Annotated in this window: 53 protein-coding genes and 1 tRNA gene (2 of these 54 running past the window's edge); 39 read left to right on the forward strand and 15 right to left on the reverse strand. The window is 65.6% G+C overall.

All coding sequences use genetic code 11. The features are described from left to right. Positions 1-216: the 3' end of a WD40/YVTN/BNR-like repeat-containing protein gene (locus tag BLS85_RS11450; RefSeq protein ID WP_092786392.1), read on the forward strand. 702 nt of this gene lie to the left of the window's left edge; the window shows 216 of its 918 coding nt (coding positions 703-918); the start codon falls outside the window, past its left edge; it ends in the stop codon at positions 214-216. A 226-nt stretch (positions 217-442) separates the two neighbouring features. On the opposite strand, the gene leuB is transcribed toward BLS85_RS11450, so the two are convergent. Further along, positions 443-1,537, reverse strand: a complete 1,095-nt coding sequence (leuB, locus tag BLS85_RS11455; RefSeq protein WP_092786394.1) for a 3-isopropylmalate dehydrogenase — start codon at positions 1,535-1,537, stop codon at positions 443-445. Between the two features lie 232 nt (positions 1,538-1,769). On the opposite strand from leuB, the gene BLS85_RS11460 reads away from it, so the two are divergent. From BLS85_RS11460 to BLS85_RS11470, 3 genes are all read left to right on the forward strand, one after another. Continuing rightward, entirely contained in the window at positions 1,770-2,711 is a 942-nt protein-coding gene (locus tag BLS85_RS11460) for a radical SAM protein (protein ID WP_092786396.1), read from the forward strand. Positions 2,712-2,765: 54 nt separating this feature from the next. Then, complete coding sequence (locus tag BLS85_RS11465) at positions 2,766-3,413, forward strand: ribonuclease HII (RefSeq protein ID WP_092786398.1); 648 nt, start codon at positions 2,766-2,768, stop codon at positions 3,411-3,413. Between the two features lie 170 nt (positions 3,414-3,583). After that, positions 3,584-4,711 carry a site-specific DNA-methyltransferase gene (locus BLS85_RS11470; protein ID WP_092786400.1) on the forward strand — a complete coding sequence of 376 codons (1,128 nt, stop codon included), beginning with the start codon at positions 3,584-3,586 and terminating at the stop codon, positions 4,709-4,711. Between the two features lie 11 nt (positions 4,712-4,722). Here BLS85_RS11470 and rodA read toward each other — a convergent pair whose 3' ends face one another. The 5 genes from rodA to BLS85_RS11495 form a co-directional block, all read right to left on the reverse strand. Next, positions 4,723-5,886, reverse strand: a complete 1,164-nt coding sequence (rodA, locus tag BLS85_RS11475; protein ID WP_425438481.1) for a rod shape-determining protein RodA — start codon at positions 5,884-5,886, stop codon at positions 4,723-4,725. After that, entirely contained in the window at positions 5,883-7,862 is a 1,980-nt protein-coding gene (gene mrdA, locus BLS85_RS11480; protein ID WP_092786402.1) for a penicillin-binding protein 2, read from the reverse strand. The genes rodA and mrdA overlap by 4 nt, the downstream gene beginning before the upstream one ends. A 92-nt stretch (positions 7,863-7,954) precedes the next feature. After that, positions 7,955-8,470, reverse strand: coding sequence for a rod shape-determining protein MreD (gene mreD / locus BLS85_RS11485; RefSeq protein WP_092786404.1), 516 nt, complete (start codon positions 8,468-8,470; stop codon positions 7,955-7,957). A gap of 49 nt (positions 8,471-8,519) precedes the next feature. Next, positions 8,520-9,368, reverse strand: a complete 849-nt coding sequence (gene mreC, locus BLS85_RS11490; protein WP_245699194.1) for a rod shape-determining protein MreC — start codon at positions 9,366-9,368, stop codon at positions 8,520-8,522. 89 nt (positions 9,369-9,457) lie between these two features. After that, on the reverse strand, positions 9,458-10,498 hold the full coding sequence (locus tag BLS85_RS11495; protein WP_092786408.1) for a rod shape-determining protein: 1,041 nt from the start codon (positions 10,496-10,498) through the stop codon (positions 9,458-9,460). Positions 10,499-10,951: 453 nt separating this feature from the next. Between BLS85_RS11495 and BLS85_RS11500 the strand changes: the two genes are divergently transcribed. The 4 genes from BLS85_RS11500 to mnmA all read left to right on the forward strand — a co-directional run bounded on the left by BLS85_RS11500 (position 10,952) and on the right by mnmA (position 14,391). Beyond that, positions 10,952-12,007 (forward strand): AI-2E family transporter, encoded by a 1,056-nt coding sequence (locus BLS85_RS11500; RefSeq protein ID WP_092786410.1) that lies wholly within the window; start codon positions 10,952-10,954, stop codon positions 12,005-12,007. Positions 12,008-12,135: 128 nt separating this feature from the next. Next, positions 12,136-12,465, forward strand: a complete 330-nt coding sequence (locus BLS85_RS11505; RefSeq protein ID WP_092786412.1) for a ferredoxin family 2Fe-2S iron-sulfur cluster binding protein — start codon at positions 12,136-12,138, stop codon at positions 12,463-12,465. Between the two features lie 17 nt (positions 12,466-12,482). Continuing rightward, positions 12,483-13,226, forward strand: a complete 744-nt coding sequence (gene tenA / locus BLS85_RS11510; RefSeq protein WP_245699195.1) for a thiaminase II — start codon at positions 12,483-12,485, stop codon at positions 13,224-13,226. Positions 13,227-13,257: 31 nt separating this feature from the next. Then, positions 13,258-14,391, forward strand: a complete 1,134-nt coding sequence (mnmA, locus tag BLS85_RS11515) for a tRNA 2-thiouridine(34) synthase MnmA (protein WP_281242540.1) — start codon at positions 13,258-13,260, stop codon at positions 14,389-14,391. A gap of 484 nt (positions 14,392-14,875) precedes the next feature. Here the strand turns inward: mnmA and acnA are convergent, their stop codons facing one another. Continuing rightward, positions 14,876-17,551, reverse strand: coding sequence for an aconitate hydratase AcnA (acnA, locus tag BLS85_RS11520; RefSeq protein WP_092786414.1), 2,676 nt, complete (start codon positions 17,549-17,551; stop codon positions 14,876-14,878). A 423-nt stretch (positions 17,552-17,974) separates the two neighbouring features. Between acnA and BLS85_RS11525 the strand changes: the two genes are divergently transcribed. The 7 genes from BLS85_RS11525 to BLS85_RS11555 all read left to right on the forward strand — a co-directional run bounded on the left by BLS85_RS11525 (position 17,975) and on the right by BLS85_RS11555 (position 26,509). Continuing rightward, on the forward strand, positions 17,975-18,787 hold the full coding sequence (locus BLS85_RS11525) for an ABC transporter ATP-binding protein (protein WP_092786416.1): 813 nt from the start codon (positions 17,975-17,977) through the stop codon (positions 18,785-18,787). Further along, on the forward strand, positions 18,787-20,748 hold the full coding sequence (locus tag BLS85_RS11530) for a long-chain fatty acid--CoA ligase (protein WP_092786418.1): 1,962 nt from the start codon (positions 18,787-18,789) through the stop codon (positions 20,746-20,748). The genes BLS85_RS11525 and BLS85_RS11530 overlap by 1 nt, the downstream gene beginning before the upstream one ends. 93 nt (positions 20,749-20,841) lie before the next feature. Beyond that, a complete protein-coding gene (locus BLS85_RS11535) occupies positions 20,842-21,729 on the forward strand; it encodes a branched-chain amino acid ABC transporter permease (protein WP_092786420.1) in 888 nt (295 codons plus the stop codon). A 33-nt stretch (positions 21,730-21,762) separates the two neighbouring features. Then, a complete protein-coding gene (locus tag BLS85_RS11540) occupies positions 21,763-22,929 on the forward strand; it encodes a branched-chain amino acid ABC transporter permease (RefSeq protein WP_092786421.1) in 1,167 nt (388 codons plus the stop codon). A gap of 73 nt (positions 22,930-23,002) precedes the next feature. Further along, complete coding sequence (locus tag BLS85_RS11545; protein ID WP_092786423.1) at positions 23,003-24,247, forward strand: ABC transporter substrate-binding protein; 1,245 nt, start codon at positions 23,003-23,005, stop codon at positions 24,245-24,247. 118 nt (positions 24,248-24,365) lie between these two features. Beyond that, on the forward strand, positions 24,366-25,220 hold the full coding sequence (locus BLS85_RS11550) for an ABC transporter ATP-binding protein (protein ID WP_092786425.1): 855 nt from the start codon (positions 24,366-24,368) through the stop codon (positions 25,218-25,220). Between the two features lie 47 nt (positions 25,221-25,267). Continuing rightward, positions 25,268-26,509 (forward strand): phenylacetate--CoA ligase family protein, encoded by a 1,242-nt coding sequence (locus BLS85_RS11555; protein ID WP_092786427.1) that lies wholly within the window; start codon positions 25,268-25,270, stop codon positions 26,507-26,509. 12 nt (positions 26,510-26,521) lie between these two features. Here the strand turns inward: BLS85_RS11555 and cutA are convergent, their stop codons facing one another. From cutA to BLS85_RS11590, 6 genes are all read right to left on the reverse strand, one after another. Further along, positions 26,522-26,848: a divalent-cation tolerance protein CutA gene (gene cutA / locus BLS85_RS11560; protein ID WP_245699196.1), complete on the reverse strand. Its 327-nt coding sequence runs from the start codon at positions 26,846-26,848 to the stop codon at positions 26,522-26,524. Between the two features lie 297 nt (positions 26,849-27,145). Continuing rightward, positions 27,146-27,451 carry a ribbon-helix-helix domain-containing protein gene (locus BLS85_RS11570; RefSeq protein ID WP_342729457.1) on the reverse strand — a complete coding sequence of 102 codons (306 nt, stop codon included), beginning with the start codon at positions 27,449-27,451 and terminating at the stop codon, positions 27,146-27,148. Beyond that, the gene (locus tag BLS85_RS11575; RefSeq protein WP_092786429.1) at positions 27,448-28,086 is read right to left on the reverse strand and encodes an alpha/beta family hydrolase; all 639 of its coding nucleotides are present in this window, start codon (positions 28,084-28,086) and stop codon (positions 27,448-27,450) included. The genes BLS85_RS11570 and BLS85_RS11575 overlap by 4 nt, the downstream gene beginning before the upstream one ends. Positions 28,087-28,097: 11 nt before the next feature. Continuing rightward, positions 28,098-28,487, reverse strand: coding sequence for a TfoX/Sxy family protein (locus tag BLS85_RS11580; RefSeq protein ID WP_092786431.1), 390 nt, complete (start codon positions 28,485-28,487; stop codon positions 28,098-28,100). Next, positions 28,487-28,864, reverse strand: a complete 378-nt coding sequence (locus BLS85_RS11585) for a DUF2794 domain-containing protein (RefSeq protein ID WP_092786433.1) — start codon at positions 28,862-28,864, stop codon at positions 28,487-28,489. Before BLS85_RS11585 ends, BLS85_RS11580 begins: the two co-directional genes overlap by 1 nt. 162 nt (positions 28,865-29,026) lie before the next feature. Continuing rightward, positions 29,027-29,413: a hypothetical protein gene (locus BLS85_RS11590; protein WP_092786435.1), complete on the reverse strand. Its 387-nt coding sequence runs from the start codon at positions 29,411-29,413 to the stop codon at positions 29,027-29,029. Between the two features lie 175 nt (positions 29,414-29,588). Here BLS85_RS11590 and BLS85_RS11595 point away from each other — a divergent pair, with 175 nt between their 5' ends. The 5 genes from BLS85_RS11595 (at position 29,589) to BLS85_RS11615 (ending at position 34,458) form a co-directional block, all read left to right on the forward strand. Further along, on the forward strand, positions 29,589-30,200 hold the full coding sequence (locus BLS85_RS11595; protein ID WP_342729458.1) for a thioredoxin family protein: 612 nt from the start codon (positions 29,589-29,591) through the stop codon (positions 30,198-30,200). 99 nt (positions 30,201-30,299) lie between these two features. Further along, positions 30,300-31,064 (forward strand): tetratricopeptide repeat protein, encoded by a 765-nt coding sequence (locus BLS85_RS11600; RefSeq protein ID WP_176793640.1) that lies wholly within the window; start codon positions 30,300-30,302, stop codon positions 31,062-31,064. A 3-nt stretch (positions 31,065-31,067) separates the two neighbouring features. Continuing rightward, on the forward strand, positions 31,068-32,411 hold the full coding sequence (locus tag BLS85_RS11605) for an outer membrane protein assembly factor BamB family protein (protein ID WP_092786441.1): 1,344 nt from the start codon (positions 31,068-31,070) through the stop codon (positions 32,409-32,411). A gap of 41 nt (positions 32,412-32,452) precedes the next feature. Beyond that, positions 32,453-33,913 (forward strand): ribosome biogenesis GTPase Der, encoded by a 1,461-nt coding sequence (gene der, locus BLS85_RS11610; protein WP_092786443.1) that lies wholly within the window; start codon positions 32,453-32,455, stop codon positions 33,911-33,913. A 20-nt stretch (positions 33,914-33,933) separates the two neighbouring features. Continuing rightward, positions 33,934-34,458 carry a hypothetical protein gene (locus BLS85_RS11615; protein WP_143027169.1) on the forward strand — a complete coding sequence of 175 codons (525 nt, stop codon included), beginning with the start codon at positions 33,934-33,936 and terminating at the stop codon, positions 34,456-34,458. 27 nt (positions 34,459-34,485) lie between these two features. On the opposite strand, the gene BLS85_RS11620 is transcribed toward BLS85_RS11615, so the two are convergent. Beyond that, positions 34,486-35,421: a DMT family transporter gene (locus BLS85_RS11620; protein WP_092786446.1), complete on the reverse strand. Its 936-nt coding sequence runs from the start codon at positions 35,419-35,421 to the stop codon at positions 34,486-34,488. Positions 35,422-36,061: 640 nt separating this feature from the next. Between BLS85_RS11620 and BLS85_RS11625 the strand changes: the two genes are divergently transcribed. Beyond that, entirely contained in the window at positions 36,062-36,307 is a 246-nt protein-coding gene (locus tag BLS85_RS11625) for a hypothetical protein (protein WP_092786448.1), read from the forward strand. Between the two features lie 187 nt (positions 36,308-36,494). Here BLS85_RS11625 and BLS85_RS11630 read toward each other — a convergent pair. Further along, positions 36,495-36,571, reverse strand: a tRNA-Arg gene (locus BLS85_RS11630). Between the two features lie 194 nt (positions 36,572-36,765). On the opposite strand from BLS85_RS11630, the gene BLS85_RS11635 reads away from it, so the two are divergent. The 18 genes from BLS85_RS11635 to BLS85_RS11720 form a co-directional block, all read left to right on the forward strand. Then, positions 36,766-37,338 (forward strand): peroxidase-related enzyme, encoded by a 573-nt coding sequence (locus tag BLS85_RS11635; RefSeq protein WP_092786450.1) that lies wholly within the window; start codon positions 36,766-36,768, stop codon positions 37,336-37,338. A gap of 46 nt (positions 37,339-37,384) precedes the next feature. After that, positions 37,385-39,211, forward strand: coding sequence for a S49 family peptidase (locus tag BLS85_RS11640; RefSeq protein ID WP_092786452.1), 1,827 nt, complete (start codon positions 37,385-37,387; stop codon positions 39,209-39,211). A 318-nt stretch (positions 39,212-39,529) separates the two neighbouring features. Further along, positions 39,530-40,534, forward strand: a complete 1,005-nt coding sequence (locus BLS85_RS11645) for a type 2 periplasmic-binding domain-containing protein (RefSeq protein WP_092786454.1) — start codon at positions 39,530-39,532, stop codon at positions 40,532-40,534. 167 nt (positions 40,535-40,701) lie between these two features. Then, the gene (locus BLS85_RS11650) at positions 40,702-41,121 is read left to right on the forward strand and encodes a DUF6524 family protein (protein ID WP_092786456.1); all 420 of its coding nucleotides are present in this window, start codon (positions 40,702-40,704) and stop codon (positions 41,119-41,121) included. A 106-nt stretch (positions 41,122-41,227) separates the two neighbouring features. Beyond that, positions 41,228-42,559, forward strand: coding sequence for a TMEM143 family protein (locus BLS85_RS11655; RefSeq protein WP_143027170.1), 1,332 nt, complete (start codon positions 41,228-41,230; stop codon positions 42,557-42,559). A gap of 149 nt (positions 42,560-42,708) precedes the next feature. Further along, a complete protein-coding gene (locus BLS85_RS11660) occupies positions 42,709-43,833 on the forward strand; it encodes a ParA family protein (protein ID WP_092786460.1) in 1,125 nt (374 codons plus the stop codon). Between the two features lie 119 nt (positions 43,834-43,952). Continuing rightward, on the forward strand, positions 43,953-44,726 hold the full coding sequence (locus BLS85_RS18735; protein ID WP_176793642.1) for a hypothetical protein: 774 nt from the start codon (positions 43,953-43,955) through the stop codon (positions 44,724-44,726). Positions 44,727-44,983: 257 nt separating this feature from the next. Next, on the forward strand, positions 44,984-46,576 hold the full coding sequence (locus tag BLS85_RS11670; protein ID WP_092786464.1) for an ATP-binding protein: 1,593 nt from the start codon (positions 44,984-44,986) through the stop codon (positions 46,574-46,576). Between the two features lie 82 nt (positions 46,577-46,658). Next, entirely contained in the window at positions 46,659-46,832 is a 174-nt protein-coding gene (locus tag BLS85_RS11675; RefSeq protein WP_245699197.1) for a Flp family type IVb pilin, read from the forward strand. An 810-nt stretch (positions 46,833-47,642) separates the two neighbouring features. Continuing rightward, on the forward strand, positions 47,643-47,825 hold the full coding sequence (locus BLS85_RS11680) for a Flp family type IVb pilin (RefSeq protein WP_245699198.1): 183 nt from the start codon (positions 47,643-47,645) through the stop codon (positions 47,823-47,825). A gap of 151 nt (positions 47,826-47,976) precedes the next feature. Beyond that, on the forward strand, positions 47,977-48,513 hold the full coding sequence (locus BLS85_RS11685; protein WP_092786466.1) for an A24 family peptidase: 537 nt from the start codon (positions 47,977-47,979) through the stop codon (positions 48,511-48,513). A gap of 163 nt (positions 48,514-48,676) precedes the next feature. Continuing rightward, a complete protein-coding gene (cpaB, locus tag BLS85_RS11690) occupies positions 48,677-49,891 on the forward strand; it encodes a Flp pilus assembly protein CpaB (protein WP_092786469.1) in 1,215 nt (404 codons plus the stop codon). A 105-nt stretch (positions 49,892-49,996) separates the two neighbouring features. Next, the gene (locus tag BLS85_RS11695) at positions 49,997-52,285 is read left to right on the forward strand and encodes a type II and III secretion system protein family protein (protein ID WP_143027172.1); all 2,289 of its coding nucleotides are present in this window, start codon (positions 49,997-49,999) and stop codon (positions 52,283-52,285) included. A 5-nt stretch (positions 52,286-52,290) separates the two neighbouring features. Further along, on the forward strand, positions 52,291-52,965 hold the full coding sequence (locus tag BLS85_RS11700; protein ID WP_092786473.1) for a CpaD family pilus assembly lipoprotein: 675 nt from the start codon (positions 52,291-52,293) through the stop codon (positions 52,963-52,965). A gap of 70 nt (positions 52,966-53,035) precedes the next feature. Further along, positions 53,036-54,265, forward strand: a complete 1,230-nt coding sequence (locus tag BLS85_RS11705) for a CpaE/TadZ family protein (RefSeq protein WP_176793644.1) — start codon at positions 53,036-53,038, stop codon at positions 54,263-54,265. A gap of 455 nt (positions 54,266-54,720) precedes the next feature. Next, positions 54,721-56,031 (forward strand): TadA family conjugal transfer-associated ATPase, encoded by a 1,311-nt coding sequence (locus BLS85_RS11710; protein ID WP_245699199.1) that lies wholly within the window; start codon positions 54,721-54,723, stop codon positions 56,029-56,031. Beyond that, entirely contained in the window at positions 56,024-57,064 is a 1,041-nt protein-coding gene (locus BLS85_RS11715; protein ID WP_143027173.1) for a type II secretion system F family protein, read from the forward strand. Before BLS85_RS11710 ends, BLS85_RS11715 begins: the two co-directional genes overlap by 8 nt. A gap of 7 nt (positions 57,065-57,071) precedes the next feature. Next, positions 57,072-57,671, forward strand: the 5' portion of a protein-coding gene (locus BLS85_RS11720) for a type II secretion system F family protein (RefSeq protein WP_092786481.1). 366 nt of this gene lie beyond the right edge of the window; 600 of the gene's 966 nt are visible here — the first part of the coding sequence; it begins with the start codon at positions 57,072-57,074; its stop codon lies beyond the right edge, outside the window.

Genomic DNA, 57,671 nt, shown 5'->3' on the forward strand with positions numbered 1-57,671 from the left:
GATCCCGACCGCGCCGCTGCGGACCCGCCCCATGCGACGCTTTGGCGGCGGGATTCGGACATGCTCGCCGCGAGCGCCGTCCTTCGCCTTCGCCGCGACGACGGCGGGTACGCGGTCGAACGCTACGATATCCTTGGCGACGGGGTCTGGCGCTTGCTCTCACGGATCCCGCCGACATACCGGGTGGATGACGGCGGGCTGATCCCGATCCCGTAGGGTCGTGACAGGTACTCCACACGATCAAGGTCGGGCAGGGTCGGGAAATTTGCGCCATCGCAATGCGCGGGGCGGGGCCGGTATCCCACACTGTGGTCAACCATCGGGGAGCGGAGCCGGGTACCCATCGCGGTTCACGCCCCCCTGATCAGAACCTTTGTCGGCCCGGCGCGCCTGTCGGCATCTCCCCTCCTCCTCGGAGCCGGCGCGCCGAGCCGCTCTTTTTTTACCCTCCGCTCAGCCGGTCCATGGCGGCCAGCACGGCGTCGCCCATCGCGGCCGTGCCCACCGGCGTCATGCCCGGCTCGACGATGTCGCCGGTGCGGATGCCGGCGTTGAGCACATCCTGGCAGGCCCGGTCGACCAGGTCGGCCTCGGCGGCCATGTCGAACGAATAGCGCAGCATCATCGACGCCGACAGGATGCAGGCCATGGGGTTGGCCTTGTCCTGGCCGGCGATGTCCGGGGCGGAGCCATGCACCGGCTCGTACAGCGCCTTGCGCCGGCCGTTCGCGTCCGCCGCGCCCAGGCTGGCCGACGGCAGCATGCCCAGGGAACCGGTCAGCATCGCCGCGCAGTCCGACAGCAGGTCGCCGAACAGGTTGTCGGTCACGATCACGTCGAACTGTTTGGGCGCGCGCACCAACTGCATGGCGCAGTTGTCAGCGTACATGTGCGACAGTGCCACGTCGGTGTATTCGGCGTCGCGGAGTTTCTGCACCTCCTCGCGCCACAGCAGGCCGCTTTCCATCACGTTGGCCTTCTCGACCGAGCACACCCGGCTGTCGCGCTTGCGGGCGAGGTCGAAGGCCACCCGGGCCACGCGCACGATTTCCGATGTGGTGTAAACCTGGGTGTTCACGCCCCGGCGCTCGCCGCCGCCGATGTCCTCAATGCCGCGCGGCTCGCCGAAGTACACACCGCCGGTCAGTTCTCGCACGATCATCAGGTCGAGCCCGCGCACCAGGTCGGTCTTCAGCGTCGAGGCCTGCGCCAGCGCGTCGAACACCAGGGCCGGGCGCAGGTTGGCGAACAGTTCCATGTCCTTGCGCAGGCGCAGCAGGCCGCGTTCCGGCTTGACCTCGAACGGCAGGGTGTCCCATTTCGGGCCGCCCACGGCGCCCAGCAGCACGGCGTCCGCCTTGAGCGCGGCGGCCATGGTGTCGTCGGTCAGGGGCGTGCCGTGCGCGTCGTAGGAGGCGCCGCCGACCAGCCCTTCCTCGATCTGGAACCCGCCGATGCGGTCGAGCACGCGGCGCACCTGCGCCATCACCTCGGGGCCGATGCCGTCACCGGGCAGACTGAGCACGGTCCTGGACATGGTCGGTTCGCCTCCTTGTTCTGGGGAACGTCATGCATGAGCGCGCAAGATATGCGCGGTCACCGGCGGGATGTCCAGGGCCGGGACCGTGTCGCCGGCATTCGCGCGATGCGGAAGGTATGCGGTACGGCTCTTCAATAGCGGGCTTCTCCGCACAAGGTGTGCGCTTGATTGTGTTTGGGGCCGTTGTCATGCTGGCTTGACACACGCGCACTTGCTCTGGAAGGCGGACATGACACCCGCATATTTGTCCCTGCATTACAGTGGAGACTTGGCCCGACGCGCGGCCGAGGCGCAGGAGCGGCTGTCGTCCTGCAGCCTGTGTCCGCAGGCGTGCGAGGTGGACCGGCTTCATGCGGACCGTGGCGCCGTCATGGCCGGGGCCGTGTGCCGCACGGGTCGGCATGCCCGGGTGGCGTCCGTCGCGCCCGGCTTTTCCGAGGAACCGGAGATCGTCGGCACCAAGGGGTCGGGCGACATCGTGTTCTCCTGGTGCAACATGCGCTGCGTCTACTGCATGAACGCCGAGGCGACCATGGACGGCGCTGGCGAGGACATGGACGCCCAGGCGCTGGCCGAGGCCATGCTGGAGCTTCAGGGCCGGGGCTGCCATGCCATCAATCTCGTGGGGCCGTCCCATGTGACCGCGCAGGTTCTGGAGGCGGTGGCCGTCGCCGTCGACCGAGGCCTGACGCTGCCGCTGATCCACAACAGCGGCGGCTATGACTCGGTGGAGGCACTGCGGCTGCTGGACGGTGTGGTGGACATCTACACGCCGGACGCCAAGTACGGCGACGACGCGGCGGCGCGGCGCTGTTCCAAGGTGCGGGACTATGTGTCCGTCAACCGCGCCGCGCTGGCGGAGATGATCCGGCAGGTCGGCCCCCTGACCCTGGATGCGGACGGGCTGGCGCGCCGGGGTGTGCTGGTCCGTCATCTCGTGCTGCCGGGAGACATGGGCAACGCGCGGCGCGTGCTGGACGATGTGCGGGCGCTGGGCGGCGTCGGCATGACGGTCAGCCTGCTGGGCGACTACCGGCCGGCGCATCAGGCCCACCGGCATCCCGGCATGGCGGACACCGTTCGCCCCGAACTGGTCGAGGCCGCCAGAATGCACGCGCGCGGCTTGGGCCTGCGGGTGTTCGAAGTGTCCGGCGACCCACTCGCGGCCTGATTCGGGCGGCGGATGGGGCTATAGTCCCCGCGTCCCGCGCGGAGGATCGCCGACATGCCCGACTTCACCCTGGAATGCCAACACCCCGGCCTTGTCTGCGGTGTGGACGAGGCCGGACGGGGGCCGCTGGCCGGCCCCGTGGTGGCCGCTGCCGTCGTCCTGGACCGCCACCGGCTGCCCGCCGTCCTGCGTGACGGCCTCGACGATTCCAAAGCCCTGAAGCCGGCGCGGCGCGAGGTTCTGTTCGCCTCTCTTCAGGACACCCCCGCCGCGCGCCTGGGGATCGCGGTCGTTGAGGCCGCCGAGATCGACCGCCTGAACGTGCTGGGCGCCACCCTCTTGGCCATGGCCCGGGCGGTCGGCGCCCTGGGCGACCCGGCTCCGACGCTGGCCCTAGTGGACGGCAACCGGCCCCCCGCGCTCGCCTGTCCGGTTCGGTGCGTGATCAAGGGCGATGCGAAAAGCCTGTCCATCGCCGCCGCCTCCATCGCCGCCAAGGTTACCCGGGACCGCCTGATGGTTGACCTGGACGCCCGCTATCCAGGCTTTGGCTGGGCGCGCAACATGGGCTACGGCACCGCCGAGCATCTGGCGGCGCTTCAGACCCTGGGGCCGACGCCGCAGCATCGGCGGTCGTTCGCGCCGGTGCGGGCGGCGCTGGGGCGGTCGGAGTCCGATGTTGGGGTCGGGACTGTGGCGTGACTCTATCCCTTGTGCCGTGCGGGCGCTGACGCACAGTTCGTGCGCTACTTTGAGAAAAGCTTTTAGACTCCTGAATCAAAAGGGATATTGCGTTTCGATCCGGTTCCGCGTAAAAAGAACGAGCGTGATCGTTCCACCGTTCGTGTTCACCGCCTGTCCCGGATTCCGCCATGAGCTCGCTGAAGACCGACCGTATCTACCAGGGCAACTGCGTCGAGGTGCTCGACAGCCTGCCGGCCGCGTCCGTGGACGTGATCTTCGCCGACCCGCCCTACAATCTGCAGCTTGGGGGCGAGTTGCTGCGGCCCAACAACAGCCGGGTGGACGGCGTGGACGACGACTGGGACCGCTTTCAGGGCTTCGCCGACTACGATGATTTCACCAAGGGCTGGCTGACGGCGTGCCGTCGGGTGCTGAAGGACACCGGCACGCTGTGGGTCATCGGTTCGTATCACAACATCTTCCGCGTCGGCACGGTGCTCCAGGATCTGGGGTTCTGGGTGCTGAACGATGTGGTCTGGCGCAAGACCAACCCGATGCCGAATTTTCGGGGTACGCGCTTTACCAACGCGCACGAGACGCTGTTGTGGTGCTCGACCGGGCCGGAGGCGCGCTACACCTTCAACTACGAGGCCATGAAGGCGCTGAACGACGGCCTGCAGATGCGCAGCGACTGGAGCCTGCCGCTGTGCACCGGGCCGGAACGGCTGAAGGATGAGGCGGGCCGGAAGCTGCACCCGACCCAGAAGCCGGAAAGCTTACTGCATCGGGTGATCCTGGCGTCTTCGAACCCGGGTGATGTGGTGCTTGATCCGTTCCTCGGGAGTGGCACCTCGGCGGCGGTGGCCAAGCGTCTATGCCGACGCTGGATCGGCATCGAGCAGGACCCGGACTACGTGGCCGCCGCGCGCGCGCGCATCCAGGCTGTCAGGTCGGTGGACGACCCGGCGTTGTGCGCCACCCCTCGCAAGCGGGCGGAGCCGCGCATTCCCTTTGGGACCGTGGTCGAACGCGGCCTCCTGGCTCCGGGCACGGTGCTGTCGGACGCCAGCGGGCGTTGGTCGGCGCGGGTGCGGGCGGACGGTACCCTGATCAGCGCCGATCACCGGGGTTCGATCCATCAGGTGGGCGCGGCCGTTCAGGGCGCGCCGGCCTGCAACGGCTGGACCTTCTGGCACATGCGGGTCGAGGGCGACCAGACCCTGGTGCCCATCGACCTGCTGCGCCAGCGCCTGCGTGCCGAGATGACGGGCGGGGGCACGGGCGAGTCCGAAGCCGCCGGGGAGGCGCTGCAGTAGCGAGCCTCGCGTCATCCGTCGTCATATGCGCCGCGCCGGCCGATCTGCACGTCCCGATGCACCCACACGCTCATCAACAGGCCGAAGGCCAGCATCAGCGTCATCATGGCGGTGCCGCCGTAGCTGACCAACGGCAACGGCACGCCGACCACCGGGATCAGCCCCATCACCATGGCGATGTTGATGAACACGTAGAGGAAAAAGGTCACCGTCACCCCGACGGCCACCAGACGGCCGAAGTGGTTGCGTGCCCGCAGCGCGATGGCCAGACCGTAGATCAGGGCGATCACATAGAGGAACAGCAGGGCCATGCCGGCCAGCATGCCAAATTCCTCCGCCAGCATGACGAAGATGAAGTCGGTCTGCTTTTCCGGCAGGAAGTTCAGGTGGCTTTGGGTGCCCTGAAGAAAGCCTTTGCCGGTCAGGCCGCCCGAGCCCAGCGCGATCTTGGACTGAAGAATGTGATACCCGGCGCCTAGGGGGTCGCGCTCGGGGTTGATGAACGTCAAAACGCGCTGCTTTTGATAGTCGTGCAGGAACTGCCACGCCACCGGAATCGCCCCCAGTCCGGCGACGATGACCAGAACGAACTTCCACAGCCGCACCCCGGCGACGAAGAACAGCACGCCGGCCCCGGCCATCAGCATCAGCGCCGTGCCCAGGTCCGGCTGCTTCAGCACCAGGGCGACCGGCACCAGCACCATCATGAGCGGGACGATCAGGAACAGCGGGCGTCCCACGTCGGACAGATCGGCGCCGTGGAAGAACCGGGCCAGGGCCAGCACCAGCGTGACCTTCATCAACTCCGACGGCTGAAGCTGGAAGAACCCCAGGTCGATCCAGCGTTGCGCGCCCATGCCGATGGTCCCCCGCACCTCCACCCCGACCAGAAGGACGAGCGCCAGAGCGTACAGCCAGTAAGCATAGCGCATCCATTGGCGGATATCGATCAGAGCGGCGACCAAGAGCACGGCCAACCCGATTCCGAAGCGGCTGATGTGTCGCGAGGCCCACGGGTCCATACTCCCGTTGGCCGCCGAATAAAGCATGACGGCGCCGATGGCGGCCAGAATGGCGATGAGCAGGATGAAGGACCAACTGACCTGCCAGAGCTTTTCGCCAAGGGTCATCTCGCCGCGCCGCATGCGCGCGGTCATCAGCTCATACCCCATCATTGCAAAGGTCCTCCGGCGGGAGGTGAGCCGTCATTGGTTCCGGTGGCCGGGCCGGCCGCCATCTCGGCGCCGCCGTTTTGAGTCCGCGGCGCATCGGGCGGTGCGTCCCTGGGGATGGCGGCGGTCTGCCCGGGCACACGGTTTCGAGAGGGATCCAACCGCAGGGTCTCCAACATCACGTCATGGGCGATGGGTGCGGCGTGGCGCGATCCGCCGCCGGCGTGCTCGACGATGACCGAAACGGCGTAGCGCGGCGCCTCCGCCGGGGCGAAGCAGACGAACAGGGCGTGGTCGCGGAACTCCCACGGCAGGTCCTCGTTGCTGCGCACGCCGGATTGACGCTCCTGCATGGTGATGCGTCGGACCTGCGAGGTGCCGGTCTTGCCGGCCATGGTCTGACCGTCGACGTCAATAGCCGAGCGGCGCGCCGTGCCCCTGTTGCCGTTGACGACCCGCCACATGGCGTTCTTGACGACGGCCATGGATTGCCTGCTGACGCCGATGGAGTCGAACGAGGGCGGCGACTGCGGGACGAGGCCGCCGTCCACCACCGCCTGACGGCACAGGGTCGGCCGCACCGCCAGACCGTCGTTGGCGATGCGCGCGGTCATCACGGCCAGTTGCATCGGTGTCGCGAGGACGTAGCCCTGACCGATACTGGCCACCAACGTTTCGCCCTGCACCCAGGGCTGGCCGAGTGTGGCGGTCTTCCAGGCCTTGCTGGGGATCAGGCCCGAGGCCTCGCCGGGCAGTTCGATGTCCAGGGGGGAGCCCAGGCCAAGACGGTGGGCCATGTCGGCGATACGTTCGATCCCGATGCGGCGCGCGACTTCGTAGAAGTAGACGTCGCACGATTGCTCGATGGCCGACGTCATGTTCATGTGACCGTGACCGCCGCGCTTCCAACAGTGGAACAGGTGGTTGCCCAGTCGCAGATGCCCGGGGCAGAACACGGTCTGTTCGGCGTTCATGATGCCGCTTTCCAGGGCCGCCAGCGCCACCACCATCTTGAACGTCGAGCCGGGGGCATACTGTCCGGCCAGCGCCTTGTTGCGCAGCGGTGCCCGGGGATCGCTGGCCAGCGTCTTCCATTCCTGGTTGGTCAGGCCGCGTGCGAAGGCATTGGGATCGTAGGCGGGCATGGAGGCCATGGCCAGAAGCTCGCCCGTATGCACGTCCATCACCACGCAGGCCGCACTCTGCTCACCCAGGCGGCGGGAGGCGAAGTCCTGAAGCCGAATGTCGATCGTCAACTGCACTTCGTGACCCGGTTCGCCCTCCTCGCGGCGCAACTCCCGGATGATGCGGCCGACCGCGTTGACCTCCACCTGACTGGCCCCGGACTTGCCGCGCAGGGGGAGGTCGTAGACCTTCTCGATGCCGGCCTTGCCGATGCGGAAGTCGGGCAATTCAAGCAGGGGATCGTCACCGGTGATGTCCTCCTCGGCGACGGCGGCGACATAGCCCAGAATGTGCGAGGCCAGATCGGCGTATGGGTAATCGCGGGTCAGGCCCTCGTCGATGATGACACCGGGCAGATCCGGGGCGTGGACCTGGATCACCGCCATCTGTTCCCAGGTCAGGTTCTCGCGGACGGTGATCGGGACGAAGCTGCGCCGCCGGCTGCTTTCCTTCAGCACGCGCTGATAGTCGTAGTCGGTCAACGGCGTGAGCGAGCGGAAGGCGCGAAGGGTCTGCTCCAGGTCGCGGGTGCGTTCGGCGATGACCAACGCTCGGAAGTTCTGGCGGTTGACGGCGAGCGGCACGCCGAACCGGTCCACAATGTGTCCGCGCGGCGGTGGGATCAGCCGCATGTTGATGCGGTTCTCGTCGGCCAGCGTGCGGTAGGTGTCGGCCTCCATCACCTGGAGGTAGTACATCCGCGCGCCCAGCAGCGACACAAGCAGCGCCTTGCCCCCGCCGAGCAGGACCACGCGGCGGGCGAATACCTTGGAGCGGTCACCATCCTTCTGCATGGCTGGACGTTCCCGAGTCAGATGATCAACCTGTCATACCATTCTTCCATGAAGCGATGGCGAGCGTTTCATGGGGTCCGTCGCGCCCGGACTCACGTTGCGCGGATCAACAGCCTCTCGGCGCGGCTGAACACCCAGGCCAGCGGTGGATACAGCAGCAGGGTCAGGCCATAGCTGGAAAACACCGCCGAAGGGGCCACCACGTGGCCCGTCAGGGCGGCGATGATCAACGCTTTCAGCAGGATGGCACCCAACGCGATCAGCGCCAGTGCCCACCAGATGATCAGAAACGGCTTGCCGACGAAAAAGCGGTACTGCGTCAGAACCACGAACTGGACCAGCATCAGAACCAGCGAGCTCACACCCAAAGGTGTATGCATGAGCAGGTCCTCCAGCAGCCCCAGCGAGAAGCCGCCCAGATACCCCATCATGTCCGGCCGATGCACGGCCCAGAAATACACGCACATCACCGTCACCAAGGGTGCGGAGCGCAGGAAACCGGGCGCGGTCATCGGGACGACGGCCAGCAGCAGCAGGATAAGGCACAGCGTGAACGGGACCAGCCGTCGCACGCCGTGATCGAGGGTTTGCAAGACCGTTGGTCTCATCGGGTCGTATCCCTGTTCCCACCGTCTTGGTTCAGGCCGGGCGGCGCCGTCATGGCGGCATGTCTTCGCTGCTCGGGTTGGCGACAATGCCGTTGAGGCCGTAGTCGAGAATGCGCACCAGTTCCAGGCGGCTTTCCTCGATGAAGAGTTCCACCAGGATATGGCCATCGTCCACGGAGGCGACCACCCCGACGGGCAGTCCGGGTGGGAACGCCCCGGCAATTCCGGAGGTCACGATCCGGTCGCCCGGGGAAACGGCGCTCTGCGATTTCAGGAACGCCAGATCCGGGCGGTCATGGTTGGTGCCGACCAGGATGGCCCGGGCGCGGCTTTCCTCCATCACGACGGGAACACGGGAGTTGATGTCGGTCAGCAGCAGGACCCGGCTGGACCGTGCGCCCACCTCTGTCAGGCGGCCCACAAGGCCTTCAGCGGCGACCACCACCTGTCCGGAACGCGCGCCGTGGCGGGCACCGGCCGTGACGAGCAGGCTGCGGGCGAAAACGCCGCCGGTGTCGGCCACCACGCGCCCTGTCAGGCTGCGCGGCGTCGGCTCCGGTACCATGTTGCTCAACTCACGCAGACGCTGGTTTTCCTCGTCCAGCCGGCGCGCCATGGTCTGCCAGTGCAGCAGGCGTTGGTTTTCCTCGCGCAGCCGGGCGTTCTCCGCCCGGATGGCCGCCAGTTCCCGAAGATTGTTCATGACCGCGCCGACGCTCGCGGCCGGTTTGCTCATGATCTCAAGGGCCGGGGTCAGGGCATCGGTCAGGGCGGTGCCGACGCGAGAGATCAGCACTGTGTCCGCCTTGCCAAGCAGCATGAGGCCGAACGCGGCGGCAACCAGTACGATGAAGGCAAGCCGGTGCAAGGCTACCTTTACGGCACCGAAACGGGACATCTGGCCGTTTGGCTGCATCACGGGCTGCCGTGCCCCTGGCACAGGGTTGGGAAGACCGGCGTACCTGACCGCGTCCGTCCGTTATTTCGTCAGTACATCGTTGTCAGGACGTTGCGCAGCTTCTTGATTTCTTCAAGAGCCCGTCCGGTGCCAAGGGCGACGCACGACAACGGGTCGTCGGCGATCGACACCGGCAGGCCGGTCGACATGCGCAACACATAATCCAGGTTGCTGAGCAGGGCACCACCGCCCGTCAGGACGATTCCCTTGTCGACGATGTCGGCGGCCAGTTCGGGCGCCGTGTGTTCCAGGGCGACCTTGACCGCCTCGACGATCGAGGCGACCGGTTCGCCCAGGCTGTCGGCGATTTGCGCTTCGCTGATGACAAGTTCCTTGGGCACGCCATTCATCAGGTCGCGGCCCTTGATCTCGATGGTCCGCCCGGGGCCTTCCGCCGGCGCACAGGCGCTGCCGATGTCCTTCTTGATGCGCTCCGCCGAGCCCTCGCCGACCAGAAGGTTATGATTGCGGCGGATGTAGCCGATGATGGCCTCGTCCATCTTGTCGCCGCCGACCCGGACGGAGCGGGCATAGACGATGCCGCCCAGGGACAGCACCGCCACCTCGGTGGTGCCGCCGCCGATGTCCACGACCATCGAGCCTGTGGGCTCTGTCACGGGCAGGCCGGCGCCGATGGCGGCAGCCATGGGTTCCTCGATCAGGTAGACGCGCCGCGCGCCAGCGGCCTCCGCGCTTTCCTGGATGGCGCGCCGCTCAACGGCCGTGGAGCCGGAGGGCACGCAGATGATGACCATGGGGCTGGCGAAGCTGCGCCGGTTGTGTACCTTGCGGATGAAGTGCTTGATCATTTCCTCGGCGACTTCGAAGTCGGCGATGACGCCGTCGCGCAACGGTCGAATAGCCTGGATGTTGCCCGGGGTGCGGCCCAGCATCTGCTTGGCCTCGTCGCCCACGGCGAGCACCTGCTTGCGGCCCTTGTGTTCGGCAATGGCCACCACGGAGGGCTCGTTAAGGACGATGCCGCGCCCCTTGACGTAGACAAGGGTGTTCGCGGTGCCCAAGTCGATGGCCATGTCGGCGGACAGCCACCCTGTCATCCTGGAAAACATGTGTCCTCACTCAAGCCGCGTCTGCCGTCTTGACGGATCGGCGATCTCTCCTGTCGCGGCCACGACCGCCCCGTCCTGTCCGCTTTCCCGGGTGGGGCTTTGGTCACGGCACCCGAAGGGTTTCCCCGCCGTTGTTCCCCTGCGGTGATATGCCCGATCATGAGGCGCCCTGTCCACGCCTTTCCGGTCCTGGCGCGCGGGTGACGGGGAACCGGAACGGGCGTCGGGGCACGGGGCAGGGAGTCAAGCGGTGGTGGTGCAGTTTGCCGCACAGACGAAATGAAGGATGCTTTGGCGGGCGTTGTCAATCTCTGCCGCACATTTCGGGGTCTTTTTTCCGTCTTGCGCGGTCCGGTGATCCGGATTCGGGCTGGTGATGTCGGCGGCGGCCGGGGCTGATAGGATTGGAATGGCGGCGCGGGTGCGGGTCGGGCGTCAGACGGAGGATGAGGGATGAAGCGTGGAGGCGTGCTGCGATCCATGGCGGGGGCGCTGTGGTTCGGAGTGGTTGTTCTGATCGGGTCGATCCTGGTCCTGGGCAAGGACATCCTGGTGCCACTGGCCATCGCCCTGCTGGTCTGGCATTTGATCAACGCGCTTGACGAGGGGATCGCCAAGGTTCCAGGCGTCGGGTCGCGGTTGCCGGGATGGGTGCGTCTGTCGCTGGCGTTCGCGGCCATCGGCCTGCTGCTGTACCTGTTCGGACGCTTGGCGACCCAGAACATCGTCGAGGTCACCCAGGCCGCGCCCGAGTACAAGGCCAAGCTGAACGCCGTGGTCCACGACGTCGCGGCATCGATCGGCTTCGATCAGGCCATCGATCTGGAAACCATGATCCGCCAGATCCCGATCGAAGAGGTGGTGCCGGACATCGCCGGAGCGGTGTCCGCTCTGGTGGGGCAGGCCGGTCTGGTTCTGGTTTACGTGCTGTTCCTCCTGCTGGAGCAACGTCGCTTCGGCGACAAGCTGCGGGCGCTGTTGCCCCATCCGGGGCGGGAGGCTCAGGCTCGCGCGCTTCTGGGGCGCATCCAGAACGACATCAAGACCTACGTCTGGATCAAGACCGTCACCAGTGCGGCCACCGGTGCCGTCAGTTATGCCGTTCTGATGGTGGTGGGGGTGGACTATGCGGCCTTCTGGGCCGTGGTCATCTTTCTGCTGAACTACATTCCGACCATCGGTTCGATGCTCGGGGTCGCCTTCCCCGCCCTGCTGGCCCTGGTTCAGTTCGACACACCTGTCAATGCGCTCGTGGTGACGGGTGTGCTGGGGGCCGTTCAGTTCACCATTGGCAACATCATCGAGCCGCGTCTGATGGGGCATTCGCTGAACCTGAGCCCGCTGGTGGTCATCCTGTCCCTGGTGGTGTGGGGCAGCATCTGGGGCGTGGTCGGCATGTTCCTGTGCGTACCCTTGACAGGCATCATCATGATCGTGATGTCCAACGTGCCGGCGACACGCCCCATCGCCATCCTGCTGTCGAGCGACGGCCACATCCACGAGCGGTGAGGGGCGGAGGGCTTGCCCGCGTTCGGCCCCTTGCGACTCTGCCGGGCAGTCGCTATCCATGCGCCCATGTCTCATTTTTCCGGATCGGCGGTTCCGCCGTCAGGGCGCAAACAGGAGTAAATTGAGAGATGCCGAAGCTCGTCTTCATCGACCGCGATGACACGCGCCACGAGGTGGAGGTTCCCGTCGGCCTGTCGGTGATGGAGGCCGCGCACCGCCACGATATCGATCTTGAGGGGGCCTGCGAGGGCTCGTTGGCGTGTTCGACCTGCCATGTCATCGTCGACCCGGCGTGGTTCGACAAGCTGAAGGAACCGACCGAGGACGAGGAGGACATGCTCGACCTCGCCTTTGGACTGGCGCGCACCTCGCGTCTGGGCTGCCAGATCATCATGACGGACGAGCTGGACGGCTTGGTGGTGCGGCTGCCGGCGGAAACCCGCAACGCGATGCTCTGAGGAGGGGATAGGCAGATATGACGGACATGCGCGAGGATCAGGACGATCCGGCGGAGGACTTCGGTGGCACGCCCGAGGCCGTGTCCGGCATCGCCGGGGCCGACAGTCTGTTCGCCCGGCTGCGCCATGCCTGCGCCGACGAATGGCGGGCCTATATCGATCATGACTTCGTGCGCCAGATGGGGGCCGGCGATCTGCGGGAGGAATGCTTCCGCCACTACATGGGACAGGACTATCTGTTCCTGATCCAGTTCGCCCGGGCCTACGCGCTGGGGGTCTACAAGAGCGAGTCGCTGGAGGACATGCGCCGCATGGGCAAGGGCATGGCCGGAATCCTCGACGAGATGAGGCTGCACGTGAAGTACTGCCAGCGCTGGGGCATCGCGCTGGAGGAACTGGAGACGCTGCCTGAGGCGGAGGCCACGGTGGCCTATACCCGCTATGTTCTGGACCGGGGCATGGCGGGCGACCTGCTGGATCTCAACGTCGCGTTGGCGCCGTGCATGATCGGGTACGCCGAGATCGGCATGCGCCTGATGGAGACCGTCGACCCCAGCGAGGATCATCCCTACGGCGCCTGGATCCGGGAATACGGCGGGGTCGGGTATCGCCAGGTGGCGCGCGACGCGGTCGACCTGATGGACCGGCTGATGCGCGAACGCGGTGGTCCCGGCCGTCTGCCGGGCCTGATCGAGACGTTCCGCGCCGCCACCAACCTGGAAACCGCGTTCTGGCAGATGGGCCTGACTCTTGCGCGATGACGGCCGCCCCGGTCTCGATCTGGCGGCGGCTCTGGAGGGGATCGAGCCGGGTCTGGGCCGGCGCGCCGTGGTGGCTATGTCGGGGGGCGTGGACAGTTCGGTGACCGCCGGGCTGCTGGCCGAGGCGGGCTATGACGTCATCGGCCTGACCATGCACCTGACCGACCACGGCCAGGATGTGCCGGGGGGGCGCACCTGCTGTGCCGGACAGGACATCCACGACGCGCGCCGCGTTGCCGACCGGCTGAACATCCCGCATTATGTGGTGGACTACGAAAGCACCTTTCGCCGCGACGTCATGGATCCCTTCGCCGACAGTTATGTCAGCGGGGAAACGCCGGTGCCGTGCGTGCTGTGCAATCAGACGGTGAAGTTCCGCGATCTGCTGGCGGCGGCCCGCGATCTGGGGGCCGATATCCTCGCCACCGGGCACTATGTGCGCTGGCGGGCAGGGGCGGGAGAGGGCGACGGCCCCGGCCCCGGCCTGTGGCGCGCCCGTGATGCCACCAAGGACCAGAGCTACTTCCTCTTCGCCACCACGCGCGAGCAACTGAAAACGCTGCGCTTTCCCCTGGGCGGGCTGGACAAGGCGCGCACCCGCGCGCTGGCCGAACGCTACGGCCTTTCGGTGCACGACAAGCCGGAAAGCCAGGACATCTGCTTCGTGCCCGACGGCGATTATGCGCGGGTGGTTGCCCGTCTGCGTCCGGGCGCGCTGGAGCCCGGGGAGATCGTGGACGCCGACGGTCGCGTGCTGGGGCGCCATGACGGCGTCATCCATTTTACCGTGGGCCAGCGGCGCGGCCTGGGCATCGGCGGCACCGCCGAGCCGCTGTACGTCATCCGCCTGGAGCCGGAGACGCGGCGCGTGGTGGTCGGCCCGCGCGACGCCCTGGGGCGGGACCGCTTTTCCATCCGGGCGCTGAACTGGTTGGGACCGGGCGCGGCCATGCCGGCCGATGGCGTGCGCGCGACCGTCAAGATCCGCAACACGTTTGATCCGGTGCCGGCGCGGGTTTCCCCTCTCGACGACGGCCGCGCCGCCGTCACGCTGGACACGCCGACGCATGGCGTCTCACCCGGTCAGGCCTGCGTGCTGTACGACGGCGAACGGGTGCTCGGTGGCGGCTGGATCGAGCGGGACGACTCCCGGCGGTCGGGCTGAGGACCGTTTCAGGGGCGTCCATCGGTGCTCGTATGATTGCTCTCAGTACTATGTGTCGAGGATTGAGATATCATTGTCGTCGGCAAGGGAGCGAAGGAACGCTAGGGCGTTTCCCGTCGCATGGCTCCCAGTCATTCCATAAATAATCCGCTCTTTTTCGTCCCTGCCCTCGGGCCTGATGACCACGGAGAAGTCGGTCGCCTCGTCCGATGCTATCGGCGGCTCAATGGATACAGCTCGGGCTGTTCCATTCTGTTTGTATTGTATTCTCACGGCATCACAGCTTGATAAGTTCCCTGGCGGTGGACGGTGACCCGTAGGTTGGGGTGAGGCGCTGCGCGCCGAACCCCAACGTGAAGGCCCTCAACGTGAAGGCCGGTGTTGGGGTTCGCTTTGCTCACCCCAACCTACACGTTCGCGAACGGATCATGCGGTGCATCCGCCGCCGCGCTTGCAGCGGTCGGACGCCCCCGACGACCGCGGCTTATGCCGCCGCCAGCGACCGCAGCACGTACGGCAGAATGCCGCCATTCCGGAAGTATTCGAGCTCGTCCAGGGTATCGATGCGGCAGGTCGTGACCACGTCCACCGTGGACCCGTCGGCGCGGGTGATCGTCGCCGTCACGTCCTGACGCGGCTGGATGTCGGCCACGCCGGTGATGGTAAAGGTCTCGGATCCGTCCAGGCCCAGGGTCTGGCGGGTGGTGCCCTCCTTGAACTGAAGCGGCAGCACGCCCATGCCGACGAGGTTGGAGCGGTGAATGCGCTCGAAGCTCTCGGCGATCACCGCCTTTACGCCCAGCAGCACCGTGCCCTTGGCGGCCCAGTCGCGGGACGACCCTGTGCCGTACTCCTTGCCGGCCACGACCACCAGCGGCACGCCTTCGCCCTTGTAGGCCATGGCAGCGTCATAGATCGGCATGACGTCGCCCGCCGGCATGTGCTTGGTCACGCCGCCTTCGCTGCCCGGCACCATCTCGTTCTTGATGCGGATGTTGGCGAAGGTGCCGCGCATCATGACTTCGTGGTTGCCCCGGCGCGAGCCATAGCTGTTGAAGTCCTTGACCGGGATCTGATGGCCCTGCAGGTAGCTGCCGGCGGGACTGTCGCCCTTGATCGACCCGGCCGGCGAGATGTGGTCGGTGGTCACGCTATCCGCCAGCAGGGCCAGCGGCCGCGCGTCGACGATGTCGGTCGGCGGCTTGGGGGTCATGTCCATGCCCTCGAAATAGGGCGGGTTGCGGACATACGTGGACCCCGGCGCCCAGGCGTAGGTCTCGCCCTCGGCCACGGCGATGGCCTTCCACTGGTCCGGCCCGTCGAAGACATTGCCGTAGCGGGCGTTGAACATCTCGGCCTTGACGTTGGCGGTCACCGCGTCGGCGACCTCCCGCGCGCTTGGCCAGATGTCCTTGAGGAAGACCGGTTGGCCGTCCGAGCCGGTGCCCAGCGGCTCGTTGAACAGGTCCTTGGTCATCGACCCGGCGATGGCGTAGGCCACCACCAGGGGCGGCGAGGCGAGGTAGTTGGCGCGGACGTGCGGGCTGATGCGGCCCTCGAAGTTGCGATTGCCCGACAGCACGGCGGAGGCGACGAGCCCGTTGTCGTCGATGGCGGCGGCGATGGGCGCGTCTAGCGGGCCGCTGTTGCCGATGCAGGTGGTGCAGCCGTAGCCGGCCAGGGTGAATCCGAGAGCGTTCAGCGGCTCCTGAAGACCAGCCTTTTCCAGGTAGTCCGTGACCACCTGGGAGCCGGGGGCCAGCGAGGTCTTCACCCACGGCTTGCGGCTCAGGCCCTTCTCGACGGCCTTCTTCGCCAGCAAGCCGGCGGCCATCAGCACCGACGGATTCGAGGTGTTGGTGCAGGAGGTGATGGCCGCGATGACCACGTCGCCGTCGGACAGGCTGTAGTCGGCGCCCTCCACCGGGGCGGAGCGCGGCGTGTCCTGCCGGGCCATGTCCTTGAGGGCCTGGGCGAAGGCTCCGGCGGCGTCGGACAGCGCCACCCGATCCTGCGGCCGGCGCGGGCCGGCCAGCGAGGGCTCGACGTCCCCCAGATCCAGTTCCAACGTGTCGGTGTAGAGCGGGTCCGGCGTGCCCTCGTCGTGCCACATGCCCTGGGCCTTGGCGTAGGCCTCGACCAGTTCGACCTGTTCGGCATTGCGGCCGGTGTCGCGCAGATAGCGCAGGGTCTCGGCGTCGATGGGGAAAATGCCGCACGTGGCCCCGTACTCGGGCGCCATGTTGGCGAGGGTGGCGCGGTCGGCCAGCGGCATGCTGGCCAGGCCGGGCCCGAAATATTCCACGAACTTGCCGACCACGCCCCGGGCGCGCAGCATCTGCGTGACCGTCAGCACCAAGTCGGTGGCCGTGGTGCCTTCCTTCAGCGAGCCGGTCAGCTTGAAGCCGACGACCTCGGGGATCAGCATGGAGACCGGCTGGCCCAACATGGCCGCCTCGGCCTCGATGCCGCCCACACCCCAGCCCAGCACGCCCAGGCCGTTGACCATCGTCGTGTGACTGTCGGTGCCGACCAGGGTGTCGGGATAGGCGACCTCGGCGCCGGTCTGGTCCGGGCTGGTCCAGACGGTGCGGGCCAGATACTCCAGGTTCACCTGATGGCAGATGCCCACGCCCGGCGGTACGACGCGGAAGTTGTCGAACGCCTTCTGGCCCCAGCGCAGAAAGGCGTACCGCTCGCCGTTGCGCTCGAACTCCAGGTCGATGTTGCGTTGCAGGGCGTCACTGCTGGCGTAGTGATCCACCATGACCGAGTGGTCGATGACCAGATCGACCGGCGACAGCGGGTTGATCCGTTTCGGATCGCCACCCAGGGCGGTCATGGCCTCGCGCATGGCCGCCAGATCGACCACCGCCGGCACGCCGGTGAAGTCCTGCATCAGCACGCGTGCCGGCCGGTAGGCGATTTCCCGGGTCGAGGACCGGGTCTCCAGCCAAGCCGCCACGGCCTTGATGTCATCCACGGTGACGCTGCGGCCGTCTTCGTGGCGCAGCAGGTTTTCCAGCAGCACCTTCAGGGAAAAGGGCAGGCGAGAGAGATCGCCCAACCCGGCCTCGGGCAACGCGAAATAGTCCACGCGGCGCGAGCCGACCGACAGCGTGCGACGGGTCTTCAGGGTGTCCTGACCGGTGGCTCCCACGGGCGTCCTCCATCGATGTGATGATATCCTGGCAGAGAAGAGAAAGCGGCGGCGGGCGTCGCGCCCGCAGGATCGAGGCTGTCCCCGACCCTGTATCATGTGGTGCGCGGCCCGCTTACCGCATCCCCCGGGGCGTGTCCAGTCGCCGATTCGCGCAAAAAACGGAAAACACGAAAAAGCCTCACGATTCGTTTTGTTGGAGAGTTTCCGTAGCGGCATCAAAGAGTTCCGAGGTTGCGGTAGGGGGCGCTCGCAGTATCAGTAAATTCAAGGATTTGAGATGCTTGACCCCGACGTCGGAAGCGGGGTAACAACGCGATCAGCGGGCCAGCATAGACCCCGTGAACTGGGTCCCACGTTAGCTAAGCGGACCGCGAACGCGGCCACAGTAGAGATCCAGGTATTAGGGAGGAACGAAGAGGGATGTCCGAGGAGACGGCCATCCTCGAGGTGCGGGGCGTGTCCCTGCAGTTCGGGGGCGTGCGTGCGTTGTCCGACGTCACGTTTTCGGTTACCAAGGGTGAGTTGTTCGCCATCATCGGCCCGAACGGCGCCGGCAAGACCTCGATGATGAACTGCATTTCGGGGCGTTATACGCCGACCGAGGGGCGTGTCCATTTCAAGGGGCGTGACGTCACCGGGTTGAAGCCGAACAAGCGCGCGGATCTGGGCATCGGCCGGACGTTCCAGAACCTGGCGCTGTTCGGGCATATGAGCGTGCTCGACAACATCATGGTGGGCCGTCATCACCTCTTGAAGAATAACTTCATGAGCGGCGCGCTTTACTGGATCGGTGGCGCGCAGAAGGAAGAACTCAACCACCGCCGCACGGTCGAGGACATCATCGACTTTCTTGAGATTTCGCACATCCGCAAGGCCATGGCCGGTACGCTGTCCTACGGCCTGCGCAAGCGGGTGGAGTTGGCGCGCGCGGTGGCCCTGAAACCCGACCTGATTCTTCTGGACGAGCCGATGGCCGGCATGAACCTGGAGGAAAAGGAGGACATGGCCCGCTTCATCATCGACCTGAATGAAGAGTGGGGCATGTCGGTCATCATGATCGAGCATGACATGGGCGTGGTCATGGACATCTCGCACCGGGTGGCCGTGCTGGATTTCGGCCAGAAGATCGCCGAGGGCCTGCCCGACGAGATCATGAGCAACCCGCGCGTCAAGACCGCCTATCTGGGCGAGGATGACGACGTCGCGGCCGGGGCCGGGCAGGAGGTGGCCTGATGGCGCGCAAACGCAACCAGAAGATGACGCCGGAATTCGGCGATATCGCGCGTTACGACACGTTCCCGAAGCTGCTGGCCTATAATGCCCGCGAGCACGGCCGCGAGATCGTGATGCGCGAGAAGGAATTCGGCATCTGGAACGAATTCACCTTCGCCGATTATCAGCGCAAGGTACGCCAGTACGCCTTGGGCCTGCGCGCCATGGGGATCGAGCGCGGCGAATGTGTCGGCCTGCTGGGCGCCAATCGGCCGGAATGGGTGTGGGGCGAGGTGGCCGCGCATGCCATCGGCGCGACATCGCTGGGCATCTACAAGGACGTGCTGGGTGAAGAGGCCGCGTATCTCATCCATTACGCCGAGATCAAGGCGATCCTCTGCGAGGATGAGGAGCAGGTCGACAAGCTGCTTGAACTCGGCGACGACATCCCGACCGTCAAGGTCATCGTGTACTGCGATCCGCGCGGCATGCGAAAATACGACGATCCGCGCCTGATGTCGGAGGAAGACCTGTGCGCCAAGGGTGACGCCCTGGACCGTGAACAGCCGGGTCTGTACGACGCTGAGGTGGAGCGGGGCGCGCCCGAGGATGTCTCGATTCTCTGCACCACGTCCGGTACCACCAGCAAGCCCAAGCTGGCCATGCTGCAGTCGGGGCCGTTCCTGAAGCACTGTCTGGACTACCTGAACGCCGACCCGAAGTGCCCCGGCGACGACTACGTCTCCGTTCTGCCGCTGCCGTGGATCATGGAGCAGGTCTACGTCGTCGGCCAGCAGCTCATCGCCCGCAACATCATCAACTTCGTCGAGGAAGAAGAGACGACCATGGCCGATCTGCGCGAGATTGGCCCGACCTTCGTTCTTCTGGCGCCGCGTGTCTGGGAAAGCATCGCCGCCGAGATCCGCGCGCGGATGATGGACAGCACACCTTTCAAGCGGTTCATGTACGATCTGGGCACCAAAATGGGCCTGAAGGCCCTGGAGACCAAGAAGCGGTCCTGGTTGGCGGATTTCATCCTGTTCCGCGCCTTGCGGGACCGCTACGGCTTCTCTTTTCTGACCTCCGCCGCCACCGGCGGGGCCGCGATGGGGCCGGAGACGTTCAAGTTCTTCCACGCCATGGGCGTGCCGCTCAAGCAGTTGTACGGCCAGACCGAACTGGCCGGCGCCTATACCATCCACCGCAACGACGACATCGACCCCGAGACCGTCGGCGTGTCCTTCGATCAGGCCGAGGTGCGGATCAACGATCCGGACGAGGAGGGCGTGGGCGAGATTGTCGGCCGCAGCGAGGGCATGTTCCTGGGCTATTTCCGGAACCAAGAGGCGACCGACGTCGACAAGCGCGACGGCTGGATGTACACGGGCGACGCTGGCTACATCAATAAAAAGAACGGTCACCTGGTGGTCATCGACCGGGTGAAGGACTTGGCGAACACCTCTATGGGTGTGCGGTTCTCGCCGCAGTACATCGAGAACAAGCTGAAGTTCTCGCCGTTCGTGGCAGAGGCCGTCATCCTGGGCCGCGACCTGCCGTACCTTGCGGCGATGATCTGCATCCGCTGGTCCATCGTTTCCAAGTGGGCGGAGCAGAAGGGGATTTCTTTTACCAACTACACCAACCTGTCAGCGCGTCCCGAAGTCTACGGTCTGCTGCGCGAAGAGGTGGAGCGGGTGAATGAAACCCTTCCCGAGGCCCAGCGCATTCGCAAGTTCCTATTGCTCTACAAGGAACTGGACCCGGATGACGGCGAGTTGACCCGCACGCGAAAGGTGCGGCGCGGCGTGATCGCGGAAAAATACGCGCGGGAAATCGAGGCCATCTATTCCGGCCAGGATGCCATCGACGTGGACACGACGATCACCTTCCAGGACGGCAGCACCGCGCGCATCCAGACCACGCTGAACGTCGAGACCCTGTTGCCGCCGGAGGGGCCACCCGACCAGCAGGCGGCGGAGTAGGAGCGCATCCTGTCGGGCGGAGAGGCGCTCCGATCCGGCAACAGAGCCAGAAAAGCCCACCTCAAAAAAACACGGGCATTAGGGAGGACCGGGATGGACCTGTTCTTTCAGCTACTGATCAACGGGATCATTGTCGGCACGCTGTATGGTGTGGTGGCGATGTGTTTCGTGTTGATCTACAAGTCCACGCAGGTGGTCAACTTCGCCCAAGGTGAGTTCCTTCTGGTGGGCGCCTGGATCTGCTGGTCCATATTGATCGCGTTCGAAATCCCGTTCGTGTTCGGGTTCCTGCTGACTCTGGCCTTCATGGCCGCGCTGGGCATCTTCATTCAGATGGTGGTGCTCAGGCCGATGATCGGGGAGCCGATCATCTCGGTCATCATGGTGACCATCGGGCTGTCGATCTTCATGCGCGCCTTTTCCAACTGGGTGTTCGGGCAGGATACGGTCGGGTATCCGGACGTGTTCGGCGCCAGTTCGATCAACATCGGGGGCCTTCAGGTCCAGCCGGCCTATATCATGAGCTTCGTCATCTCGATCATCATCATGGCCGGATTCTTCTACTTCTTCCGCTACAGCCGCCATGGTCTGGCCATGCGCGCCACCGCCTTCAATCAGCAGGTGGCGCAGTCGCTGGGTATCTCGGTCAAGCATGTGTTCGCCATGGCCTGGGCCATCTCGGCCATGGTCTCGGCGCTGGCCGGCGTCGTGGTGGGCATGGTCAACGGCGTGTCATCGGCGTTGTCCTTCATCGGCATCAAGGTGTTCCCGGCGGTCATCCTGGGCGGCCTGGACTCCATCGTCGGCGCCGTCGTGGGCGGGTTGATCGTCGGCGTGCTGGAGAACATGGCGGAGTACGTCGACGGCCAGTTTCTGTACTGGGGCAACATGCTGACCATCGCGCCGTTCTGGGTGCTGATCATCATTCTGGTGATCAAGCCCTACGGTCTGTTCGGCACCAAGGATATCGAGCGCGTCTAGGCTCGCGGGCGACAGAAAGGAGGAGACCCGATCATGGCCACCCAGAGCCTGCGTCCGTGCGGCGATTTCCGGACCACCTATCGGCAGGACACGGCGATCTTCGACACCTTCAACAGCCGCTGGGCGATGATCCTGTTCCTCGCGCTGCTGTACGTGATGGTGCTGGTTCCGATTCTGGCGCCGGGCGTGGAAGAAACTCCGGTGCTGAGCACGCTGTTCGGGCCGTTCTACAACGCCCAGTACCTCAGCCTGGCGATCCAGGCGTGCTATTGGGGCATCGCGGCCCTGGGCCTGAACATCTTGGTCGGGTTCACCGGGCAGATCTCGCTGGGGCACGCCGCGTTCTTCGGCATCGGCGCCTTCGGTTCGGCGTACCTGAACAACACGTACGGGATCCCGGTCATCCTCTCGATCCCTCTGGCCGGACTGATCGCCGCCGCGGTCGGCCTGCTGTTCGGCAGCCCGGCGGCGCGCATCAAGGGCCTGTACCTGGCCATCGCCACGCTGGCCGCCCAGTTCATCATCGAGGACCTGTTCATCCGCGTGGACTGGTTCACCGGCGGCTCCTATGGATCGCTCGCCAACACCGTGGAACTGCCCGGCTACGATTTCTCGGCCGGCGAATGGGTCACGCTCTTTGCGTTCGACACCGACCCGAAATTCTTCCTGTTCGCGCTGACGGTGACCATCGTCATGTACGTTATGGCGGCGAACCTGATGCGCAGCCGCGACGGCCGGGCGTTCATTGCCGTGCGCGACCATTACCTCTCGGCCGAGGTGATGGGCATCAACCTGACCAAGTACCGGATCCTGTCGTTCGGCATCTCGTCGTTCTACGCCGGCATTGGTGGTGCCCTGTACGGGCACTACCTTGGCTTCGTCTCGGCCGAGGGCTTCACCATCCTGCTGTCGATCCAGTTCCTGGGAATCATCATCATCGGCGGCCTGGGGTCGGTCATGGGCGCCATTCTGGGCACCATCTTCATGGTGCTGCTGCCCGAGGTCATGGCGGGCGGCGTGGACATCATTGCCTCGACCGATTGGGGCAATACCCCGATGATCACCAACGGGCTGGCCTTCTTCAAGGAGATGGCCATCGGCGCGGCGATCATCCTGTTCCTGATTTTCGAGCCCGACGGGTTGGCCCACCGGTGGCGCCTCATCAAGGCGTACTGGAAGCTGTACCCGTTCTCGTACTAGCCTATCCGGTCGGTGTCAGCCGGCTGCCAACAACACGAAAACCGTACACAACGGAACCTGGAGGAAACAAACCATGCGCAAGACATTCACCCTCGCCTGCGCCACAAGCCTGGGCATCATGGCTGCGGCCAGTACCGCCGCGCAGGCCGAGGACTCGGTCTTCGTTGGCCACCTGATGGACATCACCGGGGCGACCGGCTTCGTCGGCAAGCTTTACGGCCCGGCCGTGCGCGACGCCGTTGCCTACATCAACGCCAACGGTGGTATCGATGGAACGACCATCGAGATGGACAGCGTCGACTACGCCTATGAGGTCCCGCGCGCCATTTCGTTCTATAAGAAGTGGACCCAGAACGACATGGTGGCCCTGCAGGGCTGGGGCACCGGTGACACCGAGGCGCTGATCAGCTTCGTCGCCAAGGATGAAATCCCGGTCTGGTCCGCCTCGTATTCCGGCCACCTGACCGACCCGACCGGCATCAATCCGAACACCCAGAAGCCGGCGCCGTACAACTTCTTCTACGGCCCGTCCTACTCCGACGGCTGCCGCGCCCTGGCGCAGTGGGCCATGGAGGACTGGGAAGCCAGCGGGGGCGAGGGTACGCCGAAGTTCGTCCACACCGGCGACAACCACCCGTACCCGAACGCGCCGAAGGAGGCCTGCGCCGCCTACGCCGAGGAGTTGGGCTTCGAGGTGCTGCCGCCGGTCGTTGTGTCGCTGAAGCCGGGTGACTTCAAGGCGCAGTGCCTGACCATCCAGGAGAACGGCGCCAACTACGCCTACATCGGCAACCTGGGTCCGTCGGTGGTCTCGCTGTTCAAGTCCTGCGACACGGTCGGTACCGACGTGCAGTTCATGGCCAACATCTGGGGCGGTGACCGCAAGACCATGGAAGCCATCGGCGACAGCGAGCGCAGCCTGATCTTCGTGGCCGCCAACGCCTTCTGGAACGACGACGCGCCGGGCCTTGAGACGGTGCGCGCCATCTCCGAAATGGCTGATCCGGACGTCGATTTCCGCACCCACCACTATATCCGTGGCATCTGCACCGCCTACTACATGAAGGAGGCGATGGAGTGGGCCAAGGAAAACGGCGGCATCACCGGCCCGAACATCAAGCAGGGCATGTACGCCCGCACCGACTGGGTGCCCGAGGGCATGGAGGGTGTTTGCATTCCGTCGACCTGGACCGAGACGGACCATCGCGGCACGATGACCGTGAACATCTACCGCGGCACCAACGTCGACGGTGAGGTGGGCATCGAGCGCGTCACCCAGACCACCCTGCCGCGTCGCGATGACTGGCTGGGCTGGTAGGACCATCCGAGTGGACGCCGCCGGTCCGGTGCGACCGGCCGGTGGCGTCCGCCACGGCTTTCTGCCTTTCCCGTTCCTTCCCTTTTCCTGACGCCTTTCCCTTCGCGAGGACCGTGCCATGGCCCACGCCGCCGCCGCCGAAACGACCGCCCCCCCCGCCGCGACCGCGCCCGCGCGCGAACCGATCCTGTCGGTCAACAACATTGAGGTGGTCTACGACGACGTCATCCTGGTGCTGCGCGGCGTTTCGCTGGACGTGCCGGAGGGCGAGGTCGTCACTCTTCTCGGCCCCAACGGGGCGGGCAAGACAACCACGCTGAAGGCCATCTCTGGTCTGTTGCGCACCGAGAACGGCGAGGTGACGCGCGGCGAGGTGCGCTTCATGGGCGAGAACATCGCCAACATGGCCCCCGAGCAGATCGTGCGGAAGGGCATCTTCCAGGTCATGGAGGGCCGGCGCATCGTCGAGGACATGACGGTCGTCGAGAACCTGCGCCTGGGGGCCTACACCCGCAAGGACGGCGGCGCGGCGGTCAAGCGCGACCTGGAGATGGTGCTCGACTACTTCCCGCGCTTGCGCGAGCGCACCGGGTTGGCCGGGTATCTGTCCGGCGGCGAGCAGCAGATGTTGGCCATCGGCCGCGCCATGATGGCCCGACCGAAACTGATCCTGCTGGACGAGCCGTCGATGGGTCTGGCGCCGCTGCTGGTCAAGGAGGTGTTCGGCATCATCCGCAAGCTGAACAAGGAACTGGGCATGACCACGCTCCTGGTGGAGCAGAACGCCAAGATGGCCCTGGGCGCGGCTTCCTTCGGCTACATCATGGAATCCGGCAAGATCGTCATGGACGGCGAACAGCAGGACCTGCTGGACAACGAGGACGTCAAGGAATTCTATCTCGGCGGCGGCGGCGAGCACCGCAAGTCGTTCAAGAACCTGAAGTCCTACAAGCGCCGCAAGCGCTGGTTGTGACGCGCGCAAGCCGCCCGACCGTTTTCCCGAACCACGGATCGCGCCCCATGGATCATTTCGACCATCTGGAAACCCGTCCCCAGGCCCAGCGCGAGGAAGAGGACTTCGCCGCGCTGCCGGGCTTGATCGCCCTGGCGAAGGGCGGCACCGCGCACTTCGGCCGCCTGCTCGCCGATGTCGATCCGGATACGGTGACGGACATGGCCGCGCTGGCGAAGTTGCCGGTGACGCGCAAGAGCGACCTGATCCGGTTGCAGGCGGACGAGCCGCCGCTGGGTGGGCTGGTTTCCGACTGGGGCGGCATCGGCCGCATTCTCCAGTCCCCGGGGCCGATCAATGATCCCGAGGGCGCGCGCGTCGGCTACTGGCGTCTGGGCCGGGCGCTGTTCGCCGCCGGTTTCCGGCGCGGCGACATGGTGCAGAACTGCTTTTCCTACCACTTCACCCCGGGCGGCTGGATCTTCGACGACGGCTGCCGGGCGCTGGGCTGTCCCGTCTTTCCCGCCGGCGTCGGCAACACCGAACAGCAGGTCCACGCCATGGCCGGCCTGGGCGTGGTGGGCTATGTGGGCACGCCGTCGTTTCTGCGCATCATCCTGGAAAAAGCGGCGGAGATGGGCGTGGTGGTGCCGAAGCTCGCCAAGGGACTGGTCTCAGGCGAGGCCTTCCTGCCGCCGCAGCGCGCCGCCTTCCGCGATGCCGGCATTCACGTCCATCAGTGCTACGCCACGGCCGATCTGGGCCTGATTGCCTACGAGAGCCCGGGGCCGGACGGGGCCGTCGAGGGCATGATCGTGGACGAGGGCGTGCTGGTGGAGATCGTCCGCCCCGGCACCGGCGATCCGGTGCCGCCGGGCGAGGTGGGCGAGGTCGTCGTGACCACCTTCACCCCCGAATACCCGCTGATCCGCTTCGCCACCGGCGACCTGTCGGCGGTGCTGCCGGGCGAGAGCCCATGCGGGCGCACCAACATGCGCATCAAGGGCTGGATGGGCCGCGCCGACCAGACCACCAAGGTCAAGGGCATGTTCGTCCATCCCGAGCAGGTGGCCGAGGTGCTGAAACGCTTCCCGGCAGTGACCAAGGGCCGGCTGGTGGTCAGCCATGACGCCCACAGCAACGACGTGATGACGTTGCGGTGTGCCTGCGCTCCCGACGACGCCCTGGCCGGCAAGATCGGCGAGGCGGTGCAGGCGGTCACCAAGCTGAAGGGTGTGATCGAGTTTGTGGACGAGGGCGCCCTGCCCAACGACGGCAAGGTGATTGAGGACGCCCGCAAGTACGATTGAGGCGCGTTCAGATCAGCCCTGAGGCCCCGTCTGTTCCCCGATCCACTGCAGGAACGCAGGGTTGCCGCCGTCGATGGGCAGGGCGACCGCGCACGGGCAGTCATACGCGTGCAGGGCCTTGACCCGCTCGACCAGAGCGTCGACCTGCGCGCGCCGGGTCTTGGCGAGGAACGCGACCTCCTGATCCTCCTGGGTGCGGCCCTCCCACTCGAACACGGAGGTCATCGGCCCCAGCACGTTGACGCAGGCGGCCAGCCGGTCGGCGACAAGGGCGTGGCCAATGCGCACCGCCTCATCGTGCGATCCGGCGGTCATGTAGACCAGACAGTATTCTTGCAATGGACTCCTCCCGGCGGCCTGCCTACCATGCCGTCATGAGCGCGCGTCCCTCAGCCCGAGAAACGGACAGCGCCCCCGCCGACCCGGACCCGGGCTCCAGCGTGGGCGGTTCGGCCGTGCCCGTCAAGCGACCAGTCCCGAGGCCGAGCAAGGCGCAGCGCGCCTACCTCGCGCGCGGCCTGGACCAGCCGGGCGGCAAGCTGCCCCTATTCGACCACAACGGCCGCCGCGTCAGCGCCCGCACCGTTCAGGCCTGTCTCGATAACGGTTGGGCCGAATCCTGGTTCGCAAACCCTCTCAAACCCGACTGGCAGGTGTGTCGGTTGACGGCAGAGGGTCGCCGGGCGGCGGGGGAGTCGTAGGGTCGACGAGACGAGATTGGGCGCGCCACCACGTCAGGATATGCACTCGCAGGGCGCTGGACAGGTTTCCGGGTCCGGAGGCTGGCTCCACCGCGCGCCGGGCGTCCACCTCGGTCACGATGTCGGCCACGGCGCGGCCCTCGGCGCGGGCGATGTCCGCCAGCGCGTCCCAGAACGCGTCCTCCAGCGACACGCTGGTGGGATGCCCGGCGATGACGATGGAGCGCTTGCGGATCGTCACGTCCTGGCTCCGGTCGGATCGCGGATGAAGGCAAGGCTGGCCGCCACGGCCTCGGCGATGGCCTGGGCGTGCGTGCGGCCGGACGCCTTGCGGGGCTTGAAGCCGTGATCGCCGTCCTCCAGCCAGCACAGGCGAATGCCCGGGGCCAGTGTCGCCGCCGCGACGGCATCGGGTCCGCCCATGGGATCGCGCGTACCCTGGCAGAACAGGGCCGGCGTGCGCAGCGCGGCCAGATGGGCGGTGCGGGTCCGCTCCGGCTTGCCCGGCGGATGGAACGGATAGCCCAGGCAGAGCAGGCCGCGCGTGCTCTCGGCGTCGGCGACCAGGGAGGCCATGCGCCCGCCCATGGATTTGCCGCCGATCACCACCCGCTCGGCCGGTCCATGGGCGGCGATCATGTGCCGCCATGTGTCGAGCAGCACCGCCTCCCGATCCGGCGGCCGGCGTCGGCCATCGGCGCGCCGCGCCGCCATGTAGGGAAACTCGAACCGGATCACGCGGACCCCGCCGTCGGCAAGGCCCCGGGCCACGTCGGTCATCCAGTCGGAGTCCATCGGTGCCCCGGCCCCATGGGCCAGCAGCAGCCGCCACCCGTTCGGCGGGCCATCCATGAGCGTCGGCGTTTCGTTCGGCATGCGGCGTCCGCTTAGCTCTGTGTCCCGGCGCGGGCGCGTTTGCCCGCCTCCCAGGCCTTGCGTCCCCAGTCCGCCAGCAACTCCTCGTCATCCAGCACCGCCGGAGGCAGGCGCCGGAAGCTCGTCGCCGCCAGCGTGGCCCCGCCGGGCGGCTCGAAGGGATCGACGCCACCGTCGGGCTCGGCCTCCAAGTCATCGGCCTCGGCCGCGTCATAGTCGGCGCGGGTGCGGGCGTCGACCCGAAACAGCGCCACACCGTCCTGAATCAGACCGAACAGCGTGTCCTGAAGATACAGGCCGATCACCCCGTCTCCGCCCTGCCGGATCTCGACACCGCCCATGGCCGCGCGGAAAAGGGGAAGCACGGCCTCGGCGATCCTCGCGGAGTCGGATCCGGTCATCAGGATGTGCCCCCCATGCGCAACGACGCCGCCAGGCCGGGTCGGTCGAACACGGCGAGGGCTTCAATCAGACTGGTGCTCTGGGACAGGGTCTCGCGTCCGGCCATCACGGTGAACTGGACGTCCGGCGGTATTAGGCTGGCCGTTCTGGGCGCGCCCTTGAGTTGCTTGGTGATGATGAACGCGGGCCGCTCAAAGCTGCTGCGGAAAACGGCGAAGCGGGCGGTGCCGTCGTGCTGGTCGATGGCGTAATCCCGCCATTCGCCCCGCATGACGCGCCGGCTGTACAGCGACAGCAGAGCATTCATCTCCGACCGGGAAAAGTGAACATGGGGAGCGCCGCGCCTGTATTCGACAAGACGGACAATCTTCGACATGGGCCTTCCAGTGCTTCCCTGGTCCCGTCCAATCGGTATGTCGTATCGGGAACGTCACCGTTCCCACCGTCTCATAATGGAGCCGACGACGGGGCATTGTCCGTCGAGTCGGCGGGCCTGTCGAGCCGAATCTGACGCTTTCGAAATGGCTCGGGCGGGCGGCTATCGCTGGCCCGGCATGGGGCCGACCATCGGGCCGGCAATATCGCGGGAACTGAGGACATGGCGTGGGTCGCTGACCAGGCGGGCATCCTCGCCGGGGATCGGCTCGTCATAACAGGTGATGGCGCCGATGGAGTTGTAGCAGAACAGGCGGGTTTCGATCGGAGTATTGGCCGGCAATGGCTGGACGCAGTAATACCCGCCCGTCGAGTATCGCACGATGGAGCAGTCGTGCCCCGTCACCAGACCCACGACATGGTCGGGAATGGACTTGTCCGTGGTCACGACGGAGACGGCATTGATCGCGGCCGAGCCCGCCACGACGGGGTTGCTGGCCACATCGACCAGGCCCTCGCATCCGGCCAGGGCCAGAAGCCCGGCGGCCATTGCGATTGATCCGGAAAGCGGACGGCTGCACCGGCTGCGTCCGGTCCGTCGCGCGCGTACACGGTTCATGGATGTTCGATCCCGTTGCTCGGCACACACGGCCGTTTGCCCGTGCCGGTGACAGGGCCCGCATTGCACACGGGCCTTCGGCATCCTAAGTGCGGAGCGGTTAAGGATGGCTGAATCCGTCCGCCCTGACCTGTTCCACCCCGACCGGAGGTTCAGAACGACCATGGCCGTGCACACTCCCATCTGCGATTTCGGTTGGTCCGCGCCGGACTTTGCCCTCCCCGCGACCGATGGCCGCACCTTGACGCTGGCTGATATCCGGGGTGAACGGGGCACTCTGATCGTCTTCATCTGCAATCACTGCCCCTATGTGAAAGCGGTGATCGATCGTCTGGTCCGCGATGCCCACGCCCTGATGGAACACGGCGTCGGCGTCGCCGCCATCTGTTCCAACGACCCGGTCCAGTACCCGGATGACTCGTTCGATAACATGGTTCGGTTCGCCGCCGAGCACGGGTTTCGTTTTCCCTATCTGCACGACGCGGATCAGCAGGTTGCCCGCGCCTACGACGCCGTGTGTACGCCCGACTTCTTCGGGTTCGACGCCGAATTGGGCCTTCAGTATCGGGGCCGTCTCGATTCCTCGGGCAAACAGCCGGCCGCGCCGGACGTGCGCCGCGAACTGTTCGAGGCCATGACGGGGGTCGCCGAGACCGGTCAGGGGCCGCGGGAGCAGACGCCGTCCATGGGGTGTTCGATCAAGTGGAAGGCCGCCTGATGCCCCGCCGCGCGCGTTGCCTTCGCCGCGCCGGCTGACTATGGTGTGCCACCGGTCGCCGAGACGGCACCGATGCTTATCCGCGCGAAGGAGACAGTCGTGGCGAAATCGGCCAGGAACGCGGGCGGCGGCGGGACGCCGCCCTCTGCTCCAGAGGATCTGGACCCGGCCCAGGAGGCCCTGTTCCGCGAGGTCGAGGAGGACCTGCGCGCGGAGCAGATGCGCAAGCTCTGGCAGCGCTTCGGGGGCTATGTCATCGGCGCGGCCGTGCTGGTCGTGGTCGTGGTCGCCGGGTTCCAGGGCTGGACCGCGTGGCAGGCGTCCGTGCGCGCCGACGAAGCCCAGCGCTTCTACGCCGCCGTGGAAGGAACCGACACCGACGCCGCCGCCGCGCGCGCGGCACTGGGCGCGCTGGCTTCGGACGGCCGGACCGGATACGCCACACTGGCCGCGCTGCGCAACGCCACCGCGCTGGCGCGGGATGGCGACACCGTGGCGGCCATCGCCGCCTACGACGCGCTGTCCGGAGATGGAGGCAGGGCGGCCCCGGTGCGGGATCTGGCCGCCATGCTGGCGGCCCTGTACGCCATGGACGAGGAGCCGGCTGGGTCGGTGCGCGGCCGTCTGACGCCCCTGACGGCGGATGACAGTCCGTGGCGGTTCATGGCGCTGGAGATGCTGGCCCGTCTGGATATGCGCGAGGGCGACATGGCCACGGCCGTCCAGATCTTCGCGGACCTGAGCCAGAACCGCAATGCGCCGACCGGCGTGCGCGCCCGCACCTCCGAAATGCTGGCCATGATCGGCCACGGCCCGGGTCCCGGCGCGACCGGCGGGGCTTCTGAACCGGATGCCGGGGGCTGAACCATGGGGCAGGCCATCACACGTTGGATTAGCGTTCTGTCCGTCGGGGCCGTGACGCTGGTTCTGGCCGGGTGCGGGTGGTGGGGCGCCGACACCGACGACCCGCTGCCCGGCAGGCGGATCAGCGTGCTGGAGCAGGAGGTGCGCCTGTCGCCGCCGGTCACCGCGAGTCCGAGCGAGGTCCGCTTGCCGCCGCCGGCGCCGAACGACGACTGGCCCATGGCCGGCGGTTACGCCAATCACGCCATGCACCACATGACCCTGGCCGATGCGCCGGAGAGGATCTGGCGCACCGATATCGGCACGGGCTCCGGGTCCCGGGACGCGCTGTTGTCGGAGCCGGTGATCGGCGGCGGTCGGGTCTACACCATCGACACGGACGCCGAGGTGCGGGCGCTCGACCTGGCCACCGGGGACGTGATCTGGCGGCGTGAATTGCCGAACTCCGACGAGGAAGAGGATGACGGCGACCTTCTCAGTGGTGGGTTGGCGTACGGGGAGGATGGCCGTCTTTACGCCACCACAGGCTTTGCCAAGGTCGTCGCCCTGGACGCGGTGACCGGCGAGGAAATCTGGCGCGAGGAGGTTGACGCGCCGATCCGCGCCGCGCCCACTCTCAATAGCGGCCGGCTGTTCGTGGTCACAATCGACAACCAGACCGTCGCCCTGGCCGCTCAGGACGGGCGCAAGCTGTGGACGCATGCCGGCTCGCCGGAGACCGCCAGCCTGCTCGGCGCGCCGGCGCCGGCCGTCGATCAGGGTACGGTGATCGTCGCCTATTCCTCCGGCGAACTGTACGCGCTGCGCATTGAGACCGGGGCGGTGCTGTGGCAGGACACCGTGACCATGGTGCGGCGCACGGACGCGGCCGGGAACCTGCGGGATATCCGGGGCCGGCCGGTGATGGCCGGATCGCGCGTCTACGTCGTCGGACACAGCGGCCTGATGACGGCCATCGATCTGGCCACCGGCGAACGCATCTGGCAGGCCGAACTGGGCGGGATCGAGCAACCCTGGATCGCCGGGCGGTTCCTGTTCGTGGTGACGGCCGAGGCCGACCTCGCCGCCGTTTCGGCCGAGACCGGCAAGGTCCACTGGGTCACGCCGCTGCAACGCTGGGATGATCCCGGCGACAAGGAAGGTCCCATTGTCTGGACCGGCCCCCTGTTGGCGTCGGATCGCCTCATCGTGCCTGGCTCGAATGGCGAGATCCTGGCCGTCTCACCGTATGACGGACGCATTCTGGGGTTCGTCGAGGCCCCCGACGGCGTCACCATTCCCCCCGTCCTGGCCCAGGACACCCTGCTCGTGTTGACCGACGGCGGGGATCTGGTGGCCTATCGCTGAGGCTCGCCGGTCGCGGGCGGCCTCCCTAACTCCGAGACATCATGAGACCGCTGACCGTCGCCATCATTGGCCGGCCCAACGTGGGCAAGTCCACCCTATTCAACCGCCTTGCCGGGCGGCGGCTGGCCATCGTCCATGACCGCCCCGGCGTGACCCGCGACCGCCGCTTCGCCGACGGCCGCCTGGGCGACATGCCGCTCCGGATCGTGGATACGGCCGGGCTGGAGGAAGCGCCCGCCGACGCCCTGGAAACCCGCATGCGCCAGCAGACGGAGCGCGCGTTGGCCGAGGCCGACGTCGCCCTGATGCTGATCGACGCCCGCGTCGGGGTGACGCCGATGGACGCGCACTTCGCCCAGGTGCTGCGGGAATCGCCGACCGCGGTGGTGCTGGTGGCCAACAAGTGCGAGGGCGGCGCTGGCGAGGCCGGCCTGTACGAGTCCTTCGGGCTAGGGCTGGGCGATCCGGTGCCGCTGTCGGCGGAGCACGGCGAGGGGCTGGCGGCCCTGTTCGAGGCTCTGTTGCCGCACGAGGCGGCTTTGCATGCACGTCTTGATGTCGAACGCGAGGCGGGCGGCCACGGGCCCGGCGGCGGGGCGGATGACGCCGACATTGCGCCGGGCGATCTGGAGGCCCGCGCCGCCGCCGGCGCCGACGACGACGCCGAGGCCGAGCCCGTGGACCCCGGCCGGCCGCTCAATCTTGCCATCGTCGGTCGCCCCAACACCGGCAAGTCCACCCTGGTCAACCGCCTGATCGGCGACGACCGTCTGTTGACCGGCCCGGAAGCCGGCGTGACCCGCGACGCCATTTCCGTGGACTGGGTCCACGACGGCCGGCCGATCCGACTGGTGGACACCGCCGGTCTGCGTCGCAAGGGGCGGATTCACGAAAGCCTGGAAAAGCTGTCGGTCGCCGATACGCTCAACGCCATCCGGCTGGCGGAGGTGGTGGTGCTGATGATGGACGCGGACATGGTCATGGACCGACAGGACCTGACCATCGCCCGGCTGGTGGTGGACGAGGGCCGCGCCCTGGTGCTGGCCGTCAACAAGTGGGACGCCGCCGAGGATCGGCAGGGCACCCTGAAACGCCTGCGCGACCGCCTGGAGACCTCGTTGGCCCAGGTGCGGGGCGTGCCCTATGTCACCGTCTCCGCGCTGCAGGGCCGCAACCTGGACCGCCTGATGAACACCGTGCTGGCAACGCACGCGGTCTGGAACCAACGCATCTCCACCGGGCGCCTGAACCGCTGGCTGGCGGGCATGACCGGCGAGCATCCGCCGCCCATGGGCCAGCACGGCCGGCGCATCCGCCTGCGCTACATGACCCAGGCCAAGGCGCGGCCGCCGACCTTCGCCGTGTTCTGCTCGCGGCCCGAGGATCTGCCCGAGAGCTACTCGCGCTATCTCGTCAACGGCCTGCGCGACGCCTTTGGGTTCGAGGGCGTGCCCGTGCGCCTTCTTCTGCGCAAGAGCGAGAACCCGTATGCGAAGAGGTAGGGGGACCGGCGGTGCCGGGCATGCCGAATTCCATGGGGGCGAAGATGGGAGACAGGACACACGGCGCCACGCGTAAAGCATTGATCTATTGTTTTCCCGCCGCCTTCGTGGGCGCGTCCCTGGGGTTTCTGGTCGCGTATATCTACAGCGCCGTATTTCTGTTTTATGTCGACAGCGCGAACGCCCGCGACATCCCGGAAATCACGATGGGGTTTAGTATTTACGGCGAGTCGGTTCCCAACGTTATTTTGGGACTTGGAACGGGATTCTTCGCGATATATGGCGCATCAAGGATGGCGTCCCACGCGGACGACACCCTGGTCGCCTTGTTTTTCGCCGGTGTTTCCCTGCTGTATGTTTTGATTGGGGTTGGGGTCTGCCTTGACCAGGGATCGTTTCTGACGGCCTGGCTGTTCCCGGGTCCGCAGATCGCGTCATCGGCCGAGGCCAGTGGCGTCACGGTGGGACTCGCGGTGCTGGTGTTCCAACTGCTCGGCATCGCCGGCGGGCTGCGCCTGGGGGTTTCGTACGGCGTCGCGAAGTGAACCCGTCCGGACGGAACGGCCAAACGCTCACGACCGTCGCGCCGTGACGCGCTCGCGGTGGATGATGTACAGGCCGGAGGCGGTCAGCAGGCCGGCGCCGATCCAGGTGGAGAGCGCTGGCAGGTCGCCGAAGACGAAATAGCCCAAAATGGTGGCGTAGAGGATGTAGCTGTAGTCGAAGGGGGCCACCAGGGCCGCCGGGGCCAGGCTGAACGCCCGCACGAGGCAGAACTGGGCCAGCCCGCCGACGATGCCCAGTCCCACCAGGGCGGTCGCCTGGGGCAGGCTCGGCGGGGTCCAAACCCACAGCGCCAGGGGCAGCGCCAGCGCCAACATGATGAGGGCGTTGGTCACCGCGACCAGATTGGGCGAGACCGCCTTTCCGGCGGTGCGCAGGCTGATCATCCACAGCGCGTAGCACAGCCCGCCCAGGACGGCCCACAGTGCCTCCGGCACGAACACCGCGCCCCCGGGGCGCAACACGACCATGACCCCGATGAAGCCGACGATCACCGCGCTCCAACGGTGGAGGCCGACTGGCTCGCGCAACAGCGGGACCGACAGGGCGGTGACGATCACCGGGGCGGCGAACAGCACGGCGCCCACTTCCACCAGCGGCAGGGTCCGCCACGCCATCAGGAAACACGACAGAGCGGCGGCGCCGAGAAGGCCGGCCACCAGCAGCTTGCGCTCGGCGCCGCGCACCTGCCGCACCAGAGCCGGGCCGCCAAACGCCCATGCCAGCGGCAACAATACCAGAAGGGAGGCGGCTGCCCGGAACAGCAGGATCTGAGCCACGGGGAAACTGGTCGTCAGGGCCTTGGCGAGGGTGTCCATCACCGAGAACAGCGCCACCGCCATCAGCATGAACAGGATTCCGGCCAGTGGTGCGTCGCCGGACGGTGGAGTCGCTCGACCTGCCGACGGAGAGGCGGGGAGGCGGGAGGCGGCGGGCGTCTGCATGCGGGCTCCTTGAACACGAACACGGCGGGCATGGTATCGGCCGTGCCTCTGGTCCTGTGTCTATCAAGCGCGAGGCAGTCTGGCCATGCGGGCCGTTCCTTGTTGGGCGGACGGGGCGGGTGTCGGTGGTCGGCCTGTTTCGGGGGGGGGGGGATTCCGGAGGCAGCGGCGGGACCGACCCTTTCGGGAGGTGCCAAATGAAACGATATATCAAATATTCTGTTCCAATATCTGTTCTGGGGTTCATTAAACTGTTTGGGTGTTAATCGGCTCGCGTTGCGGTGCAGCAATCGCGCTGTTGGCCGAATTCCGCAGAAATGCGTTTGTTTGGGCTTGTGTTTTTTTCGCTGTCAGGCATACTTGCTTTGTCAAAGCCAATGGGGAGGCTTGGTTTTGTATAAAACACAATGGTTCGTTCGGCGGTTCGCTCCTTCCAAGGGAGGAGACGGAAGAGAGTAGGGAGCCAAACGAAACGCCAAACGGAGGGGGCGTCACGCGCAACATGAAAGCGGGAGCCATGAATACGGGTGCCTTGAAGAAAGCATCATCGGGGCCGCTGCCGTCTCACGACAGGTCTTACGATAGGAAGGCCGGTCATGGGTCGTCCGGAATGCGAGGCCGCGGTGCGGTGTTTGGGGCGATGCGCCCCCTGTCCGCCGTGGCCAACGGGTTCCATGTGGACCGTGTTGGGGAGCGCCACGACGTCGACTCGTTCGCAGGCAACGCCGAGCCGGCTATGACCGACGTTCTGAATGAGCCGATCATTCTCACCCTCATGCGCCACGACGGCGTTGATATGGACTCGCTTCAGCATCTGATCCACGAGGCGGGCAATGACCTGTTGCGTCGCCGGGACGAGGCGGAGGACGCCGAGCGGGATATCTGAACGCTGCCCGCCACGGTCTATTGATCGCACCCGGCCCGTTTCCTGATCCGGTTCCCCTGAGAGGATAGGGGGAGGTGGATCGGGAAACGGGCCGGTGTCGTTTTGCGCTGCGCGCGGTCAGGGCGCCCCTGTCCGGCCGTCAGCGGATCGGCGAGTTGACCGCATGTCGCGAATGTCAGGAAGAAGATGGCGCGCCCGAAGGGATTCGAACCCCTGACCTTCGGCTCCGGAGGCCGACGCTCTATCCAGCTGAGCTACGGGCGCATTGGCGATGATGGCGGCGCGTTGTCGCGCCTCACCGCAAGGGGCGTGACCCTAGCCCATCGGTGGTCGCCGCGCAACGCCCTGTTTGATCTGTCTGCGCGGTGATCGTGGTTTGGCGCGCGGCGCGTCTCGGCTACATTGCCTCCTTCATTGATGGATGTCATTGACGCATCAGAGCCGAAGGAGAGCGGATCATGCCTCAGCCCGATCACATCACCCGCCTGGATATTCCGGATCGCTGCGCGAACGAGGCGGACCTTCAGGCCTATTTCGACAAATGCACCGAGAAACTGGGGCTGGTTCCCAACGTTTTGCGGGCCTACACCGGCAATCCTGCCAAGCTGCGCGCGTTCGGCCAGTTCTACAACACGCTCATGCTCGGCGAGTCGGGGCTGTCGAAGCTGGAGCGCGAAATGATTGCGGTTGTGGTGAGTTGCGCCAACCACTGCTACTATTGTCTTGTCGCGCACGGACAGGCGGTGCGGTCGCTGTCCGGCGACCCGCAGCTTGGCGAGATGATGGTGATGAATTATCGTGTGGCGGAGTTGCCGCCGCGCCGGCGGGCCATGCTGGACTTCGCCTGGGCGCTGACGGTGACGCCGCAGGAAATCGGGGAGGCCGACCGGCAACGCCTGCGTGACGTGGGCTTTTCGGACGACGACATTTTCGATATCTGCGATGTGGCGGCGTTCTTCAACTACACCAACCGCATGGCGCACGGTACCGAGATGATCCCCAACGCCGCCTACCACGCCATGGACCGCTGATCCCGGCGCGACGCGGGTCGCGCCCCGTCAAGGGAGCCCCTCCGGCATGTTTCGTTTCCTGGGCAAGATGATCCTGTGGCTGCTGGCGATGGTCGGCGCGTCGGTGGTGGTCGGCACGGTGGTCGCGGTCCTCATCCTGCCCCGCATGATCGGCGAACCGCTGGCCTTGCCGGACGATATCGTTCTGACCGTGGACCTCGATCAGGCCATTGCCGAGGGGCCGGAGGAGCCGGCGTGGTTTCCGGGCGCCGGCGGGGGTGACGAGATTGCCTTGCGCACGTTGCTCGACGGCCTCGAACGCGCGGCCACCGATGATCGGGTGAAGGGGCTTGTGGCGCGTGTGCGCACGCCGTCCATGGGACTGGCTCAGGCGCAGGAAGTCCGCGACGCCGTGCATGCGTTCCGGGCCAACGGCAAACCGACCTACGTCTATGCCGACACCATGCCGGCGGCCGGCCGGGGGACGTTGGCGTACTATCTGGCCTCCGCGTTCGGCGAGATCTGGATGCAGCCCTCGGGTGAGGTCGGGCTGGTCGGCGTGGCCATGGAGCTTCCGTTCGCCGCCGCCGCCTTGGAGGACTGGGGCATCGCCTTCGACGTCTCGGCGCGCCATGAATACAAGGGGGTGCTGGCCGGGCTTTCGGAGGAGGAGATCCCGCCACCGGTGCGGGAGAACATGAGCCGGTTGGTGGCCTCGTGGTTCGATCAGATTCAGGCCGGCATCTCGGCGGCGCGGGATATTCCGCTTGAGGATTTGAGCCGGATGATCGACCGGGCGCCTCTGCTGGTGGACGAGGCCGTTGCCGGTGGGCTGGTGGATCGGGCGGCCTATGCCGATGAATTCCGCGATGGTCTTTCGGCCACCTTGGGCGACCATTCGCGTCTGTCCCTGAGCGAGTACTTGGAGCGGCGCGACGATGAAGAGCCGCCCGAGGCGCGCCGCATCGCCCTGATCCACGGGGTTGGAATGGTTCTGCCGGGCGGAGGGTCGGATACGCCCGAGTTCGGTGTCACGGACGGGTTGAGGGCCCGGGATTTGGCCGACGCCGTCCGCGCGGCGGTGAAGGACGAACGCGTGGCGGCCATCGTTCTGCGCCTGGATAGTCCGGGCGGGGATTACGTGGCCGCCGACACCGCCCGGCGCGCGGTGGCGCAGGCGCGCGACTCCGGGACACCGGTGATCGTGTCCATGGGCAATACCGTGGCGTCCGGCGGCTACTTCATTGCCCTTGAGGGGGATCACGTTCTGGCGTCGCCGGGCACGATCACAGGGTCCATCGGTGTGGCTGCGGGCAAGCCGGTTGCGCGCGACCTTTGGGCGGAATTGCGGGTCAACTGGGCGCGTCTGGCCGAGGGCCGCAACGCCGCGATGTGGAGCCTTAATTCGCCGTTCTCCCTGTCCGCGCGGCAGGCGCTGGACCGGCGGCTGGACGCGGTCTATGCGGATTTCGCGGCCCGGGTTGGGGCCGCGCGCGGCCTGGAGGGCGCGCGCCTCGACAGGGCGGCGCGGGGGCGGGTCTTCACCGGCGCCGACGCCGTGGACATGGGGCTGGTGGATCAGATCGGTGGATTGGGCGACGCCCTGCGGGTGGCCCGCGACGCGGCCGCCCTGCCGGCCGACGAGCCGGTGGTGGTGGCGCCCTATCCGGCGCCCCTGGATCCTCTGGATCGCCTGAAGCGCCTGCTGGAGGCCCGGGGCGTGCCGGGGTTGGCAACCGCTGTCTCCGGCATGACGGAGAGCGATCTGAGGGCGCTGGCGCGGTTGCTGGGCGTGATGCGCCCGCTGTTGTCCTTGATCAACGATCCGGCCGGGTCGCCACCGACCGGGATGTCCCTGCTGTATGACGAGGCATGGCGTTTCAACCCGAGATAGCTCCATGCGCTCCGTGCGCGGTCCGTCTGTGTGACGCTCCCATGAGATGGCACCCAAGTGCCTTGACGGTGAGCCGTGCTGCGCTACCGTTCCGGCTGTCAGGCGCTTTCTGTGGGCTTGGAGAGGCCCACGGACGCTTGTTTCCGGGCGGTGCGCGTCCCACTTGCCATGGATTGGTCTTTTTTTCGTGAAATGACCGAGGGCGCACCAGCCGCCGGACGTGCTCTGAGCGCACGCTGACGGTTGGCGCGAGAAGACTGTCCGCCGGGGGCGCCGAGGCTCTCAGCCGGCGGGTCCAACAACTGCAGCGGGGGAACCATGACCATCCTGACGAAATCCTGGGTCGCCGGCGCGGCCATGACGGTTGCCGTGATGTCCGGCCCGGCCAGCGCGGCCAACCCGATCTATACGGGCGGCGAGTCCGGCAGTTACTTCGGGTCCTTCGGGCCGTTGTTGCTTGAGGTCCTCAAGGGCGAGTTTTTCGATTACGAACTCAAGACGAGCGCGGGAAGCGGCGAGAACATCGAACAGGTCATGTCCAACCCGCAGGCCATCGGCATGACGCAGACCGACGTTCTGGCCTTCATGTCGGCGCAGAATCCGACCATCGCCGAGAAGGTGGCCATCATCCGCAACGATGTCGCGAACGAGTGTCTGTACGCGGTCACGTCGGAGGCCAATGTCGAGCGTCTGAGCAACTGGGGCGCCGTCTCCGGGGTCGCCCGCCGGCTGCGCTTCGCGCTTGGTCCGGAGCAGAGTGGGTCCGCCCAGACCTTCAAGCTGCTGCAAAGCTTCGACGAAGGGCTCGCCGGGGCCAGTAATGTGAGCTACATGGGCAGCACGGACGATGCTATTGATGCCGTCATCAACGATCAGGCCGACGTTGCCTTCTTCGTCCAGTTCCCCGACCCCTCCAACGCCCGGTTCGAGCGCCTGAACGACGCCAAGATGGCGTTCATTCCCGTCGTGGATCGGAACATTCTGCGCCAGCGGTTCGCGGACGGCGAGCGGGCCTATATTCCGCTTGAGGTCAAGGTGACCAGTGCCGGCCTGCTGAACTGGCGCGGTGTCGAGAAAATTGTGACGTCCTGCACGCCGCTGGCGTACATCACCGGCCGGCCGGACAGCCTGCCGGACGGCAGCGACGCGCGTCTGGACCAGGAAGAGATGATTCAGATCGTGCGAAACGCCTCCCTGGATCAGTTTCAGCCTCAGGCCGGCTGGTTCCAGTCCATGCTCGACGATCTGGTCGAGGTCTCCGAACAGGGCATCGAGAAGGCTCTGGACGCGGTGGATGAGGCCCGTCAGAAGATGAGCGAGTAGGCGCGCCAATTCGGGCGCTCGGCCCGGCTTGGTGGTGTGTGGTTCGGGCGGGGCACGGATCGGCGATCCGTTGGCCCCGCCCGCTGTCCGTGACAGTCGTGACCCTGGCGCGGAACGGGTGTCCGTGAGCGGACCCGGGGCCCGACTCGGGAGCATGGAGAGGGGTTATGGCGAGTAGTTTTACGACGACCGGGTTCGCGGTGCGCTGGGTGGTGGCGCTTGTCCTGGTCATGGCGACCTTCAATCCCACCGACTGGTCTCTGGTCGGGTGGGTGGAGACCACCGGTTTCAGTCAGGATCTTCCCCTGAAGGCGCTTCTGGCTGTCGTTCTTCTGATCGGGTTCATCATCTATTTCTGGGCGACCATGCGGTCGATCGGGAAGTTCGGCATCGGCCTGCTGGTTCTTCTATTCGTTGTTTGTGGCTGGGTGGTCGTCACCTACGCGGGGTCGGACTGGGTGACCGCGGATATCATGATCTGGATCGGACTGATCGTTGTGGCCACGATCATGGCGGTCGGCATGTCCTGGTCGCACATCTGGCGGAAGATGACCGGTCAGATCGACGTCGACGAAGCCGATATCTAAGCCGCGCGCGTCGCGGGAGGGAGGCCGGGCCACGGGCGTGGTCCGGTCGGCTCGTTTTCGGGACGCGGGTCGCCATCGGGGGATCGTGCGGTTGAGTGGGCCGGGCGTGACCACAGAGATGAAGGCGTTGTCGGAGACTGAGGCTCCGCCCAAGGAGGGCGCGTGCCGGGTGGCGTGCGAGGATGCCCCCGACACCTTCATCGCCGTGCCGCAAGGGGCCCTTGTGGAGCGTCTCGCCGACGTCTGGAAGGGCAGGGTCGAAGACGGGGCCGGGTTCGAGACGCTCTGCCGTCTGTTCGGTCTGCTGTTCCGGATCGAGGGCCGGGAGACCCTGGCGGCCCTGCGGGACGAGTACCACGGGTTCAATCCGGATCTGCCGACTCGGGCCACGGTGTGGTCCGAGGACCGGGACCATGACTACGAGCGCCTCAAGGATCGCCTGTCACGGTTGCTGGTTCAGGGCAACTTCTGCGAGATCGACGCGGATCGGCTGCGTCTGGCGGAAACCGACATGGCCGAGGTGGACGCCGAGATCCGCGTGCCCCACCATCATTACGCCGATGTTTCGTTCTTCGCCCGGGGGCGGTGCCACACCACGACCACGCGCTCCCGCTTCCTGGGTCTGATGCGGCGCACGCGTCAATCCGTTCGTCTGCGCCATGTCGTGGTGATGATCCGGTTTCACGATGCCATCGCCGAACCGCGTCGGCGTTTGCCGGTGCCCCTGATGGGGCCCCGCACGGATGCGCGCGTGTTCGAGGGGCGCGTGGTCATCAAGCTGTTCATTGATGTGGCCGAAGCCGATCTGAACATGCTCTATCCCGGTGCCCGGGCCATCATGCGTTTGCGCGACAAGCTGCTGCTTGGGGTTCCGGCGCTGGCCGGCGGCGTGCCGGTGCTCATGAACATTCTGCCCGCGCTTTCGGTGCTGTTCGTGGTGGTGGCCGCCTATCTGGGGTTCGTGGCGGGCGGTTCCGTGCCCCAGGAGGAGATGGCCAAGGCGCTTGCCGCCGTTAGCGCGCTGGCCGGCTTGGGCGGCTTCCTGATGCGGCAGTGGATCAAATTCGAGCGTCAGGTTCTGAAGTACCAGATGATGTTGACGGACAATCTTTACTACCGGAATGTTTGCAATAATGCGGCTGTTTTCGATTTTCTACTGGGGACTGCCGAGGACCAGGAATTCAAGGAGGCGTTGCTGGCCTATGTGCATATTCTGCGGGCCGATCAACCGCTTACACCGGCGGGCCTGAAGGATGCGGTCGAGGCGTGGTTGTCCGCCACGTTCGCCATTCGGGTTGAGTTCGATATTGACGACGCCCTGGATAAGCTGGCGCGCCTGGACCTGCTGGAGCGGGCGGCGGATGGGACCCTCCGGGTGGCGGCGCCCCGCGATGCCGAGGACCGTCTGCGCGCCGTCTGGACGGCGGTCGGCGCGTAAGGATTGTTCGCGATTCGAACCAACATGTGATAAGAGTCACTGTTCGTTTACAAGTCGACGCATATTCTGATGATGCGGCTTGGACAGTCGGGGGGGATCCCGTGCCGGCGGATCCTTGACCCTACGCACCCCAGAAAGGACAGCGTGTCATGCAGGTCATCGTCTTTGCATCTCAGAAAGGTGGGTCAGGAAAGACGACCCTGGCCGGCCATATGGCCGTGATGGCGGATGCCTTGGGACTGGGGCCGGTCGCCATGCTGGATACGGACCCGCAGGGCAGCCTGGCGCAGTGGTGGAACTCGCGACAGGCCGGCACGCCTCTGTTCGTGCGGTCGTCTTTGACGGAACTGCCGGAGACTCTGGCGGAACTGGATCGGCGCGGCATCAACATGGTGGTCATCGATACCCCGCCGGCGATTACCATCGCCATCCGCAGCGTGGTCGAGAACGCGGATCTCGTGGTCCTGCCCGTGCGGCCCAGTCCGCACGATCTGCGGGCGGCTGGGGCGACCGTGGATTTGGTCGAGGGGCTGGACCGGCCCTTCGTGTTCGTGGTCAACGCCGCCTCCGAACGCGCGCGAATCACCTCCAATGCCGCCGTGGCGCTGAGTCAGCATGGGACGGTGGCCCCCGTGACGGTGCACAACCGGACGGAATACGCAGCCTCGATGAGCGACGGGCGAACCGTCATGGAGGTCAATCCCGAGGGGCGCTCCGCCGAGGAAATGCGGGCGTTGTGGGACTATATCAAGGGTCGTCTTGATCGCTTGACCCGCCAGTCCGGGCAAACGCGTTCGCGTTCCAGTTCGGCGTTTGCGGACTTTGTTCGCGACACCTACGATGTGCGGGCCGGTGCGCCACAACACGCCGAGCCGATGGCGCCCGTTCCTGTTGAAAAGGAGTTGCGGCAGCCCGCCGAGGCCGGTTTCCCGGCCGAACCGGAGAGTGCGTCGGCAACTGGCGGTGGGTTTGATGCGCTCCGGGTCGTGGAGAGCGATGACCTGGACGATGACTACGTTGACGACGGGGAGGGCGACAACAGCGAACGGTCGTCAGACAGCCGAGGCGCATGGCCCTCACAGCCGTCGCCGGCACGGGCGGACAACCTGGAACTGGATGAGGAGATGTCGCGGCGTTCCGAGCGCCCGACCCGCATGCAGGCGCCGACGCCCGCCTATCCGGCGCGCGGATCGCGCCCCGTTCCCGCCCAGGGGCGGAGTCCTCTGGCATCTCAACGGCACGCCTTTGGGCGTCGCGGGAACGTGGAGGTCTGAAAATGTGCGCGGCATTCGGTCTTGATGCGCTGTTCTCCCGCAAGGGAGAAGCGGCTCCTGCTGTCCAGGCGGCCATTCCGCTCACCCGGCCCAATCGGTTCGAGGCTCTGGCCCGCACGTTGGGCCGGCAGGACGACGGTGAGCTGGAGCAGGTTGCGGACGATGAGGTGTCCGACGACGTCGACGATTGGGAGCCGGAAGACGACAATCCGGTCGCGGATGCGAACGCCGCGCAGGCGGCCGCTGCGTTTCCGCGTCCTCACATTGTTTGGGACGGCGATGCCCCCGGGGATCAAGGCGCGGCCGAAGCGGACGTCGGCGACGACGACGGCGTCGAGGATGACTCGGAGGGCGATGACGGGAGCGCGCTGCTGGACGGCGGCATGGTGACTCGCAGTGCGCCGCAGGCCGAGGTCGGACGGGATCGCCCGTGGCAGCGCGTTCGCGGATCGGCTGATGAGACGGCAGCACCGCAGCGGACAGCCAAACCGGAATACGCGCCGGCCATCCGCGAGGGACTGCCGCCCTGGATATCCCTGAAGAGCGGTCATGCGTCGCGCGAGGGGGAAGAGGTCGGCCTGTCGTTTCCGGAAGACACCGGGGATCTGGAAGTGTTCCTGTTCGGTGTCGATGAGGGCGAGGAGTTTGATCCGCAGGCTGCTGGCTTCGGCCGCGACCGGAGCGGACGGCCGCGCCGTCGACATGTCAGTGTGCGTCTTCCCGCACGCGAACATGCGCTGTTGCGTCAGTTCGCCAAGGTATGCGGAACAACGCAACAGAGCGTGGTGAGGCGGGCTGTTCTCGGGCATATGATCGAGGAGTTGAAGCGACGGCTTGAGGATGGTGGGGCGCACGCGCCCGACGCGCGCGCGGTGGGGGAAGACTCTGCCTAAACCTGTCGAAGGGATGCGCCCCGGTTCGCCGAGACTTGGCCGTTGGGCCGGGGCTCGGTTGGGCCGGGGTGCTTGCCGCTTGACCTTGGGGTGGGCGTGTCGGCCTGAACCATTTTGCCCATTGGCTATGTTGCCGACGATGGGTCTTTGAACCCGAGTGTGAAACGCGTGCCCAGGTGAGGGTTTGGATCCTGGACTGCAAATCGGGCCGGTTGTCTGATCCGGCCGCCTGAACCCAGGAAGGGGGGCAAGGCAGCATGGCCGAGGCCATAGGACATCTGACCCAAATCAAGGGATCGCGCCTGACGGCGTACGGTGATCCGGACGGTGGAATTCGGGAGGCCCGTCCCGGGCGGATGGTGCGGATCGATACCCAAGAGGGGACGGTAGTCGGTGTCATCTCGGCCGTCGGCGCCGTTGACGGGGCAGGGGGCACGCCGGCCGGCGGGCCTGTGGCCCTGAGCATCGCGGCTGTCGGTGAGGCGGAACGGGGGCAAGACGGTACTCTGGGCGCCGTGCGGCGGGGCGTGACCCGCTATCCCCGTTTGGGCGATGCCGTGGCGATGGCCACGCCAGCCGACCTGTCAGCGATCTTTGCGCCTCTGGATGAGGTGACCGTGCCCATCGGCACCGTCTACGGCGCGCCGGAGGTCCGTGCCCGCTTGAACCTTGACAGTATGCTGGGCCGTCACTTTGCGGTTCTGGGCACGACCGGGAGCGGCAAGTCCTGCGCGGTGGCGCTGCTGCTGCACCAGATTCTCGCCGAGTTTCCCCATGGGCATATCGTGGTGCTGGACCCCCACGCCGAGTATCAGGGCGCGTTCGGTGACCTTTGCCATGTTGTTGACCCGGCCGGGATGAGTCTGCCGTACTGGCTGATGACGGGGGATGAACTCGCTTCCATTTTCCTGGGCGATCGCGTTCAGGATTCCCCGGCCGACGTCATGATTCTGCTTGACGCGTTGATGTCGGCCAAGCGCAAGTCGCCCATCGGCAGCCGCAACCCTGACGAGGTCGCCGTCGATACGCCGATTCCGTATCGCCTGAGCGACCTGCGCAAGGCCCTGGACGACCAGGTCGGCAATCTAAATCGATCCGAGGATGTCCGGCCGTATCTGCGGCTGATCAACCGGCTCGATACGCTCATGGGCGATCCGCGTTTTGCCTTCATGTTCTCCGGCACGTTGATGCGCATTTCCATGGTGGACGTGATCTCGACCCTGTTGCGCATGCCGACGGAGGGAGCGCCTCTGACACTGGTGGATCTGTCCGGCGTGCCGAGCGAAGTGGTCGAGGTCGTTGTCTCGCTGTTCTGTCGGATCGTGTTTGACTTCCAGCTTTATGCATCAATGGACCGCAGCGTACCGGTGCTGTTCGTCTGCGAGGAGGCGCACCGCTACGCACCGGCGGGGACGACGGGATTGTCCGGTGCGTTCCGTGCGACTCGCCGTGCCCTTGGTCGCATTGCCAAGGAAGGGCGCAAGTACGGGCTTGGCCTTGGGCTGATCTCGCAACGACCGTCGGAGTTGGATCCGGAAATTCTGTCGCAGTGCAACACGGTCATGGCGTTGCGGCTGTCGAACGAGCGCGACCTTGCCTATGTACGCGGCACACTGCCCGACGACGCCGGAGATCTCGCCGGTGTGCTGCCGGCTTTGGGAACCGCCGAGGTGATCGTGGTCGGGGCGGGAGCGCCGATGCCGATGCGGGTCAATCTGGAAATGTTGGCGCCGGAAAAACAACCGCGAAAGGGCGCCGTATCGTTCTCGGCGAGTTGGGACAGCGAGGAGTGGGACCGGGCCTACGTCGAGGAGGTGATTTCGCGTTGGCGCTATCCACGCCAGCAGTAACGGAACCAGGGGCCTGTCGGTCGGGCGGGCAACGGCTGGTCTGGGGTGGGATCCCCGGCTGGCGAATCGGGAGGATCGGGACATGATGAGTCGGGTGTTCAGAATCATGGGGTGCCTTCGCGCGGCCGAACATGGCGCGACCGCTATTGAATACGCCTTGATCGCCGGGGGAATTGCCGTGGTGATCGTTGCCGCCGTGACGTTGGTCGGGACCGAGGTGAATGAGGCGTTCGTGGCTGTTTCCGAGGGTTTCTAGTGTGGCTGTAACGTCAAGGGTTCCGCCCTTGATGGTTTGTGGGTGTTCATTGCTGCATACGGCATCTTGTATTGCGGCCGATGCGAAGCGATCCCGTCCCGTTTGACCGGCTCGACCGGTCAAACGGGACGATTGCGTGTGACCCCCCGCGTTCGGATCGGGGCCAATCCGGGTGCTCGGCGCGTCATCCTTCGCGCATTGGGCGTTGGGTGTCTCCCCGAGTTGGCGGAACAGGAGACGCGTTCGACGTTGGCCGTTTTTTTGCCAGTTCAACCGTGCGTTGATGGCAAACCCTGTCGAGGGTGGGGCGACTCTTACGTGTGGATGTGTGTGAACGCTTGGCCAAGGGCAATGATTCTTGCCGAATCGCTTGAGATCTGTGACACTTACCCTACCGACTCTGGAAGAGTGTCTTCGGTCAGGCGCTGATCCGGCCAAAGCGTAAAGACCCTGTTAACGTCGGATTCGTAACGTGAGTGCGGCAAAGGGGCAAGGGGTTGGGTTTCCATGGGTGGGACCAGTGTTGGGACCATGTGTGGGAGCGGGGCCAAAACGCTCAGCGCGATTTGCCCCGGAGGTGGGCTTAGGTGTCGGGCCGACGTGGGTTCTATGGACCCGAAAAAAGACACCCGGTGTAACGGCGGTCACAGTATAATGCGGATCAGTGTCCTAGGATTAGTTCCACGAGGTCGCGGGAAAGGGGCCTCGGGGGAGACGAAAGCAGCGACAGCCGTTACCGCAGTGTAGTTGGCTTTTCGTCGGGATCATGAAACCGGGGCGCACGAAGGCGCCGATGAAGGAGAAGAAACCATGAGCATCATCATGACTGTTCTGTCCGCTCTGCGTCGTGACGAGAAGGGCGCGACCGCCATTGAATACGGCCTGATCGCCACCCTGATCGCCGTTGCCATCATCGCCATCGTGTCGACCGTCGGCGGCGACTTGATCAACACCTTCACCGATGTTTCCACCGGTCTGAGCGGCGCCAGCTAAGACTGATCGGTTGAGACAGGCCAAGCATCCGGCTCGGCGCCGATAGCATAGCGCGGAGCGCCGAGCCGGATCGGAGCTGAGGAACGGCCTTCCCGCAGAGGGAGGGCCGTTTCTTTTTTTGCGGGGAGCGGTTTCGTCGAAGGGGGACAACATGGAGGGGGACAGTGCCCTGGCGGCAATCGTGGTCATGGTGCTGTGTTGCGCCGCATCGGTAGAGGATGTGCTGGCGTTTCGGATTGCCGACCGCTACTCCATCTTCATAGCCGGGCTTTTTCTGCTCGTGGCGGCCGTCGGGGTCTTGGGGGGTGGGGTGTCCATCTGGACGGTTCTTCTGACCGTCGGTTGGTCGGGCCTGATCTTCATCGTCGCCACGACGCTGTTCGCGTTCGGGATGTTTGGCGGCGGAGACGTCAAGCTGCTGACGGCGGTCAGCCTTTGGGTCGTGCCCGGTGCCCTGCTGCACTTTATTCTTTATGTCGCGTTGGCTGGTGGGGTGGTGTCGCTGCTCGTTCTGCTGCTTCGCCTGCTGGTTCCATTTGCGACAAAAAAACAATGGTTTGTTCCCACTTTCTTTACCAAATTCGCAGAAGCTAATCGCGATGTGCCGTATGGTCTGGCCATTGCGGCCGGCACCGTCGTGGTGTGGATGCGCGGCGCGCTAGGGATCACGGGCGTGGCTCCACTCTGAGAGGGGGCTGTTCCGGGTCCGGGGCGCAGGCGGTTCGTGTGTGCGGAAAAGGACGGGTGTTTCGGCCCCGAATCGGCTGTGGGCCTGTCCGACGCGAAGCAGGTGAGGCGCCGTCACCGACCTGTGGCACAAGGCGCTCGTTGGAGAAAAGGAGCCCGAAGCCATGCGCGCGGTTCTGATATTGGTTCTGACCATTGCCGTTGTCGCGGCCGGTGGCGCGGTTTATCTCGTCAACAACTATCTTGAACAACAGCGCCAACTGGCCGCGGACTCGCAGGAACAGTTGCCGGTCTTCACGGGACAGCGCGTTCTGGTGGCCGACGCCAACATCGATCCGGGGTCTCCCCTGCGCTCGTCCGTGTTGCGGTGGCAACCCTGGCCGGCCGAAGACATCCTGCCGAGCTACAAGGTCATTGGGGATGTCGAGGGCCTGTCTGAGCAGGCTGTGTTCGATCAGCGGACCCGTCTGGAAGCCGAGATGACGGGCAAGATCGCGCGGCGGGCGATTGCGGCCGGGGAACCGATCACGGACAAGACGGTCTTCACGCGCGAGGATGCCAACTTCATGGCTGGCGCGCTGAACCCGGGCATGCGCGCCGTTGCCATTCCCGTGGATGAAGAGAGCGGCGCCGCCGGCTTCATCCTGCCGGGCGATCTGGTCGATGTCATCCTGACCCACGACCTCCAGAAGTCGATGCCGCGAGGATCTGGGGACTCCCGCTCGAATGCCCCGGTCTCGCGGTATCTGTCGGAGACTATTCTGGAATCGCTTCGTGTGCTTGCCGTCGACCAGATGGTCATGGATGAAGACGGGGAGCCTCAACTCGTCGACACGGTCACCGTCGAAGTCACGGCGCGGGAAGCAGAGGTCATCAATCTCGCCAAGGAAATGGGGTCCATGACCCTGACGCTGCGCGCGCTGACGGATCGGCAGGCGCCCGTCGGCTTGGCCGCGCTGTTCGGCATCGGCCCCGCCGAAGGCCCGGTGGACAGGCCATTGGTCAGTGATCGGAGCATCAGCGGTGGCCTCGATATGATGATGCGGGCGGGACAGGGCGCCGACGAGGTGGATCCGCAGCAGCTTCGCCGGGCCCAGGAACGGATCCGGGAACTCGAGACCGACCTGGAGCAGGCGCGGGCGGAGGCTGCGTCCCGTGGTGCCCAGCAGGCGAACACCGCCGCGGACACCGGTCCGGGCTGGACCGTCACCGTGTATGCCGGCGGTGAGGACAGCGAGCCGAAAGTCTACCCGCTGGCAGGGGAGGGGGAAGGCGGCGCATCCGCGAACGGTGATGACAGCCCGTGGGGCGAGCAGAGCGCGGACTCGCCGACCGGGATTACGCCGGAGATGGCGGAAGAAATCCCTATGGATGAATAATTTGTTTACAGTTTCTCATGTACAAACGGAGGAGTTTGGTGCAACATACGGTTTCAGGTAAGTTTTTTTGAATCTGGGTAATGCCTTCTCGGAGGATCGGTCGTCGTGAAAACCACCGTTGCAGGAGCGCTTCCGACCAAGGGCCGCGCGGTGGCCGCCGCCCTGGGTCTCGCCGTCTGGCCCTGTCTGATTGCCGCAGGGGCCATTGTCCCTGGTGGGTGGTGGGCTGCCGAGGCGGATGAGGCGGGCTGGATCGGAACGCTCGACCCCCTTCCTCCGGCCGAGGTGTCTTCCGCTGATGGGTCGGGATCGACGCCCTTGGTCGGGGCCCGTGAGGGGCGGGCGAACCGTCAGTCCGGGGGATTTGATCCCTTGCCGCTGGTCCAGGCGGGTTCGGCGGATCGTGATGCGACCGTTCAGCCCTCGACACAGGCGGCGGACGCCGCTGAGGGCGAGGGCGCGGACGATGGTCCCCGATGGGTCTGGAACGGCAGACAGGGGCGTTTGGCTGGTGGGGGGCAGGCGCCGTCGCGGCCCGCGCCCCAGGGTGCCATGGACGAGGTCGAAACGCAGTCGCCAGCGCAGGCAGGGGCAACGTCCAGTTCAGATCTGCCGATTGCGTTGCGTGACCTGCCGCCGCTTGCCGATCTGCCGCCGACGCCAGCCGAATCGGCCGGGGGGGCTGTTGCTACGACAGGCGTGAGCCGCGCCCAACCCCCGATCATGGCGGATCCGGGTGTGCCGCGTGAGCCTCAGCAACCCGCAACGGACTTGGCGGCGCGTCCGGCATCTCAGCGGGTCTCGACTCTGGAGGTCCCGACACAGGTCCCGACACAGGGGCCGATGCCGATCATTCGCGATGACCGCGCTGGGTCAGGGGGTCAGCCGAGGCCCGTTTCCGTGCCGCCGGCGCCAATGCCGACGGCGGAAGACCGCGCGTCCGTCCCGCCCGCTCAGCCCATTGAGGAGCTTTCGCACGGGGTCTACCGACAGGGTAACACCATCACCGCCACCGTGGGGCGGGCCGTTCATCTGGATCTCGAAAAGCCCGTCTCCAGCGTTGTCATCGGCAACCGTGGGATCGTGTCGGAAATCCTCGCCGAGCCGAAACGCGTCTTTTTGGTCGGGAATACGGTCGGCTCGACCAACGTGTTTTTCCGCGACGAACAGGGGAACGTGTTCGAATCCTATGAGATGACCGTCAAGGCGGACGTTGATGGTTTGCACCAGGCGCTGGCCGCCGTGCTGCCGGAGAACCGTGTGCGGGTGACGCCGACCCAGAGCGGCGTCGTGCTGAGCGGTCAGGTCCGCTCTGCGGTGGATGCCGCCAACGCGGCCGATGTCGCGAAGCAGTTCGTGGGTGGGCAGGGCTCGGTCGTGAATTCGCTCAACATCGCGGGCGATCAACAGGTGCTCCTGCGGGTGCGTGTCGCGGAAATGAACCGCACGGCGCGGAAGTTCCTGGCGACGGATACGAATTTTGAGGCTGGCGGCGACGATCAAAAATTCCGCAGCTTCCCCTATTTCAACCGCTCGCCACAGTCATCCGAAACCGTTACAAAGAACTACCCGTGGTATCAAGATGGTTTTATTGGGTACGAGTTTGAACCAACGTCGCCGTTTGTGTACGGGCACAACCAAGGCGACCTTACCCACCTTTTCTATGGCGCGGCGGCGGCGGCAGGCGGTCCAACCGGGTCGTTGGTGATCGGGGCCCTGGGAATCGGCGACATCACGTTCTCGACGCTAGAGGAAAAGAGCTTGGTTCGAATCCTCTCTGAACCGACTCTGACGGCGATCTCGGGCGAGACGGCCGACTTTTTGGTTGGTGGCGAATTTCCGGTTCCCAGCGGCATCGACGATACCGGCAATCCGATCATCACGTTCAAGCCATTCGGTGTCTCGCTGCAGTTCACGCCGGTGGTTCTGTCTGACAATCGTATCAGTCTGGCGATTCGAACCGAGGTCAGCCGCCGATCTGACGAGAATTCGATTCCGGTTGGCGCAACGTCAGTTCCCGGCATCAGCACGCGGCGTGCCGAAAGCACGGTCATGCTGCCGTCCGGCGGTAGTCTGATGATCGCCGGCCTGTTGCAGTCAGAGGATCGCAATGGTTTGCAGGGCGTTCCGGGTTTGATGGATCTCCCCGTTCTGGGCGCGCTGTTCCGCAGCACCGATTTTCAGAATGATCGCAGCGAATTGGTCGTCACGGTGGAGGCCTACAAGGTCCGGGCGCACCATTTCGGCGAGGATCTGGCGCTTCCGACGGACGGTTTCCCGCCGGCGGACGACATGGACATCTATCTGTTTGGTCGCCTGCATGACCGGTACGGCAGTGGCGAACCGTTGCCGTCGGTGGCTGTCGCCGCTCCCTATGGATTCATGATGGAGTAGGGCCGATGAGGAGACGCGCGCGGCAATGGGTCGGAATCGTGACGGTGGCATCGGCCTGCCTGGTTGCCCTGGGGGGATGCGAGAGCCCGCAGACCGCCGACGTCGACGAACGGTACGAGTTGCAGGCGGAACGGCGGACGTTCAAGGTGGAGGTGCCTCTGCCGGAAATGGACCGCGACGGTGGTGGCGGGGTGATCTCCATGCCTCGTGGGTTCCTGGACGAATACTTCCGTCGGGCGCGGTCGCCGATGTACGTGACGCCGGCGGTGGCCGTGTCGGCTGAGGATCGCAAGGCCCTTGGGCTGCTGATGGGTTGGCTTCATGAGCGGGGCGTGAAGACGGCGGTGCGCCCCTCCGTGTTCCCGACGGCCGGGTATGGGGTGCAGACCGTCTCGCTGTCCTTTGAAGCCTACGTGGCAATGGTCCCGCAGTGCGGCGACTGGTCCGGTCACACCGGGTTTAATCCATCGAACGCTAACCACACGAATTTCGGGTGTTCCATCAATCGGAACATCGGACTGATGCTGTCCGATCCGGGTGACATCATTGAGGCGCGCGACGCGGGCGGTGGCGACACCGGGCGCCAGATGACCGTCATCGAGAAGTATCGCGCGGGCCAGCGGACCGGCAGGGCAGGGTCGGAGGCGATCGGCGGCGGTGGCGTAGGGTTCGGGCAATGACAATACACGGATGCGACAGCGCGGCCGGCGCGACACGTCGGATCGCTTAGGGCCGAGGAGGTCTGGGGTCATGCGGATCACGGTGGAGGCGTTCGTCCAGGATGACCGGACGCGGGCGGCGGTCGATGCTGTAAGCGACGACGTGCGGATGCGGCGCTCCCGGGTGAATGTCCACGGTGGCGGACTGGCGGAGGCGCCGGCGGTTTTAGCGCGCACGGAAAGCCCGGACCTGCTGATTCTGGAGAGTGACAAACACAGTGACGGCATGATGGACGAACTTGATGCCGTCGCCGACTATGTCGCCCCAGAGAGCAGCGTGATCGTGATCGGAATCGACGACAGCATTGCGCTTTACCGCCAACTTGTTGGGATGGGGGTTGCAGATTACCTTGTGGGCCCGCCATCGGAAGAAGATCTTCTGGATGCTGTTTTGCGGGTCGGTTCGAGCGAGGCCGATCAGGCGCTGGCGCCAGTCGTGGCGGTCATGGGGGTTCGCGGCGGGGTCGGGTCCAGTACGCTGGCCTGCAACTTGGCCTACAAGCTGGGGCGGGATATTTCCGGAGAAGTCGTTCTGGTTGACCTGGACATCTCGTCAGGGACGGCGGCGATCAACCTCAATCTTTCTCCCCGGCAGTCGGCGGCTGATATTCTGGGCCAGCCCGACATGCTCGATTCCGCAGCGTTTGAACGGTACATGCAGCGGTATGATGACCATTTGGTCCTGCTTGGATCGACCGCGCAATTGGATATCGCCTTTCGGCCGCCGAGCGATGTTCTCGAAGCCCTCCTGAATGTTCTGCGACGCCAGTACGATGTGGTCGTTCTGGATCTTCCCAGACAGTGGTCGGTGTGGGTTCGGGATCTGTTGCTTGATGCGTCGGCGGTGGTGCTCGTGGCCTATCCGGACTTGAGCAATCTGCGCGATGTGCAGAAAATGACCACCTTCCTGACAGAGAAACGGAAGATGAGTCTGCCGACTTGCGTGGTGCTGAACAAAGTCGGAATGGCTCAGAAAGCCGAGTTGGCTGCCAAGGATTTCGAGGATGTTCTGGGCCGGGCACCAACGGCGAGCGTTCCATTCGAGCCCGTTCCCTTCGGGCAGGCGCTGAACAACGGCGAACCGGTGCTGAAGAAGAGTTCGAGCAAAACGTTTGTCCGCAGCATAGACCAACTGGCGGAGAGTTTGCACCTCGACCTGAAGCCGGGGACGCGGGCCTCGAGAAAGGCGCGCAAAGGATTGTTGGCGCAGTTGCTCTCGGGAGGGGGCAAGGACGGCAAAAAAAAGAAAAGGGGCGCATGAGGCAAGGGTGTTCGCGCTGGCATGGTAACGCTGCCTCAGGGATCGCTTCCGTTGGGCCGTTCGGCTCTGATACACTGCACACGCGGGCAAACCCGTTGTCGAAGGCTGGGGTCCGGTGTCCCGTGACACCCGTAGTGCCATGTCACGGGTCGCGATCCCTGGCCGGGAAGAGAGCGGGCGGGGTGAACGGCGTTGGTGTCGTGTCTCCGGGTGGGTGGTGCGCGTAGGGAGTGACCAGTGCGCGCTTGCGTGAGGAGACGGTCATGTTCGGACGCCGCGTAGAGTCGGGCGGCAGTGAAACGGGACCACCAGGAAGGCCGGCCCGGGTCGGGCCGAGTTCCAGGCGGCCGCCCGGCGGTTTGGATGGCGAACGGCGTGACAGGCCGGAGACGGACGCTCCGGCAACGCCGGATCAGAAGGCGCAGGAAAAATCCGCCGCGCCCAAGCCGGCCATTGTGATTGATGAGGCCGGTGAGGAGCGCCAACGGGCCCGAGAAAACCGGCTCGACGAAATCAAGGTTTCGGTGTTCAACAGTCTGATCGAGGCGATTGACCTCGGGCAGTTGAGCACGTTGGCCCCGGACGCCGTGCGGGAGGAGATCTCGGACGTCATCAACGAGATCATCTCGATGCAGGACGTCCTGGTCAACGCCCAGGAACAGAAACAGATCATCACGGATATCTGCAACGATATTCTGGGGTTGGGGCCTTTGGAGCCCTTGCTGGCCCGGGATGACATCGCCGATATCATGGTGAACGGTGCCGACAAGGTCTACATTGAGACGAGCGGCAAGATCGAACTCACGAGCATTAAGTTTCGCGACAATGCGCAGTTGATGAATGTTTGTCAGCGCATTGTTTCGGCGGTGGGTCGTCGGGTCGATGAAGCCAGTCCGATCTGTGACGCGCGTCTCGCGGACGGGTCGCGCGTCAACGTGATTGTGGCGCCGTTGGCCTTGGATGGGCCGACCCTGACGATCAGAAAGTTCAGAAAAGACAAGCTTACGTTCGACGAACTGGTGAAGTTCGGGTCGATCACGGCCGATGCCGCGACGATCCTGGAGGTGGCGTCGGCGTCCCGGTGCAACATTCTCATCTCGGGTGGCACGGGCTCGGGCAAGACGACCCTTCTTAACTGCCTGACGAACTACATCGATCCTGGCGAGCGCGTCATCACCTGCGAGGACGCGGCCGAGTTGCAGTTGAAGAATCCTCATGTGGTGCGCCTGGAGACACGCCCCCCGAACCTTGAGGGCGTTGGTGAAATCACCATGCGGGACCTCGTGAAGAACTGCCTGCGTATGCGGCCGGAACGAATCATTGTCGGTGAGGTGCGCGGTCCGGAGGCGTTCGATCTGCTGCAGGCCATGAACACCGGGCACGACGGCTCCATGGGGACGGTGCACGCCAACAATCCCAGGGAAGCCATCTCGCGACTGGAGAACATGATCGCCATGGGTGGTTTCGCCCTGCCGGCCAAGGCGACCCGTGAACAGATCTCGTCGGCCATCACCATTATTGTCCAGGCGTCGCGGTTGCGCGACGGCTCGCGCAAAATCGTGGATATCTCGGAAGTGATGGGCATGGAAGGGGACGTGGTCACGCTTCAGCAGCTTATGGTTTTCGAGTTTCTGGATGAAACGCCCGAGGGAAAGATCATCGGGCGCCATCGGGCGACCGGCATCCGCCCCGGCTTCTGGGATCGGGCGCGGTATTTCGGATTGGAAGACCGGTTGGCCCGCGCCCTGGAGAATGCCGGTGGCTGACGCAACTCTACCTCCTGAATTGGTTTTGGTTCTTGCTGGCGCGGGGATCATGTTGCTCTTCGTCTTTGCGCTGATCGGGGGCGTGGCGTATGTGGCGACGGAACCGCGCCGACGGATCCGACGGCGCATGGACGGCCTTGGACTGCAAAGGGCTGGCGGCGGCTCGCTGGGTGGCGGCGGCCTGATGCGAGGCCTTGGATCCGGCGGCGGCGACTCTCAGGTGCGCCAGAAGCGCATTCAGGAAAAACTGCGTGAGTTGGAACGCGACAAGGCGAATCGGGCGCGTCGGCGCAACAATCTTAAGCTCTCGCTGCTTCGGGCAGGGGTCAACATGACGCCGGGCGCTTACGTCACGGCCACCATCATGGCGGGGATCGTGTCTGCGGGCGCGGCACTCTTGTTCGGATTGCAGCCTATCGTGGCGGGCGGCATCGGGCTGACGGTGGCGTTGGGGCTGCCGAGGATGGTTCTGAAGTTCCTCGCGGGGCGGCGGCAGAAGGCGTTCACCGCCGAATTTCCGAACGCCATTGACGTGCTGGTGCGCGGGGTGCAGTCGGGCTTGCCCGTCAGTGAATGCGTGTCCATCGTCGGGCGGGAGGTCCCCGATCCCGTTGGGGCCGAATTCAGGATGATGGTGGAGGGCCAGCGGGTTGGCATGACGCTGACGGAGATCATGTCGCGCGGCCTGGAACGCATGCCGACGCCGGAGTACAAGTTCTTTGCCATCGTGCTGCAGATTCAGCAGCAGACGGGCGGCAACCTAGCCGAAACGCTGTCAGGTCTCTCCAATGTGATTCGTGAGCGCAAGCAATTGCGCAGTAAGATCAAGGCCATGTCGTCGGAGGCGAAAACCTCGGCCGGCATTATCGGGGCGCTGCCCATTATCGTGGCTGTTCTGGTGTCGATCGTCGCGCCGGATTACCTCGCACCTCTGTTCGAGACGCGCACTGGCAACCTCATCCTGTTCGGATGTCTGGCTTACATGGGGCTGGGGGTCGCAGTGATGGCGAAAATGATCAACTTCAAGCTGTGAGGGTGCTATGGAAGCGACATTTCTTGGCATTCGTGTGGAGTTGATCATCAGCGTGCTGGCGTTCGTCGGTGCCTTTGCGACTGTGGCGGCCATGGCGGTGCCGTTTTTGGCCCGTGATGCGCGGGCCGCCCGGCTTCGGACCATCACGAAAGCCCGCGAGGAACTGAGCCGCCAGCAGGTTGCCGAACTCGAGCAGAAAAGGGCTCGGTGGCGACCTCAGCGCAGTGCCACTGTCCTGCAGAACATTGTTGATAAGCTGAACCTGGAAAAACTGATTGCGCCGAAGGGTCTCAAGCAGAAACTGGTGCAGGCCGGCTACAGACAGCCGTTCGCGCCAAAGGTTTACGTAGGTCTTCGTGTCCTTCTGATGGGGGTGTTTTTGTTCGGCGGTTTTTTGTATACGACCGTCCTGGTTCAGGAGGAGATGCTCTTCCTTATGAAGATTCTCATTATGTTCGGTGCTGGAGCTGTGGGGTTTTACCTGCCACAAATTCTTCTGACGAACGCGATTACCAAACGTCGCAATGAAATGACGCTGAGTTTTCCCGATGCCCTGGATTTGCTCGTCATCAGTTCCGAAGCTGGGCTTTCCATCGAAGCCGCGTTC

Source organism: Rhodospira trueperi (assembly GCF_900101965.1).
Taxonomy (GTDB): Bacteria; Pseudomonadota; Alphaproteobacteria; order Rhodospirillales; family Rhodospirillaceae; genus Rhodospira; species Rhodospira trueperi.

Bases quoted from the DNA above. Each gene is read 5' to 3' on its own strand.
- leuB (WP_092786394.1), bottom strand. From the start codon at position 1,537: ATGTCCAGGACCGTGCTCAGTCTGCCCGGTGACGGCATCGGCCCCGAG.
- BLS85_RS11460 (WP_092786396.1), top strand. From the start codon at position 1,770: ATGACACCCGCATATTTGTCCCTGCATTACAGTGGAGACTTGGCCCGA.
- BLS85_RS11465 (WP_092786398.1), top strand. From the start codon at position 2,766: ATGCCCGACTTCACCCTGGAATGCCAACACCCCGGCCTTGTCTGCGGT.
- BLS85_RS11470 (WP_092786400.1), top strand. From the start codon at position 3,584: ATGAGCTCGCTGAAGACCGACCGTATCTACCAGGGCAACTGCGTCGAG.
- rodA (WP_425438481.1), bottom strand. From the start codon at position 5,886: ATGATGGGGTATGAGCTGATGACCGCGCGCATGCGGCGCGGCGAGATG.
- mrdA (WP_092786402.1), bottom strand. From the start codon at position 7,862: ATGCAGAAGGATGGTGACCGCTCCAAGGTATTCGCCCGCCGCGTGGTC.
- mreD (WP_092786404.1), bottom strand. From the start codon at position 8,470: ATGAGACCAACGGTCTTGCAAACCCTCGATCACGGCGTGCGACGGCTG.
- mreC (WP_245699194.1), bottom strand. From the start codon at position 9,368: ATGTCCCGTTTCGGTGCCGTAAAGGTAGCCTTGCACCGGCTTGCCTTC.
- BLS85_RS11495 (WP_092786408.1), bottom strand. From the start codon at position 10,498: ATGTTTTCCAGGATGACAGGGTGGCTGTCCGCCGACATGGCCATCGAC.
- BLS85_RS11500 (WP_092786410.1), top strand. From the start codon at position 10,952: ATGAAGCGTGGAGGCGTGCTGCGATCCATGGCGGGGGCGCTGTGGTTC.
- BLS85_RS11505 (WP_092786412.1), top strand. From the start codon at position 12,136: ATGCCGAAGCTCGTCTTCATCGACCGCGATGACACGCGCCACGAGGTG.
- tenA (WP_245699195.1), top strand. From the start codon at position 12,483: ATGACGGACATGCGCGAGGATCAGGACGATCCGGCGGAGGACTTCGGT.
- BLS85_RS11525 (WP_092786416.1), top strand. From the start codon at position 17,975: ATGTCCGAGGAGACGGCCATCCTCGAGGTGCGGGGCGTGTCCCTGCAG.
- BLS85_RS11530 (WP_092786418.1), top strand. From the start codon at position 18,787: ATGGCGCGCAAACGCAACCAGAAGATGACGCCGGAATTCGGCGATATC.
- BLS85_RS11535 (WP_092786420.1), top strand. From the start codon at position 20,842: ATGGACCTGTTCTTTCAGCTACTGATCAACGGGATCATTGTCGGCACG.
- BLS85_RS11540 (WP_092786421.1), top strand. From the start codon at position 21,763: ATGGCCACCCAGAGCCTGCGTCCGTGCGGCGATTTCCGGACCACCTAT.
- BLS85_RS11545 (WP_092786423.1), top strand. From the start codon at position 23,003: ATGCGCAAGACATTCACCCTCGCCTGCGCCACAAGCCTGGGCATCATG.
- BLS85_RS11550 (WP_092786425.1), top strand. From the start codon at position 24,366: ATGGCCCACGCCGCCGCCGCCGAAACGACCGCCCCCCCCGCCGCGACC.
- BLS85_RS11555 (WP_092786427.1), top strand. From the start codon at position 25,268: ATGGATCATTTCGACCATCTGGAAACCCGTCCCCAGGCCCAGCGCGAG.
- BLS85_RS11575 (WP_092786429.1), bottom strand. From the start codon at position 28,086: ATGCCGAACGAAACGCCGACGCTCATGGATGGCCCGCCGAACGGGTGG.
- BLS85_RS11580 (WP_092786431.1), bottom strand. From the start codon at position 28,487: ATGACCGGATCCGACTCCGCGAGGATCGCCGAGGCCGTGCTTCCCCTT.
- BLS85_RS11585 (WP_092786433.1), bottom strand. From the start codon at position 28,864: ATGTCGAAGATTGTCCGTCTTGTCGAATACAGGCGCGGCGCTCCCCAT.
- BLS85_RS11590 (WP_092786435.1), bottom strand. From the start codon at position 29,413: ATGGCCGCCGGGCTTCTGGCCCTGGCCGGATGCGAGGGCCTGGTCGAT.
- BLS85_RS11595 (WP_342729458.1), top strand. From the start codon at position 29,589: ATGGCTGAATCCGTCCGCCCTGACCTGTTCCACCCCGACCGGAGGTTC.
- BLS85_RS11605 (WP_092786441.1), top strand. From the start codon at position 31,068: ATGGGGCAGGCCATCACACGTTGGATTAGCGTTCTGTCCGTCGGGGCC.
- der (WP_092786443.1), top strand. From the start codon at position 32,453: ATGAGACCGCTGACCGTCGCCATCATTGGCCGGCCCAACGTGGGCAAG.
- BLS85_RS11615 (WP_143027169.1), top strand. From the start codon at position 33,934: ATGCCGAATTCCATGGGGGCGAAGATGGGAGACAGGACACACGGCGCC.
- BLS85_RS11620 (WP_092786446.1), bottom strand. From the start codon at position 35,421: ATGCAGACGCCCGCCGCCTCCCGCCTCCCCGCCTCTCCGTCGGCAGGT.
- BLS85_RS11625 (WP_092786448.1), top strand. From the start codon at position 36,062: ATGCGCCCCCTGTCCGCCGTGGCCAACGGGTTCCATGTGGACCGTGTT.
- BLS85_RS11635 (WP_092786450.1), top strand. From the start codon at position 36,766: ATGCCTCAGCCCGATCACATCACCCGCCTGGATATTCCGGATCGCTGC.
- BLS85_RS11640 (WP_092786452.1), top strand. From the start codon at position 37,385: ATGTTTCGTTTCCTGGGCAAGATGATCCTGTGGCTGCTGGCGATGGTC.
- BLS85_RS11645 (WP_092786454.1), top strand. From the start codon at position 39,530: ATGACCATCCTGACGAAATCCTGGGTCGCCGGCGCGGCCATGACGGTT.
- BLS85_RS11650 (WP_092786456.1), top strand. From the start codon at position 40,702: ATGGCGAGTAGTTTTACGACGACCGGGTTCGCGGTGCGCTGGGTGGTG.
- BLS85_RS11660 (WP_092786460.1), top strand. From the start codon at position 42,709: ATGCAGGTCATCGTCTTTGCATCTCAGAAAGGTGGGTCAGGAAAGACG.
- BLS85_RS11670 (WP_092786464.1), top strand. From the start codon at position 44,984: ATGGCCGAGGCCATAGGACATCTGACCCAAATCAAGGGATCGCGCCTG.
- BLS85_RS11675 (WP_245699197.1), top strand. From the start codon at position 46,659: ATGATGAGTCGGGTGTTCAGAATCATGGGGTGCCTTCGCGCGGCCGAA.
- BLS85_RS11680 (WP_245699198.1), top strand. From the start codon at position 47,643: ATGAGCATCATCATGACTGTTCTGTCCGCTCTGCGTCGTGACGAGAAG.
- BLS85_RS11685 (WP_092786466.1), top strand. From the start codon at position 47,977: ATGGAGGGGGACAGTGCCCTGGCGGCAATCGTGGTCATGGTGCTGTGT.
- cpaB (WP_092786469.1), top strand. From the start codon at position 48,677: ATGCGCGCGGTTCTGATATTGGTTCTGACCATTGCCGTTGTCGCGGCC.
- BLS85_RS11700 (WP_092786473.1), top strand. From the start codon at position 52,291: ATGAGGAGACGCGCGCGGCAATGGGTCGGAATCGTGACGGTGGCATCG.
- BLS85_RS11705 (WP_176793644.1), top strand. From the start codon at position 53,036: ATGCGGATCACGGTGGAGGCGTTCGTCCAGGATGACCGGACGCGGGCG.